The sequence below is a fragment of the Azospirillum sp. FG154 genome, from assembly GCF_057809575.1.
In genome coordinates this window covers 114,398-172,068 of sequence record NZ_JBMDKF010000010.1, presented here as the reverse complement: position 1 = coordinate 172,068, position 57,671 = coordinate 114,398, and the positions used below count along the sequence as shown (strand labels likewise).

Sequence of the window (57,671 nt, the reverse complement as noted above, 5' to 3'; positions counted from 1 at the left end):
GTCGTCGATCTGTGGAAACAGGGCGATTGGGCGACCTTCACCGCCATGCTGCCGATGTACGCCGAAAAATGTTGGGGCGAAGGCAACATGCACGACACCGCCATGCTGTTCGGCGCGCTGGGCTGGGACCAATATCAGGGAACGGTGGACATCGTGACGCCCTATTTCCCGTCGTCGGGCACCGGGCAGATCAACGCGGTGTTTTCGGTCTGAGGGCGTCGGGGGCGCACCCCCCTCCCTAACCCTCCCCCGCTTGTCAGCGGGAGAGGGAACTCCGCCGCTCGCAAACAAGCGTTCCGACTCCCTCTCCCGCAACGCGGGGGAGGGTTGGGGAGGGGGCAATCGCGCCCTGAACCCCGACTCTTCCCCAACGAAAAGGCGCGCCCCGCGATGCCCCATCTCATCGTCGAACACACCGACAATCTGGCCGAGGAGGCCGCCATCCCGGATCTGTTGCGCAAGGCCAACGCCGTGCTGATCGCGCAGAACGGGGTGTTTCCCATCGGCGGCATCCGGTCGCGCGCCATTCGTCTGACCGACTATTGCGTCGCCGACGGCGCGGCGGACGACGCCTTCGTCCATCTGACGCTGAAGATCGGGGCCGGGCGCACGGCGGAACAGAAACAGGCGGCGGGCGACGCCCTGTTCGCCATGGTGACGGAGCATTTCGCCGCGCTGTTCGCCCGTCGCTTCCTGGCCCTGTCGCTGGAAATCCAGGAGTTCAGCGAGGCTGGAACCTGGAAGCAGAACAACATCCATTCCCGCTACAAGAAGTAAGGACGCGCATCCGATGCTGAGCCAAGACGCCATCCAGGCCGCCGCCGCCCGTCTGCACCAAGCCGAACAGACCCGCGCGCCGACCCGCCAGATCTCGTTGGACCATCCCGAGATCACCATTGAGGACGCCTACGCCATCCAACGCTGTTGGGTCGCCGCCAAAATCGCCGAGGGGCGCAAACTGGTCGGGCACAAGATCGGCCTGACCTCGCGCGCCATGCAGCAATCCTCGCAAATCACGGAGCCGGATTACGGCGCGCTGCTCGACGACATGATCTTCGCCGACGGCGGCGACATCCCGCTCGACCGTTTCATCGCGCCGATGGTCGAGGTCGAGTTGGCCTTCATCCTGAAAAGCCGGTTGGAGGGGCCGAACGTCACCCTGTTTGACGTGCTGACGGCGACCGATTACGTGATTCCGGCGGTGGAGATCATCGACGCCCGTTGCCACCGCGTTGACCCGGAGTCCAAGCGCCCGCGCAAGGTCATGGACACGATTTCCGACAACGCGGCCAACGCCGGAATCATCATGGGCGGACGGCCCATGCGCCCGCTCGACAGCGATCTGCGTTGGGCCGCCGCGCTGCTCCACCGCAACGGCGTGATCGAGGAAACCGGCGTGGCGGCGGGGGTGCTGAACCACCCGGCCAACGGCGTTTCCTGGCTCGCCCGCAAATACGCCCCCCATGGCGTGGCGTTGGAGCCGGGGCAAATCGTGCTGGCCGGATCCTTCACCCGTCCCGTTCCGGCGCGGTCCGGCGACACCTTTCATTGCGATTATGGCCCCTTCGGGTCCATCGCCTTCCGCTTTGTCTGAGGGAGACGGCGCCGTCATGAAGACACCGGAAAACATGTTCAAACGGGCGATGGCGGCGGGCCAACCGCAATATGGCCTGTGGCTGGGGCTGGCCGACGCCTATTGCGCCGAAATCGCCGCCGGTTCCGGCTTCGACTGGTTGCTGATCGACGGGGAGCACGCGCCGAACGATCTGCGCGGCGTGCTCGCCCAATTGCAGGCCATCGCCGCCTACCCGACCAGCCACCCCATCGTCCGCCCGGTGATCGGCGACACGGCGCTCATCAAGCAGATGCTGGATCTGGGCGTGCAGACGCTGCTGATTCCGATGGTGGAGACGGCGGAACAGGCCGCCGCGCTGGTCGCCGCCACCCGCTACCCGCCCGACGGCCTGCGCGGCGTCGGCAGCGCGCTGGCCCGCGCCTCGCGCTGGAACCGCGTCCCCAACTATCTGGCGGAGGCCGACGCGGAGATTTGCCTGCTGGTCCAGGTGGAAAGCCTGCGCGGGCTGGAGAATCTCGACGCCATCGCCGCCGTCCCCGGCGTGGACGGCGTGTTTTTCGGCCCGGCGGATCTGTCGGCCTCAATGGGGTTGCGCGGCCAGCCGAACCACCCGACCGTGCGCGCCGCTATCGAACAGGGCATGGCCCGCGTCCGTCAGGCCGGAAAGGCCCCCGGCGTGCTGGCCACCGACGAGACTGTCGCGCGCGCCTATTTGGCGGCGGGCGCGCTGTTCGTCGGCGTCGGGGTGGACACGACGCTTTACGCCCGCGCCGCCTCGGCCTTGGCCGCCCGCTTCCGCGACCCGCAAACGGACGCCCCGCCCGCGTCGACGCCGCCCGGCGGCGGGTACTGACCGCTTCCTTATCCCAAGGATCTTGCCCAATGACCGTTCTGACCGACCGCGATCTTCTTCGCGAACGCTGCTTCTTGGCCGGAGCCTGGATCGAGGCCGACAGCGGCGAGCGGGTCGCCGTGACCAACCCGGCGACCGGGGCCGTCATCGCCCATGTCCCGCGCTGCGCCGAGGCTGAAACCGAACGCGCCATCGCCGCCGCGCAAGCCGCCTTTCCGGCGTGGCGCGCCCGCACCGCCGCCCAGCGCTCCGCCCTGCTGCGCCGCTGGTTCGAGCTGATCGTCGAGAACCGCGAGGATCTGGCGATTCTGATGACGCTGGAGCAGGGAAAGCCGCTGGCCGAGGCGCGCGGGGAAATCGACTACGCCGCCTCCTACGTCGAATGGTTCGCGGAGGAGGCCAAGCGGCTGTACGGCGACGTCATCCCGGCCCCGCAGGCCGACCGCCGCATCGTGGTGGTGAAGGAGCCGGTCGGCGTCTGCGCCGCCATCACGCCCTGGAATTTCCCGGCGGCGATGATAACCCGCAAGGTGGCCCCGGCGCTGGCGGCGGGCTGCGTGATGATCGTCAAGCCCGCCGAACAGACGCCGCTGTCGGCGCTGGCCCTGGCGGTGCTGGCCGAACGCGCCGGGATTCCGGCGGGCGTGCTGTCGGTCGTCACCGGGCGGGCGCGGGCCATCGGCGCGGTCCTGACGGCCAGCCCGGTGGTGCGCAAGCTGACCTTCACCGGATCGACCGAAATTGGCCGCCTGCTGATCGCCCAGAGCGCCGGGACGGTCAAGCGCCTGTCGATGGAGTTGGGCGGCAACGCCCCTTTCATCGTCTTTGACGACGCCGATCTGGACGCGGCGGTGGCGGGGGCGCTCGCCTCAAAATACCGCAATTCGGGCCAGACCTGCGTCTGCTCCAACCGCTTTCTGGTGCAGGACGGGGTGTATGACCGCTTCGCCGCCAAGCTGACGGAAGCGGTGGCGGCGCTGACCGTCGGCGATGGGTTGGATCCGGCGACCCAGCAAGGCCCGCTGATCGACGCCCCCGCCGTCGCCAAGGTGGAGGAACTGGTCGCCGACGCCGTGGCGGCGGGCGCGCGCGTCGCCATCGGCGGCCAACGCCACGCGCTGGGCGGAACCTTCTTCGCGCCGACGGTGCTGACCGACGTCGCCCCGTCGATGCGGGTGGCGGTGGAGGAAATCTTCGGCCCCGTCGCCCCGCTGGTCCGCTTCACCGACGAGGCCGAGGCGGTGCGGATGGCCAACGACAGCGATTACGGCCTTGCCGCCTATCTCTTCACCCACGACGCCGCCCGCGTCTGGCGGGTGGGCGAGGCGCTGGAATATGGCATGGTCGGCGTCAACACCGGCCTGATCTCCACCGCCGTCGCCCCCTTCGGCGGCGTCAAGCAATCCGGTTTCGGGCGCGAAGGCTCGAAATACGGGATCGAGGATTATGTGGAGATCAAATACCTGTGCATGGGTGGTTTGTAGGAGGGCCGCCCCTACTCCTCATCCTCCGGCGGCGCTTCGGCGCCGTCGTTCAGGCAGGCGGTCAGCTCGTCCAGCAGGCCGTACAGGGTCGCCAGACGGTCCTCGCCAAAGGCGGCGGTGATGTCGGCGTAACGGCGTTCGCTGTGCGGGGCGATCAGGGCGATCAGTTCGCGTCCGCTGGCGGTGATGGAGATTTGCGCGGCGCGCAGATCCTTGTCCTCCACCCCGCGCTGAATCAACGCGCGCTTTTCCAGCGCGCGCAGGATGCGCGACAGGCTGGGCATGCTGATGCTGCTGACCCGCGCCAACTCGCCCGCCCGGAACTCCTCCGCCGTGGTCAGGGCGCGCAGCACGCGCCATTGCTGTTCGGTCAGATCCTGAGCGTGAAGGATCGGACGGAAACGGCCCATCACCGCTTCGCGCGCCTTCAGCAACGCCATCGGCAAGGAACGCCGGAAGGCGCGGATCTCCCCGCGCGGCGCGTCGGCGGCGCCCCGTTCCGGCGCGGCGGTTCCAATGGAGGTTCCAGCGGCGGTCGATGCGGTTCGTTTGGATGGTGGTCTGCCCAAGGCCCTGGTCCATGTCTGTCGAGGATGACGCGCCGCAGGATAACGCGGTGAAGGCAAGATGCAAAACCGCTTGACACCCTGCGGCGCCGATTTATATAACATGTTAAATATTAACGCCGCAATCAAAAGCGCCAACCCCAGACCAACGGTCGGCGCGGGCTTTGCGCGGCCAACACCCCAAAAACACCGGCTCTAAGCCCCATGAGGAGTGAAACGCCATGACCAGCGCCTTTGACTCGAATCTCGCCGCCGCCGAAACCCTGCTCGCCCGCTTCCGCGCCAAGCCGCTTGGCCATTTCATCGACGGGCGGGAGGTTCCCGGTCGGTCGGGCAAGCTGTTCGACAATCTGTCGCCCATTGACGGCGGCGTCATCAACCAGGTCCATGCGGGCGACGCCGCCGACGTGGACGCGGCGGCCAGCGCCGCCGAACGCGCCTTCCCCGCCTGGGCCGCCCTGCCGGGAACGGAGCGCAAGCGCATCCTGCACAAGGTCGCCGACGGCATCCTGGCCCGCGCCAAGGACATCGCCCTGTTGGAGAGCCTGGACAGCGGCCAGCCGATCCGCTTCATGAGCAAGGCCGCCGAACGCGCGGCGGAGAATTTCCGCTTCTTCGCCGACCGCGCGCCCGACGCCGCCAACGGCCTGTCGCTGCCGACCGAGACGCATCTGAACCTCACCCTGCGCCAGGCGCTGGGGCCGGTGGCGGTCATCACGCCGTGGAACACGCCCTTCATGCTGTCCACCTGGAAGATCGCCCCGGCGCTGGCCGCCGGCTGCACGGTGGTTCACAAGCCCGCCGAATGGAGTCCGTTGACCGCCATGCTGCTGGCCGAAATCATGACCGAGGCGGGCGTCCCGGCGGGCGTGGTCAATCTGGTCAACGGCTTGGGCGAAGAGGCGGGCAAGACCCTGACCGAGCATCCGGCGATCAAGGCGGTGGCCTTCGTCGGCGAATCCTCCACCGGCAGCCACATCATGGCCCAGGGCGCGCCGACGCTGAAGCGCGTGCATTTTGAGCTGGGCGGCAAAAATCCGGTCATCGTGTTCGCCGACGCCGATCTGGACCGGGCGCTCGACGCCGTGGTCTTCATGATCTACAGCCTGAACGGCCAGCGTTGCACCTCGTCGTCGCGCCTGCTGGTCCAGCGCGGCGTCCATGATTCCTTCGTCGAGCGTCTGGCCGAGCGGGTCGCCCGCATCAAGGTCGGCCACCCGCTGGATCCGGCGACCGAGGTCGGCCCGCTGGTGCACGAGCGTCACCTGAACAAGGTGCTGGGCTATTGCGCCATCGCGCGGGAGGATGGGGCGACGGTGAAGGTCGGCGGCGTCCGCGCCGAAGAGCTGGGGACCGACGGCCATTACGTCCGCCCGACCCTGTTCACCAACGCCAACAACCGCATGCGCGTCGCGCAGGAGGAAATTTTCGGCCCGGTCCTGACCGCCATTCCCTTTGAGGACGAGGCCGACGCGGTCGCCATCGCCAACGACATTCCCTATGGCCTGACCGGCTATGTGTGGACGCGCGACGTCGGGCGGGCCAACCGCGTCGCCTTGAAGCTCGACGCCGGGATGGTGTGGATCAATTCGGAAAACAACCGCCACCTGCCCACCCCGTTCGGCGGCATGAAGGCCAGCGGCATCGGCCGCGACGGCGGCGATTACAGCTTTGATTTCTATATGGAAACCAAGAACATCTGCGTCGCGCTCGACACCCACGCGGTGCCCAAGCTCGGCGTCTGATCGGCTGGGCAATCGCTTGAACGGTTGCGCATCGAAGAAAGCCCTTCTCCCCTTGCGGGAGAGGGGCTTATTCTGTCTCGATGGTTCAAACAATTGCCCTGGATGGTCCGGCCTTCCCTGATCCTGCCCCACATCCTGTTTGATGGCGGTCGCCGATGACGCCATAATCTTGGCGACACGCCCGCCCGCCATGGTTCCGCCCTTTGCCGCCATCCCCGCCCTCCGACCGCGAGCCGAAAACCTGGGCCACGGTCATGCAGCCCCTGGTCGATTCCATCAAGCGCCGGGGGCAATCCCCCGACGCGCTGTTGGGGCGCTATGGCCTGTCGGAAGCGATGCTGGCCGATCCCTGCCGGGAAATTCCGCTGCGCCAGTATGTCGAGGCGTTCGAGGGGGCCGCCGCCCATTTCGGCGATCCCAATTTCGGCCTGTTCGCCGCGCGCGACATCACCCCCTTCACCCTTGGCCCCATCGGCCTGCTGTTCATCAGCTCCCCCACCATCGGGACGGCGCTGAAGGGCTTCATCGACTACATCGGCTTGGCGCAGCAGGCGACCACCAGCCGCATCGCGCAGGATGGCCCGACCTGCGTCTTCCATTACCGGATCGAGGACGCGCGCATCCGCCGCCGCCGCCAGGACGCCGACTATTCGTTGGCGATGGTGACGACGCTGATGCGCGCCATGGCGGGCAACAGTTGGCGCCCGCTGGAGGTCCATTTCGAGCACAGCGCCCCACTCAGCCGACAGGCGCATGACGGGTTTTTCGGCGCGCCGCTCTATTTCGACCAGGGCGTCAACAGCCTGATCTTTCCGGCCAGCGACCTCGCCATCGCCGGAAACCTGATGGACCGCCGGGTCAGCCCCATCGTCGAGCAGTATCTCCGCACCCTGCTGGAACGGGCGATGCCGGTGCGCTCGATGGAGGATGAGGTGCGCCGCATCCTGTCCGACCATCGGCCCGAAGGCGGCGCCGTCGGCGTCCACAAGGCGGCGCGCGCCGTCGGCGTGTCGGCCCGCACCCTGCAACGCGCCTTGCAGAAATCCGGCGAAAGCTTTGGCGCGATCAAGCAGGACAAGCGCCGGACGATGGCCGAAACCTATCTGGCCGACACCGACCTGTCGGTGACGGAAATCGCCCACATTCTGGGATACGCCGACGGCGCCTGCTTCACCCGCGCCTGCCGCCGCTGGTTCGGCCAGACGCCCTCCGCCTACCGGAAAGACGCGCGGGGGCGTGGGGCGACGCCCTGACGTCCGGCGTTTTTGACCCGCGCGCGCGGTGGCGCGGAAAGTCAAGGATATGGCGTCTTTGGTCGGGCGCTGACGGTCGCGATCCGCAAGAATAATCCGTCCTTACCGCTTTCCGCGACCGCAGCAATCGCCGCGCGCCGCCAACGCCCTTGGGAAACCGTGACCGCCATGGATCAGCATTCCGCGCCGCTGTCGCACGACAGCCGCCTGTCCCCCGCCGTCGTCGAATTTTTGGCCCGCCGCCACGCTTTGATCGTTGGGGCGGACCGCCCGATGGCGGTCTCGAACGCCGTCATGACCGTGCATGATCCGGCCACCGGCCAGCCCGTGGCCCAGGTTCCCGCCGCCGGCGCGGCGGACGTGGACGCCGCCGTCCGCGCCGCCCGCCGGGCGCTGGAGGGGGATTGGGCGCGAGCGCGTCCGGTGGACCGCGAACGGCTTCTGTTGCGGCTGGCCGATTTGATCGAGCGCCACGGCGAAGAGCTGGCGCAGTTGGAAACCGTCAACAACGGCAAATCCATCACTTTGTCCCGCGCCCTTGAGGTCGGGGCGTCGGTGGATTTCCTGCGCTACATGGCCGGTTGGGCGACGAAGATCGAAGGCAGCACGCTGGACGTCTCCATCGGCGTGCCGCCGGGAACCCGCTTTCACGCCTACACCCGGCGCGAGCCGGTCGGCGTCGTCGGGGCCATCGTGCCGTGGAACTTCCCGCTGCTGATGGCGGTTTGGAAGATCGGCCCGGCGCTGGCCACCGGCTGCACGGTGGTGTTGAAGCCCGCCGACGAAACGCCGCTGACCGCCCTGCGGTTGGGCGAATTGTGCCTGGAGGCGGGCTTGCCGCCGGGCGCCGTCAACGTCGTCACCGGCGTTGGGGCGGTCGCCGGGGCGGCGTTGACCGCGCATCCCGGCGTGGACAAGATCGCCTTCACCGGATCGACCGAGATCGGGCGGCAGGTCGGCGCGGCGGCGGTCGCCCGCATGGCCCGCTTCACGTTGGAGTTGGGCGGCAAATCGCCGATGATTATGTTCCCCGACATGGATCCGGCCCATCCCGGCTTGGCGGCCAATCTTGGCGTTTTCTTCAACCAGGGGCAGGTCTGCACCTGTGGGTCGCGGCTGTACATCCACGCCGACATTTTCGACCGCGTCGTCGCCGACATCGCGGGCGTGGCGTCGTCGCTGCGGCTGGGCGGCGGCCTGGACCCGGAAAGCCAGATCACCCCGGTCATCTCGGCCAAGCAGCAGGCCCGCGTCTTCGGCTTCGTCGAGCGGGCGCTGGCCGATGGGGCCGAGGCGTTGAGCGGCGGCGCGCCGGTCGCCGGGCCGGGCTTTTTCGTCAAGCCGACCTTGCTCGTCAACACGCGCGACGACATGGAGATCGTGCGGGACGAGGTGTTCGGCCCGGTCGCCGTCGCCCTGCCCTTCCGCGATCTGGACGAAGTCGTCGCGCGCGCCAACGACAGCCGTTACGGGCTGGCGGCGTCGGTGTGGACGCGCGACCTTGGCGTCGCCCACAGCGTGGCGGCGCGGCTGAAGGCGGGAACCGTCTGGGTCAACACCCACAATGTGCTGGACCCGGCCATGCCCTTTGGCGGCTTCAAGGAATCCGGCATCGGGCGCGAGCATGGCCGCGCCGTGCTGGAGCATTATTTGGAAACCAAATCGGTCTGCGTCGCCCTGCCGGGGTGAGCGCTGGGGCGAGCGGCGCCAAGGGCGACGCCGAAATTGCCTAAAAAATAGGCTTGAAATGTTGTCGCCTATAAAACTCGCACAGTGGCGCTGATTATCAAATTATTGGCGCATAGGATCAAGTCGGCGTCGGGCGACGGCGCCATCCTGTGGCCATGTTCAAAACCCGATCACCCACGGGAACACGCAGGCGGCGGAACGCGCGCGCTGCGGTTCGTCGGGGTTCGTCACGCGGAAAGACGGCCACCATGACACATCCGATGAACACGCTCGATTCCCGGAACTACTACACGGCGACGCGGAAATATGATCTGGCCTTTCCGCGCCTGACGCAGGATTTGGACGCCGACGTGGTGGTGATCGGCGGCGGCTTTTCCGGCATCAACACCGCCCTGGAGCTTGCCGAAAAGGGCGTCGCCAACATCGTCGTGCTGGAGGCCCGGCATCTGGGCTATGGCGGCACGGGCCGCAACGGCGGGCAGGTGATGGCGGGCATTGGCCATGATCTGGAAAAGGTGAAGAAACATGTCGGGCCGAAGGGGATGGAGACGCTGTTCGCCATCGCCAATCTGGGCGCCGGCATCATCCAGTCGCGCATCGCCCGGTACGGCATCGACGCCGATTTCCGCAACGGCTACGGCTATCTCGCCTTCAACGAGCGGCAGGAAAACACCCTGAAGGTCTGGCAGAAGGAATTCCAGCAGGTCGCGCCCGCCGAGGACATCGAACTGGTCAGCGGCGCGCGCGTGCAGGACGTCGTCGGCTCGACCGCCTACCGCGCCGCCTTGAAGCATATGGGCGGCGGCCACGTCCATTCGCTGAATCTGCTGCTGGGCGAGGCCAAGGCGCTGACCGGCCACGGCGCGCGCATCTTTGAAAACAGCCCGGTGATCGCGGTGGAGTACGGGTCGCGGATCACCGTGCGCACCAACGCGGGCAGCGTCCGCGCGTCGAAGCTGCTGTGGGCCTGCGATTCCTTCCTCAACAAGATGGAACCGTCCATCGCCCCGAAGACGATCAACACTTACGCCTTCCAGATGGCGACCGAACCGCTGTCCGACGAGCTGTGTCTGAAAATCAGCCCGATCCGGGGGGCCTACAGCGACATCCGCCCGGTGATCGATTACTACCGGATCACCAACGAAAACCGCCTGCTCTTCGGCGCCGCCACCGATTTCGTCGATTATGTGCCGGGCGATCTGGCGGCGTGGAACCGGGCGCGGATGCTGAAGATTTTCCCCTACCTCGCCGACGTGAAGATTGATCTGGCCTGGGGCGGGCCGATGGCCTGCTCGGCCAACCTGTTTCCACAGATCGGAACCTTGCCGGGACGTCCCAACGCCTTTTACGTCCAGGGCTATTCCGGCTTCGGCGTCACCCCCAGCCACATCGTGTGCAAGGTGCTGGCCGAGGGGATGAGCGAAGGGTCGGAGCGTTACGACCTGATGAGTTCCATCCCGCATGTCAGCATTTTCGGCAAGGACCATCTGCGCCCCGCCGTCATGTCGGCGGCCAAGACCTGGCACCAACTGTCGGGCTTCTTCAACGGTCGCCGCTGATCCCCGTTTCGACCCTACGGCGTTCACACATCTTTTTCTTGCCGCAACCAACTGAAATAAAAAGGCTTTCCCGTCATCCCCGCGAAGGCGGGGATCCAGAGTTTGCCAGACGAACTCTGTGGGTAAGTCTGGATTCCCGCCTTCGCGGGAATGACGGAGAAAAGTTCTTTTTCTTCCAATGAGTTGCCTAAACCGAAGATGGGTGAATGCCGTAGCCTTTCGACCATAACCCCAACCACCATCACGATAAAGGATGTCTCATGCTTCCGATCAAACCCGGCCAGCCGCCCGCCAATCTTGACGCCTGGGGCACGGTCGCCGATCTCGGCTCCACCATTCTTGAAGGCGAGGTCAAGGCCTTTGGCAAGATGGAGCATGGCGCGCCCGACGCGCCGGTGAGCTGCGGTTGGTTTTCCTGCACGCAGGGCGTCTTCCGCATGGTCTACCCCTTCACCGAACACGCCGTCGTCGTCGAGGGAACCGTCACCCTGACCGACGAGAGCACCGGCCAGAGCCAGACCTACCAGCCCGGCGACGCCTGGTTCATCCAAAAAGGCGCGCCGATCCTGTGGCGGGTCGAAACCCCCGTCTTCACCAAGAATTACTTCGCCGTCGTTTGACCATTCCCCCCGTTTGCGGGTGGGAGCGCGCCCCGCCCGCAAGCCGTGCGATCCAACCGGCGCCCCCGATCCGTCCATCCCGGATCGGGGGCGGCCTCAAAAAAAACGCGGCCAAGCCGCCAAACAATGAACGGCAGGACCGGCGAACATTGCTCCACAGCGATCCGCCGGAATCTCTGCGCCTCTCGCCTTCGTGCGCCATTTGCCGAGTCCGCCTCTGCGGTCCGGCTCGTTTGGAGAGGTTCCAATGACGACATCGGTCCAGGGAAGTGCTTCCAACAACGAATTGAGGAAAGGCGCCCTTGGCGTCGGCTTCATCGTTTTCTTCGTAATTTCCGCCGCCGGGCCGCTCGCCGCCATCGCGGGCGGGCTGCCCATCGGCATGATGCTGGGCAACGGGCCGGGAACCCCGTCGCTGCTGCTGGCCGTCATCGGTATTTTGCTGATGTTCTCGGCGGGTTACACCGCCATGGCCCGCCACGTCACCCACGCGGGCGGTTTTTACGCCTTTGTCGCGCGGGGGTGCGGCGGGCAAATGGGGGCCGCCGCCGCCGCGCTGGCCATTCTCGGTTACAACGCGATGCAGGTGGGGCTGTACGGTCTGCACGGCGTGGCCACCGCCGCCTTCATGAAGGACATGATCGGCGTTGATCTGCCCTGGTGGGTCTGGGCCTATTCCGCCATGGTCACGGTCGCCATCTTCGGCTATCGGCAAGTCGATTTGTCGGCCAAGATTCTGGCGCTGCTGGTGATCGGCGAGTATGTCGTCGTTTTCCTGCTCGACCTGTTCATCCTGAAAAGCCACGGGGCGGAGGGGTTGACGACCGTCTCCTTCACCCTGCCGGCGCTGTTCAGCGGCGCGCCCGCCATCGGCTTGCTGTTCTGCTTCGCCTCCTTCGTCGGTTTTGAAGCGACGACGATCTATGGAGAGGAGGCCAAGAATCCCGAACGCACCATCCCGTTGGCGACCTACATTTCGGTGCTGCTGATCGGCGGCTTCTACACCTTTTCGATCTGGTGCCTGATCGTCGGCGTCGGCGCCGACAAGGTGGTGGAGACGATTTCCGGCCTGCCCGACCCGACGACCTTCACCTTCACCCTGTCGGATCGTTACGCCGGTCCCTGGCTGACGGCGGCGATGAGCGCCCTGCTGGTCAGCAGCGTCTACGCCGCCCTGCTGGCCTTCCACAATTCGGCGGCCCGCTATTTCTACTCGATTGGCCGGGAAGGGCTGTTGCCGGAAATCCTTGGGCAAACCCACCCGGTGCATCAAAGCCCGCACGCCGGATCGGTGTTGCAAACCGCCATCGCCTTCGTCGTCATGACCGCCTTCGTTGTCAGCGGTTCCGATCCGGTGCTGACGCTGTTCTCCTGGTTGACCAATCTGGCGACGCTGTGCGTCATCGCGCTGATGACCATGACGTCGGTCGCGGTGATCCTGTTTTTCCGCAAGATGACCAACCGCAGCGAAGGCGCCCTGCGCGCCATCATCCTGCCCGCTGTGTCGGGGCTGCTGCTGGCCGCCGTGCTGATCCTCGCCATCGTGCATTTCAACGTGCTGACGGGGTCCGACGGGGCGTTGTCCTGGGCCATTCCGGCCTTGCTGCCGCTGGCCATGCTGCTGGGTCTGGTCCGCGCCGCCGCCCTGCGCCGCAGCCATCCCGGACGCCACGCCCAGCTTGGGCTGGGAAAGGCGTAAACGCCGGTCGGTCGCCTATCACCTTCGGTCCCAGTCGGTCGCCTATCACCTTCGGTTCAGGAGCGCTCTGATGCTTTGGCACATGTTGCGTTCAAGGGCTGGCGGTTGCTAGTGTACGCGCCAATCTGTTGGTTGGCGCAACCGACTGTCAGCGGGTGGCCCGGCGATGAACAGCGCGCGCACGGCGCACATTGACGAATTGGTCCGTGTTTCCGGCGGCGTCGCGTCCAACCGCGATCCCATCATCGAGGCGTCGTGGCGGCGCTGCGTCGTCGATCACCGGCTGGATCCGACCATCGGGCGCGAGGCCCGCATTCTGCCGCAGGAACGGCTGCGGGTTCACCGCGACGCGATGGACGAGTTTCTCCGCATGGCCCGTTTTGGGTTGGAGGCGCTGTACCGGCAGGTCGCGGGCATGGGCTATGTGCTGCTGTTGACCGACAGCAACGGCGTGACGGTGGATTTCATCGGCGACCCGACCTTTGACAATCATTTGCGCCGCGCCGGTCTGTATCTGGGGTCTGATTGGAACGAGGAGCATGCGGGCACCTGCGCCGTCGGCACCTGCATCGCGACGGGGGAGGCGTTGACCGTCCACCAGACCGACCATTTCGACACGACGCACATTCCGCTGACCTGCACCTCGGCCCCGGTGTTTGAAAGCGGCGGGGAGTTGGCCGCTGTGCTCGACATCTCCGCCCTGCATTCGCCGGAGCCGAAAATCAGCCAATATCTGGCGCTCCAGATGGTCAAGTCCTACGTCCACAAAATCGAGAACGCCAATCTTTACAACAATTTCCGCCGCGATTGGGTGGTGAAGCTGTCGGCCTCGCAGGAGTTTGCGGAGGTCGATCCCGACTGCGTCATCGCGCTGGACGGCGGCGGCAAGATCATCGGTTTCAACAACAAGGCCCGCTGTTTGCTGACGCCGGAGGCGGGCGAATCGCCGTTGGGCCGCTCCTTCGCCGAACTGTTCGATTGCGAGGTGGAGGATCTGACCCGCTTCGTCCGCGCCCTGCCGACCGACCAGCGCGCCTTGCGCCTGCGCCGCAGCGGCCTGCCGCTGTTCGCCCAGGCGATGCCGCCGCCCGCCGCCAGCCTGCCGCGCGCCCACAGCGGCGACGGCGGCCCGCTGCCGGAGCCGTTGCGGGCGATTTCCGGCGGCGACCCGGCGTTGAAAGCCGTGCTGACGCGCGCCGCCAAGCTGGTGAACACCCGGATGAGCCTGCTGATCCACGGCGAAACCGGCACCGGCAAGGAGCATTTCGCCAAGGCCCTGCACCGCGCCAGCGTCCGCGCCGCCAAGCCCTTCGTCGCCATCAATTGCGCGGCCCTGCCCGAGGCGCTGATCGAAAGCGAGCTGTTCGGCTATGAGCCGGGATCCTTCACCGGGGCGACGGCGCGCGGCAAGAAGGGGCTGATTTTGGAGGCCGACGGCGGCACCCTGTTCCTGGACGAAATCGGCGACATGCCGCTGTCGGCGCAAACCCGGCTGCTGCGCGTGCTGGCTGAACGGGAGGTGACGCCGATTGGCCGGACCAAGGCGGTGTCGGTCGACATTCGCGTCATCGGCGCGACCCACCGCGATTTGATCGAGCTGGTCAAGGCCGGACGCTTCCGCGACGACTTGTACTTTCGTCTCAACGGCGCGGTGTTCACCGTGCCGCCGCTGCGCCAACGCGGCGATCTCGATTGGTTGATCGACCGTTTGCTGACCGAACGGGTCAAGCGTGACGGCGTGGACTATTGCCTGACGGCGGAGGCGCGGGCGGCGCTGCGCGCCCATGGCTGGCCGGGCAATGTGCGCGAGTTGGTGAACGCGCTGGATTACGCCTGCGCCGTGTGCGCCGACGGGCTGATTGATCTGGCCGACATCCCCGACCCGGTGCAGCGCAGCGGGCTGGTCAAGGCGTGGCCCGGTCACGAGGCGCCGACCGCCTCCCCGCCGCCGCCTGCGTTTGCGCCTGCGCCGCTGGACGAGGAGGAACCCGCCGCCCGTCTGCGCGACGCCCTGCGCCGCCATCACTGGAACGTGTCGGCGGCGGCGCGGGCGCTGGGGGTGGATCGCTCGACCGTCCACCGGCAGATGCGCCGCTTCGGAATCGTCGCGCCGCATCGACAGGATTGAGGGCGCAACAGGTGACGCGACAGGGGTGAGGCGCGCCACACCTGTTGCAGCGGCGGCGCAACAGGTCGCGCCACAGGTGACGCGCCGCCGCGCCGCGCCGGGCGCGACGAAACCGTTGAAAGCAGCGATGATTTGATAAACGGACGGTCTGGCACGCCGCTTGCGATTGCTCCCTCGACATTCACGCATCGAGGGAACGCCATCGTGGCTCCGGTCGTCGGCATCGTCGCCAATCCAGTGTCCGCGCGGGACATCCGCCGGGTCGTCGCCAACGCGACCAGCCTTCAGGTCACGGATCGGGCGAACATCCTGCTGCGGGTGCTGGCGGCGCTGCGCGCCTGCGGCGTCGCCGACGTGCTGATGATGCCGGAACATGGCGGCATCCGCACCCACGTCGAACGCGGGTTGGCGCGGGCGCGCGCCCAGGGCGACGATCTCTATCCGGCCATCCACGCGGTCGCCATGCCGATCACCGGAACCGTCGCCGACACCCATCGGGCGACGCGCGAGATGCGTTTGGCCGGGGCGGCGGCCATCGTCGTGTTGGGCGGCGACGGCACCCACCGGGCGGTCGCCGCCGAATGCGGCGCGGTGCCCATCGCCGGGATTTCCACCGGCACCAACAACGCCTTTCCCGATCATCGCGAACCGACCATCACCGGCTTGGCGACCGGGTTGGCGGTGACGGGCCGCGTGCCGCCCCACATCGCCTTTCGCGGCAACAAGCGGATCGACGTGTCGATCAACGACGGCGCGACGACCGATCTGGCGCTGGTCGATGTGGCGTTGGTGACGGAGCGTTACATCGGCGCGCGCGCCCTGTGGCGCACCGAAAATTTCCGCGAACTCTACGTGACCTTCGCCGATCCCGAGGTGATCGGCATGTCGGCCATCGCCGGGCTGCTCGAACCCGTCGCCCGCGACGAGAGCGGCGGGCTGATGGTGCGGCTGTCGTCCGCCGGGCGGGCGCCGACCGACGGCGGAACCCTTTTGCGCGCGCCGATCGCGCCGGGGATGATGGCGTCCATCGGCGTCACCGATTGGCGGCGGATGCCCGCCGACGTCGCCTTTGTGCCGGAGGTCACGTCCGGCTCCATCGCGCTGGACGGCGAGCGCGAGATTTCCTTCACCACCCGCGACCGGCTGTCGCTGACGCTGCGCGACCACGCCTTTCGCACTGTGGATGTCAGCGGCTGCATGCGCTTCGCCGCCCAGAACCGCCTGTTCACCGACGCCCCGGCGCCGGTCTCGGCGGATTTTTAACCACCAACGCGCGCCCAAACCACCACACCGCAGGGAGAACCACCGTGTCCGAGAATCCCTTTCCGTTGAGCAAGGACGATCTTCTCAAAGCCTACCGCACCATGCGGACGATCCGTGATTTTGAAGAGCGCCTGCACATTGATTTCGCCAAGGGCGACATTCCCGGATTCGTCCATCTCTACGCCGGGGAGGAGGCCTGCGCCACCGGCATCATGATGCATCTGAACGACAACGACCGCATCGCCTCGACCCATCGCGGGCATGGCCACTGCATCGCCAAGGGCGTGGACGTTCACGCCATGATGGCGGAGATCTATGGCCGTTCGACCGGGGCCTGCCGGGGCAAGGGCGGCTCCATGCACATCGCCGATCTGTCCAAGGGCATGATGGGGGCCAACGGCATTTTGGGGGCTGGCGCCCCGCTGATCTGCGGCGCGGCGCTGGCGGCCAAGGTGCGCGGGGATCGCGGCGTCGGCATCACCTTCGTCGGCGACGGCGCGTCGAACCAGGGCACCTTTCTGGAAAGCCTGAATCTGGCCGCCGTGTGGAATTTGCCGGTGGTCTTCGTCGTCGAAAACAACGGCTACGCCGAATCCACGGCGATGGAATGGGCGGTGTCCTGCGACAGCTATGTGGACCGCGCCACCGGCTTTGGCATGCCGGGCGTCACGGTGGACGGAACCGACCTGTTCGCGGTGCATGAGGCGGCGGGCGAGATCATCCGTCGCGCCCGCGACGGCGGCGGCCCGGCGCTGTTGGAATGCAACATGATCCGCTTCTACGGCCATTTTGAAGGCGACGCCCAAACCTACCGCGCCAAGGGCGAGGTCGAGGCGCTGCGCGCGTCGCGCGACTGTCTGGTGATGCTGGGCGAACGGGTGGTCGAGGCCGGGGTCGTCGCCCGCGACGAGCTTCACCGCATCGACCGCGAGGTCGCCGACCTGATCGAGGACGCCGTCCGCGCCGCCAAGGCCGCCCCGCTGCCCGCGCCGTCGGAACTGCTGACCGACGTCTACGTCTCTTATTGAACCGACCCGCCAATGACTTGGCGTGTCGCATCGCGTTCAAACGCCACGCAGGCTTTTCCGCGCCCATGTGGGCGCGCCGCCGCAGTCGCGGCGGCCGACGACCGCTTGAAAGGCCCTTTCAAGCGCTCGCCGGTGTGACCCCATCCCCCACAAAAACGCATCGGCGGAGGAAACACATGTCCCGCAAAATCAGCATGAAGACGGCGATCAACGAGGCCCTGGATCTCGAAATGCGCCGTGACCCCACCGTCATCGTCATGGGCGAGGACATTGTCGGCGGCACCGGCGCCAACGGCGAGGATGACGCCTGGGGCGGCGTGCTGGGCGTCACCAAGGGTCTCTACGCCAAGCATGGCGACCGGCTGATGGACACGCCGCTGTCGGAATCGGCCTACATCGGGGCCGCCGTCGGCGCCGCCGCCTGCGGGTTGCGTCCGGTCGCGGAATTGATGTTCATGGATTTCATGGGCGTCTGCTTCGACCAGATTTTCAACCAGGCGGCCAAATTCCGCTACATGTTCGGCGGCAAGGCGCAAACGCCGGTCGTGATCCGGGGCATGGTCGGCGCCGGGTTCCGCGCGGCGGCCCAGCATTCGCAAATGCTGACCCCGCTGTTCACCCACATTCCCGGCCTGAAGGTGGTGTGCCCCAGCAACGCCTATGACGCCAAGGGCCTGTTGATCCAGTCGATCCGCGACAATGATCCGGTGATCTTCTGCGAGCACAAGAACCTGTACGGCCTGGAATGCGACGTCCCGGCGGAATCCTACGCCATCCCCTTTGGCGAGGCGAACATCCTGCGCGACGGCGACGACGTCACCATCGTCAGCTACGGCCTGACCGTTCACCGCGCGCTGGAGGCGGCGACCGCGCTGGCCAAGGACCGGATCGAGGCCGAGGTCATCGACCTGCGCACCCTGTCGCCCATCGACTGGGACACCATCGTCGAAAGCGTCGAGCGCACCGGCCGTCTGGTGGTGGTGGACGAGGCGCACCCGCGTTGCAACCTCGCCACCGACATCGCCGCCTTCGTCGGGCAGAACGCCTTCGGCGCGTTGAAGGCCGGGGCGCAGATGGTGACGGGGCCGCACACGCCGGTGCCCTTCTCCCCCTCGTTGGAGGATCTCTACGTCCCCAGCGCCGAGGCCATCGCCGCCGCCGTCCGCCGCACCCTGTCGCCCACCGGCAGCCGTTCGCACGGCATCGCCGCCTAACGGGACCGCCTGATTTTTACCGGAGCCTGATTGTCATGTCGAACGAGCGCATCAAACCCATCGTCATGCCCAAATGGGGCCTGTCCATGTCGGAAGGCAAGGTCACGGGCTGGTTGAAACGGCCCGGCGACCATGTCGCCCTTGGCGATGACTTGCTGGAGGTCGAAACCGACAAGATCACCAACGTGGTCGAAGCGGGGGAGAGCGGCGTCCTGCGCCGGGTGTTGGGCGAAAACGACACAATTTACCCGGTCAAGGCGTTGATCGCCGTGCTGGCCGACCCCGACGTGTCGGACGAGGAGATCGACGCCTTCATCGCCGGTTTCGCCGTTCCGGCGGCGGACGGCGACGACGACGCGGCGGACTCCGCCCCGCGCTACCTGTTCGCCGAGACCGCCGCCGGAACCATCCGCTACGCCACGCGCGGCGAGGGCGGCCCGGCGGTGCTGCTGGTCCATGGCTTTGGCGGCGATCTCGACAATTGGCTGTTCAGCATCGACGCGTTGGCCGAGAGCGCCACCGTCTACGCGCTGGATTTGCCGGGCCACGGGCAATCGACCAAGAGCGTGACCGACCCCAGCCTGTCGGGCCTGTCGGCGGCGGTGCTGGCCTTCATGGACCATGTCGGTTTGGCCAAGGCCCATTTCATCGGCCATTCGATGGGCGGGGCGGTGTCGATGCGCACGGCGTTGGACGCGCCGGAGCGGGTGGCGTCGCTGTCGTTGATCGCGTCCGCCGGTTTGGGGCGCGAGATCGACCATGGTTACATCCAGGGCTTCGTCGGCGCGACATCACGCCGCGACCTGAAACCCGTTTTGGAGACGCTGTTCGCCGACCGTGGTCTTGTCAGCCGGTCCCTGATTGACGACCTTTTGAAGTACAAGCGGTTGGACGGCGTCGAGGACGCCCTGAAGGCGATTTCGTCGGCGATGTTCGCCGACGGCGCGCAATCCAGCGTCCTGACGGATCTCATCGCCGCCGCCAAGACGCCGATTCTGGTGGTGTGGGGGGAGGAGGACCGCGTCATCCCCGCCGCGCACGCCAACGCGCTGGGCGACGCCGCACGGGTCGCGGTCATCCCCAACGCCGGTCACATGGTGCAGATGGAGGCGTCGGGCAAGGTCAACGCCTTGCTGAAGGACCACATCGGCAAAGCCGCCTGAACCCTTTCCTTTGACCGGAATCGGCGCGCTTGGGCGCGCCTATTCCTGGACATTGACGATCCTGGAGATTGACCATGCCAAATCTGAAGGACAAGAGCGTCATCGTCACCGGGGCCGGGCGCGGCATCGGCGCGACCATCGCCCGCGCGCTGGCCGCCGACGGCGCCCGGCTGACCATCGCCGACCGCAACGCCGACGACGCGGCGTCCGTCGCCGAGGCCATCCGCGCCGAGGGCGGGACGGCCATCGCCGTCACCGTCGATGTCCGCGACCGCGCCGCCGTGCGCCGGATGATCGACGACGCGGTCGCCGCCCATGGTCGCCTCGACGTGATCTTCAACAACGCGGGCGTCGCCCAGACCAAGCCCTTCCTCGACATCACCGAGGAGGATTGGCGCATGGTCAACGACGTCAACGCGCTGGGCGTTCTGATCGGCATGCAGGAGGCGATCAAGACCTTCAAGGCGCAAGGCGGCGGCGGCAAGATCATCAACACCGCGTCCATCGCGGGCAAACAGGGGTACGAGCCGCTGGCCCATTATTCGGCCAGCAAATTCGCCGTGGTGGCGCTGACCCAGGCGGCGGCGCGCGGCTTCGGCAAGGACAAGATCACCGCGAACGCCATCTGCCCCGGCGTCGTCGCCACCGAGATGTGGAAGATCATCGACCAGGGGTTCCGCGACACCGGCATCACCAAGACCGAGAACGAGGCCTTCGACATGTTCGCGGCGGGCGCGGTGCTGGGCCGCCCCTCGACGCCCGAGGATCTGGTCGGGGTGGCGCGCTTCCTCGCCTCGTCGGATTCCGACTTCATGACCGGCCAGTCGTTGCTGGTCGATGGCGGCATGGTCTTCGCCTGATTTTAAACCAAACAAACAAAACAAACGGAGGAACACGCCATGGGCATGACGCCAACGATGAAGGCCGCCGTCTGGCATGGCCGCAAGGACATTCGGGTCGAAGACGTGCCGCTGCCCGCCGCGCCGCCCGCCGGGTGGGCGCAGATCAAGGTTCATTGGTGCGGCATCTGCGGGTCGGATCTGCATGAGTATGTCGCCGGGCCGGTCTTCATCCCGGTGAACGAGCCGCACCCGCTGACCGGCCTGAAGGGGCAGTGCATTTTGGGCCACGAGTTCAGCGGCGAAATCGCCGCGCTGGGCGCGGGCGTCACCGGCTTCAAGATCGGCGACGCGGTGGCGGCGGACGCCTGCCAGCATTGCGGCGACTGCTATTATTGCAAACATGGCCTGTACAACATTTGCGAAAAGCTGGCCTTCACCGGGCTGATGAACAACGGGGCCTTCGCCAGCCTCGTCAACGTCCCGGCGGAACTGCTCTACGCCCTGCCGCCGGGCTTCCCGACCGAGGCCGGGGCCTTGATCGAACCGTTGGCGGTGGGGATGCACGCGGTCAAGAAGGCGGGCAGTCTGGTCGGGGAGACCGTCGTCGTGGTCGGGGCCGGAACGATTGGCCTCTGCACCATCATGTGCGCGCGCGCGGCGGGGGCCGGGCGGATCATCGTTCTGGAGATGTCCGCCGCCCGCAAGGCCAAGGCGCTGGAGGTCGGCGCCACGGTGGTGTTGGATCCCAAAGAGTGCGACGCGGTGGCGGAGGTCAAGGCGCTGACCGGCGGCTATGGCGCCGACGTGTCGTTCGAGTGCATCGGCCACCGCGACACCGCCAAGCTGGCCATCGACGTCATCCGCAAGGCGGGGAAAACGGTGCTGGTCGGCATTTTCGAGGAACCCAGCGCCTTCAACTTCTTTGAGATCGTCGCGACGGAGAAGCAGATCATCGGCTCGCTGGCCTACAACGGCGAGTTCGCCGACGTCATCCGCTTCATCGCCGATGGCCGGATCGACGTGCAGCCGCTCATCACCGGGCGCATCACGCTCGACCGCATCGTCTCCGGCGGCTTTGAGGAGTTGGTCAACAACAAGGACCACAACGTGAAGATCATCGTGCAGCCGCTCCCGACCGAGGCGGCGGCAACCATCACCGGGTGATCCGCCACGTCCCGCCCGACGAGTTCGCCCACTATGAAAGCGTCGCGCGGGGCAAGGGGTTTCTGATGGCGTCGGCCAGCCCGCTCACCCGCTCCTCCCACCAGCCGGGCGGGATTTCGCCGAATTGAAGCGGCGGCGGGCGTCCGTCTCAATTGTTGCAAAATTGAATTGTAAGGGAAATGGCCAATCTGTGACTGTCATCACTGCGCGGGAGGCGAAATTCGGAAAAGATCGCATTCGAGATAAATTACGAATGCGCATTGGAGCCAGCCATGTCCAAAGCCCGCTCTGCCCCCCGCCCCCAAGCGGTCGCCGCTGTGGTCGGCGCCGTCCTCTTGACCCCGACCTTGGCCGTCGCCCAAACGGCCACCGGCGTTCCATCGTTGCTTGAGGCGTTGACGGCGGCGGCGGATCCGACCGGGACGGCCAACAGTTTTCAGGTGGGCGGGGCGACGGTGACGGCCAACAACGCCTTTTTCCAATCTCTGGGAACCAACGGGCGGAGCTGCGTCACCTGCCATGATCCGCAAGCGGGCTGGAGCGTCACGCCGCGCGGCGTCAACGCGCGGTTCCAGGCGACTCAAGGGGCCGATCCGCTGTTCCGCCTGATCGACGGCGCCACCTGTTCGACCGCGTCGACCGCGACGGCGGCGACCCAGCTTCGCGCCTATTCGCTGCTGTTGGGCAAGGGGCTGTTCCGCATCGCTCTGCCGGTTCCCGCCAACGCGCAATTCACCATTTCGGTGACGAGCGACCCCTATGATTGCAACACCAACGCCAGCACGGGTTTGACCAGCCCGACCAGCGGCACGCTGTCGGTCTACCGCCGCCCCTTGCCGTCCACCAACCAGCGCTTTCAAACCAGCGTCATGTGGGATGGCCGCGAAGCGTCGCTGACGACCCAGGCGATCAACGCGACGCTGGGCCACGCGCAGGCGACCGGCGCGCCGACGCTGACGCAGCAGGCGCAGATGGTCGCCTTTGAAAGCGGCCTTTACACCGCGCAGGCGACGGACGCCACGGCGGGGGCGTTGGACGCCTTGGGCGCGACGGGCGGGGTGGCGACGCTGACGCAGCAGCCTTTCACAGTTGGCGTCAATGATTCGGCCAATCCAAATGGTTTCGACCGGGTGGTGTTCAAACTTTACACGGCTTGGCAGAGCCTGACCGGGACCGACGCCGCGACGCAGGCGCGGCGATCCATTGCGCGTGGCGAGCAGATTTTCAACACGCGCGCCTTCACCATCAACAATGTCCCAGGGTTGACCACCGCCGCCAACACCAGCGTTTCGGGCAGTTGCAGCACCTGCCACGACACGCCGAACGTCGGCAATCATTCGGTCAACAGCCTGATGAACATCGGCGTGTCGAACGCCGCCGCTCCGGCGGCGCTCGACGTGGCCGCCCTGCCCGTCTTCACCCTGACCTGCACGGCGGGGCCATTGTCGGGTCGGACCTTCACCGTCACCGATCCCGGACAGGCGATGGTCACGGGCCGGTGCAGCGACATCGGGCGGATGAAGGCGCCGGCCCTGCGCGGACTGGCGGCGCGCGCCCCCTATTTCCACAACGGAAGCGCGGCCACGCTGGGCGCCGTCGTCGGTTTCTACAATGGCCGCTTCAATTTGGGCCTGTCGGCGCAGGAGCGGGCCGATCTGGTGAATTTCCTTCAGGCGCTGTAACGCCCGATGGGATCGGCGGCGAGCGGTCAACGGGAAATCCACACTCCGCGCAAGGGTAAGGGTTGCTTGAAATCCCTTTTTCAGGGAATAGTCTCTGGAAAATGCGATTTTGTGGAGAAGGTGGATGTATCACCCGGAAGCGCTGGATCCCATCGTCACCTTCCTGCGTGGCTTGGGCGTCGGCGTCGAGTATGGCGAGGGGGCGCGCAATGGCTTTCTGCCGGGCATGAACATCCATGGCGGCGTGATCCATGTCGATCCTGACGCCCTGATCGGATCGGGCGACCTTCTGCATGAGGCCGGGCACATCGTCGGCGTGCCACGGCGTTACTGGACGCGGTTGGGGACGGATCTCCAAGCCAGCATCGAGACGTTGGTCGCCGAAGAAACGGAACCGGACGGCTCCGCCAACCCTGTGCTCACCGTGGCGGCCCAGCGGGGCGAACTCATGGCTCAGGCCTGGTCCTATGCGGTCGCCCTGCATCTTGGCCTGCCGCCCTCCTGCATCTTCTTCCCCGGCACGCACAAATTGCACGAGTATGAAGGGCCACACCCGATGGCGGAGTGGCTGGCGCGGGGAACGCATTACGGCCCGCTGTTTCTGGCACAGGCCGATTTTACGGGGTATTCCGGCGTCTTCGCCTTTATGGGCGACAATGGCCTGCCGCCCTACCCCCACATGACCCGCTGGTCGGTGGACTGAGCCGATCATCGGCGGCGGCGCAAAAGAACGGGGCCGCTGACGTCGTCAACGGCCCCGCTTTTCATTTCCCGTTCATTACTTCATGGACGGAAACGCGAACTGCGCCCCTTCGCGCACGCCGCCGGTCGGCCAGCGCTGGCTGATCGTCTTGCGCCGGGTGTAGAAGCGCACCCCGTCGGGACCGTAGGCCGACAGATCGCCGAACAGCGAGCGTTTCCAGCCGCCGAAGCTGTGATAGGCGACCGGCACCGGCAGCGGCACGTTGATGCCGACCATGCCGACTTTAATCATGTCGCTGAAGTAACGGGCGGCCTCGCCATCGCGGGTGAACAGGCAGGTGCCGTTGCCGTATTCGTGCGAGTCGATCAGGTCCATCCCCTCCTGCATCGTCTTGACGCGGACGACGCAGAGGACCGGGCCGAAGATCTCTTCCTTATAAATCGCCATGTCCGACGTCACGCGGTCGAACAGGCAGCCGCCCAGGAAATTGCCGTTCTCGTGGCCGGGCACCACCAGCCCCCGGCCATCGACGACCAGTTCGGCCCCTTCGCGCACGCCTTGATCGACGTAGCCCTTCACCTTGTCGAAATGGGCGCGGGTGACGAGCGGCCCCATCTCGCAGCCCGCCGAGGTTCCGGCCCCGACCTTCAGACCGCGCAGCTCGATCGCCAGCTTTTCGACCAGACGGTCGGCCACCGCGTCGCCGACGGCGACCACCACCGAAATCGCCATGCAACGTTCGCCGCAGGAGCCGTAGGCCGCCCCCATCAGCGCGCTGACCGCATTGTCCAGATCAGCGTCGGGCATGACGATGGCGTGGTTCTTCGCCCCGCCCAGCGCCTGCACCCGTTTGCCGTTGGCCGTGCCGGTGGCGTAGACATATTCGGCGACCGGGGTCGATCCGACGAAGCTGACCGCCTGCACGCGCGGGTCGGTCAGCAGCGTGTCCACCGCCTCCTTGTCGCCGTTCACCACGTTCAGCACGCCCGGCGGCAACCCGGCTTCCAACGCCAGTTGCGCGACCAGCAGGGCGGAGCTGGGGTCACGCTCCGACGGTTTCAGGATGAAGGTGTTCCCGCTGGCGATGGCGATGGGGTACATCCAAAGCGGAACCATCGCCGGGAAATTGAAGGGCGTGATGCCCGCGACGACGCCCAGGGGCTGGAATTCCGACCAGGAATCCACCCCCGGCCCGACATTCTTGGAATGCTCGCCCTTCAGCAATTCCGGGACGCCGCAGGCGTATTCGACATTCTCGATCCCGCGCGTCAGCTCGCCGCGCGCGTCGTCCAGCACCTTGCCGTGTTCTTGCGTGATGAGCGCGCAGATGCGGTCGGCGTTGTCTTCCAACAACTGCTTGAAGCGGAACATCACGCGCGCCCGTTTGGCGGGCGGGGTGGCCCGCCACGCCGGGAAGGTGGCCTCGGCGGCGGCGATCGCCTCCTCCACCGTGGCGCGGGAGGCGAGGGCGACCCGGCCCGTCACCTCCCCCGTCGCCGGGTTGACGATGTCGGCGGTGCGGCTGTCGGCGGGGGCGTCGGTCTTGGCGCCGATCAGGTGCGGAAGAATGGTCATGGTCGGTTGGTCCGTCATCACGTCAGGCGGTGGCTTGGATGGCGTCGGCGACGACGTTCATCAGGCCGTCGAGGTCTTCCGGCGTCGTCAGGAAATGCGGGCCGAATTGCAGGGTGTCGCCGCCATAACGGACGTAATAGCCCGCGTCCCAGCATTTCATCGCGATCTCATAGGGGCGGCGGGCCGGTTCGCCCGGCAGGGCGGCGATGGTGACGGCGCCCGCCAAGCCATAGTTGCGGATGTCGGCGACGTGCTTCAGCCCCTTCAACCCATGCAGGACCGTTTCAAAATGCGGGGCCAGCGCGGCGGCCTTCTCCGCCAGCTTGTCCTTTTCAAACAGGTCGAGCGCGGCGACGCCAGCGGCGCAGGCCACCGGATGGGCGGAATAGGTGTAGCCGTGCGGGAATTCCACCATGTAGTTCGGCCCGCCATTGTCCATGAAGGTCTGATAGATCTCATGGCTGGCGACCACCGCGCCCATCGGAATCGCGCCGTTGGTCAGGCCCTTGGCGACGTTCATGATGTCGGGGACCACGCCGAAGGCGTCGGCGCCAAAGGCCGCGCCCATGCGGCCAAAGCCGGTGATGACCTCGTCGAAAATCAACAGGATGCTGTGCTTGTCGCAGATGGCGCGCAGCCGTTCCAGATAGCCCTTGGGCGGCGGCAGCACGCCAGCCGATCCCGCCAACGGCTCGACGATCACGGCGGCGATGTTCGACGCGTCGTGCAGGGCGACCAGTTCCTCCAGCGCGTCGGCCAGTTCGGCCCCCTCGTCGGGCATGCCCTTGGTGAAGAGATTCTGCGGCAACAGGGTGTGCGGCAGATGGTCGGCGTCCACGCCCTGCCCGAACAGCTTGCGGTTGCCGCCGATGCCGCCCAGGCTGATGCCGCCGAAATTGACGCCGTGATAGCCCTTGGACCGCCCGATCAGCTTGGTTTTCGCCGGTTGCCCCTTCAGCCGCCAATAGGCCCGCGCCATTTTCAGCGAGGTGTCGGCGGCTTCCGACCCGGAATTGACGAAGAAGACGTGATCCAACCCCGCCGGGGTCATCGAGGCCAGCTTGTGCGCCAGCTTGAAGGAGGCCGGATGGCCGTATTGGAAACCGGGGCTGTAATCAAGCTGGGCCATCTGTTCGGCCACCGCCTGGGTGATTTCCCGGCGGTTGTGACCGGCGCCGCAGCACCACAGGCCGGACAGGCTGTCGTAAATCTTGCGGCCCTGCGCGTCCCAATACCACGCCCCTTCGGCCTTCACGATGACGCGCGGATTCTCTTTGAACTCGCGGTTGGCGGTGAAGGGCATCCAATGGGCGTCCAACTCCGCGCGGGTCAGGCCCGCCGCCTTGTCCAGTCCAGCGCCATGGTCATTGTCCAAGGGGGCCATCGGTCCGTCTCCTGCGTGTCGTGATGATTGAGGGCCAAGGCGGACAGTGTGCCGGGCGCATGGATGTGGTTAAATCCAAACTGTTCAAACTTCAGTCTAGCGTTTCCTTACCTATCGAGCCGCCATCATGAGCAAACCGCCCCGCCCCCTGTCCCCCGTAACCGACGCCGACATCCGCCTGCTGCGCGTCTTCAAAACGGTGGTGGAGTGCGGCGGTTTTTCAGCGGCGGAGGTGGAGCTGAACATCAGCCGCGCCGCCATCAGCCTGCACATGGCCGATCTGGAACGCCGCCTGGGCCTGCGCCTGTGCCGCCGGGGCCGCGCCGGGTTCCTGCTGACCGACGAGGGGCGCATGGCCTATGAGGCGGCCTTGCGCCTGCTGGCGGGGTTGGAGAGTTTTCGCAGCGAGATCAACACCGCCCATGGCCGCCTGCGCGGCGAATTGAACATCGGCATCACCGACAACCTCGTCACCCTGCCGCAAATGCGCGTGACCGACGCGCTGCGCGGGCTGAAGACCCAGGCCCCCGACGTGCGGGTGAACATCCGCATGATTCCACCCAACGAGATCGAACGCGGCGTGCTGGACGGCCGCCTGCACATCGGCGTCGTCCCCGCCCGCCGCGCCCTGCCCGGCCTCGCCCGCTTCGCCCTGTATGAGGAGGAATCGCAACTCTATTGCGGCAAGGGCCACCCGCTGTTCGACACGGCGCCGGACGCCGTCACCCGCGCCGCCGTGGAATCCGCCGACGCCGTCGCCCCAACCCAAGCCCAACAACCCCACGCGCTGAACGCCACGGCGACGGCGACCGACCGCGAGGGCGTGGCCTTTCTGGTGCTGACCGGCTGCTACGTCGGCTTCCTGCCCACCCACTACGCCCGCCAATGGGTGGAACGCGGCGCCATGCGCGCCCTGCTGCCCGACAGCCACCGCCACAGCGTGACCTTCCACGCCGTCACGCAAAAAGGCGCGCAAGCCAATCTGGTGCTGGAACGGTTCCTGGATTTGCTGTCGCGCCCGGCGGCCAAGGCGGTGAAGCCTGGAGCAAAGGCGGCGACCGATCACGCCCCCGCCGTCACCCGCAACGCCATCCGGTGCTCATAACGCCGCCCCGGATCCAACCGGGCGGACGGAAAGTCCCCGATGTTCGGGCTGTTGGGAAAGCGCTGGGTTTCCAGGGCGATTCCGGCGAAGGGGCGGTAGGGTTGGCCGTCTTTGCCGATGATCGCCGCGTTCAGATAGCCGCCGGTGTAGACCTGCAAGCCCGGCTGGTCGGTCAGCAGCTCCAGGCGGCGGCCTGTGGGCGGGTGATCCAGGCGGGCCGCCAGACGCAAGTCTCCTGCACCGCCGTCCAGACACCAATTGTGGTCGAAGCCGGTCGTTCCGCCCCCAACCGTTCCGCCCCCTGCCGCTCCACTCAGGGCGTCGAGCGCGTTGGCCAACAGCGGCCCGTCGCGCAGGTCGAACGGCGTGCCGTCCACCGGCAGACGGGCGCCGGTGGGGATCAGGCCGTCGTCCACCGGGGTGATCGCGTCGCCCAGCACGGTCAGGCGATGGTCGCGCACGTCGCCCGCCGCGTGTCCGGCGAGGTTCCAATAGCTGTGATGGACCAGATTGACCATGGTCGGCGCGTCGGTCGTCGCCGTCATCTGGATGTCCAGCGTCCCGTCCGCCGTCAGGCGATAGCGGGTTTGGGCGAGAAGCTCCCCCGGATAGCCCTGGTCGCCGTCGGGCGAGCGCAGGGTGAAGGTGACGGCGTTCTCCGCCTCCTCCACCGCCATCGCCCACAGCCGCCGGTCGAAGCCGTCGGCCCCGCCATGCAGATGGTTTGGCGGCTCGTTGACGCTCAGAGCGTGGCGGACGCCGTCCAGCGTGAACGCCGCGCCGCCGATGCGGTTGCCGTAACGCCCGCAGGTCGCGCCGAAATAGGCGCTGCTCTCCAGGTATTCGGACAGCCGGTCGAAGCCCAACACCACATCGGCCAGCGTTCCGGCGCGGTCGGGGGCGAGCAGGCGGACCAGACGCGCGCCGTGCGCGATCAGGGTGGCCGACACCCCCGACGGGCTGGTCAGGGTCACGCCCTCCACCGGGGTTCCGTCGGCGGCGTGGTCGAAGATGAAACGGGTGACGCTCACGGGCTTCAAGCCTCCGCCGGGTCGCCGTCACGGTCGGACCAGACCGCCAGCAAGCCCTTTTGCAACAGAATGAAGACGAACAGCAACACGCCGATGGCGATCTTGGTCCACCAACTGCTCATCGTGCCGTCGAAGGTGATGTAGGTTTGGATCAAGCCCTGGATCAGCACCCCGCCGAAGGTGCCCAGCACCAGACCATAGCCGCCGGTCAATTGCGTGCCGCCGATCACCACGGCGGTGATGGTGTCCAACTCCACCCCGGTCGCCGCCAGCGAATAGCCCGCCCCGGTGTAAAGCGAAAAGACGATCCCCGCCAACCCGGCCAGCAGCCCCGACAGGGCGTAAACGCCGACCGTGGTGCGCGCCACCGGCACGCCCATCAGCTCCGCCGAATGGCGGTTGCCGCCCAGCGCGTAGATGTTGGCGCCAAAGCGCGTCCAATGGGCCAGCAGGATCGACAGCGCGAAGACGCCCAGCATCAGCATGGCGGGCAGGCTCAACCGCCCGCCGCCGGAAAAGCGCCACGCCACCTCGTTCAAATCGCTGTAGAGCGGGTGGTTGATCGGCAGGGAATCGGTGGTCAGGACGAAGCTGACGCCGCGCGCGATGAACATCCCGGCCAGCGTGACGATGAAGGGCGGCATCTGGAACCAATGGATCACCGCCCCCATCGCCGCCCCGAACCCGGCCCCGACGGCCAAGGCCACGACGAAGGCGACCATCGGGTGGAGTCCCGCCTGTTCGATCAACACCGCCAGCAGCACGGTGGTGAAGCCGATCACCGCCCCCACCGACAAATCGATGCCGCCCGACAAGATGACGAAGGTCATGCCCGCCGCCGCGATGCCGACAAAGGCGTTGTCGGTCAACAGATTGCCGACCACCCGGAGGGAGGCGAAGTTGGGAAACTGCGCGGCGCACAGCAGAAAGCCGATGACCAGCACCGCCATGGTGACGATCAGCGGCAGGAAACGCTGGATCATGGCGTGGTCCTTTTCGGCGCGACGGGGTGGGGTTTGATCGGTTGGACGCCGCGCGGGCGCGGCAGCAGGGTGGTCAAGGCGGGCGATTGGGCCAACAGCACCACCAGCAGCACCGCCGCCTTGACGATCAGGTTGAATTCCGGCTTGAAGCCGCTCAACAGAATGCCGGTGTTCATCGCCTGAAGGATCGCCGCCCCCACCACCGACATCAGCAGCCCGAAGCGTCCGCCCAACAGGGAGGTTCCGCCGACCACCACGGCCAGGATGGCGTCCAACTCCAGCCACAGACCGGCGTTGTTCGCGTCGGCCCCCCGGATGTCGGCGGTCACGATCAACCCGGCGACGGCGGCGCACAGCCCGCACCAGACATAGACGGCGATCAGGATCACCGGCGTGTTGACCCCGGCGTAGGCGCTGGACAGCCGGTTGACGCCGACCGATTCGATCATCAGCCCCAGGGCCGTCATCCGCACCAGCAGCGCGGTCAACCCCAGAACGGCGGCGGTCAAGGCCACCGGCGTCGGCACGGTCAGAAAGGATCCGCTGCCGATGGCGGCCAGATCGGGGCTGACGAAGGTGACGATCTGGCCCTCGGTGACAAGCTGGGCGATTCCGCGCCCGGCGACCATCAGGATCAGGGTGGCGATGATCGGCTGGATGCGCAGCACGGCGACCAACACGCCGTTCCACAGCCCGCACAACAGGCCGGACGCCAGCGACGCGGCCAGCACCGCCGACAGCCCCCAACCGGCTTGCGTCATGGTGGCGGCGATGGCCCCGGAAATCGCCATGATCGCGCCGACCGACAGATCGACGCCGCGCGTGGCGATGACCATGGTCATGCCGATGGCCAGCAGCGCCACCGGCGCGCCCCGGTTCATCACATCGACCAGACTGCCGAACAGGCGGCCATCCTGCAAACGGATGGAAAAGAAATCGGGAAACAGCAACCAATTGGCCAGCAGCACGGCGACCAGCGCGCCATATTGCGGCAGATTGCGGGTGGAGCCGGACAGCGACAGGCTCATGGCCGGACCTCCGCAACGGGTGATGGGGGCACGGGTGATGGGGGCGATTCCGAGGCGATGGAGGCGACGATGCGTTCGACGCTCACATCCTCCCCGCGCAGGACGTCCACATGGTGGCGGTCGCGCAGCACGATGACGCGGCGGCTGTAGGCGACGATCTCCTCAAGCTCCGACGACACCACCAGCAGCGCCATGCCGTCGGCGCACAGACGTTCGATCAACCGGATGATTTCGGCGTGCGCGCCGACGTCGATGCCGCGCGTCGGTTCGTCCAAAATCAGGAAACGCGGGTCGGTCGCCAGCCAGCGCGCCAGCAGCGCCTTTTGCTGGTTGCCGCCGGACAAAAGCTGAATCGGGCGTTCGGCGTCCGGCGTGCGGATGTCGAGCAGGCGGATGAAGCGGTCGGCGATCTCCTGCTGGCGGCGGCGGGGGATCGGCTTCAGCCAGCCTTGCCGGGCCTGAAGCGCCAGAATGATGTTCTCCCGCACCGACAGGGCGCCGACGATGCCCTCTTTCTTGCGGTCTTCCGGGCAATAGCCGAAGCCCAGCCGCACCGCCTCGCGCGGGCCGCGCAGTTGGGTGGTTTGACCATCGACCGTCACGCTTCCGCTGTCGGCCCGATCCACGCCGAAGGCCAGCCGCGCCGTCTCCGTCCGCCCGGATCCCAGCAGACCGGCCAGCCCGACCACCTCGCCGGGCCGGATGTCGAGATCGAAGGGGGCGACGCTGCGCGTCTTGCCGAAACCCTGGAAGCGCACCAGCGGCGGGCGGCCGTCGTCGATCTCCTCCGGTTGGGCCAGCCGATGGGACGCCGCCTCCAGCTCCCGCCCCAGCATCATGGCGACCAGATCGAGCCGGGGCAGATCGGCGGCGCGGCGTTCGCCGACCAGACGACCGTTGCGCAGCACGGTGATGCGGTCGCACACCGCGTACACTTGGTCGAGGAAATGGGTGACGAAGACGATGCCGATGCCGCGCGCCTTCAACCCGCGCATGACGTCGAACAGCACCGCCACCTCCTGCGCGTCCAGGCTGGCGGTCGGCTCGTCGAGGATCAGCACCTTGGCCGACATGTCCACGGCGCGGGCGATGGCGACGATTTGCTGGGTCGCCACCGAAAAGCGTTGAAGGGGGGCCGCCACGTCGATGGACAGGCCGTAGCCGTCCAGAATCGCCCGCGCCCGCCGCCGCATCGCCGCCCGGTCCACCAGCCCGAACCGCATCGGCTGCCGCCCGAGGAACAGATTTTCCGCCACCGACAGGTTCGGCAGCAGATTGACCTCTTGATAGACCGTGCCGATGTTCAGGCGCTGGGCGTCTTCGACGCTGCGCGGGGCGATCTCCTCGCCGCACAGGGCGATCGTGCCGCCGTCGCGCTGGTAAACGCCGGTCAGCGTCTTGATGAGGGTGGATTTGCCCGCGCCATTTTCCCCCAGCAGCGCGTGAACCTCGCCATGCCGCAGGGTGAAATCAACGCCGTCGAGCGCCTGGACGCCAAGAAACGCCTTGGACAGCCCCCGGATCGCCAGCAGCGGCGGGGCGTGGGGATGCGTCATGAAAAAATCCTCACCTGACTGGCTGGCAACCGGGGTCATAACCCTGATGGGAGGGACGGAATGGGGCTGCGGCCCCGCATCACCGGCGCCGCAGCCCCCACCCTCGACGGGCATGCCCCTCTATGCCCTGGAGAAACGCCGATCAGTAAGCGTCCTTGCGGCGCTCATACTCGGCTTTGGCGGTTTCCGGGGTGAACAGCGCGGATTCCGTCTGGATCCATTTGGCGGGCAGCGTCCCGGTCTTCTTGTAGGCGATCAGCGCGTCATAGGCCGGCCCGGCCATGTTGGGGGTCAACTCCACCGTCGCGTTGGCCGTGCCCTCCGCCATCGCCTTGAAGATGTCGGGAACGCCGTCGATGGACACGACGAGGATGTCGGAGCCGGGCTTCAAACCGGCTTCCTTGATCGCCTGGATGGCGCCGACCGCCATGTCGTCGTTGTGGGCGTAGACGGCGCAGATGCCCTTGCCGCCATTCTCGGCCTTGATGAAGCTTTCCATCACCTCTTTGCCCTTGGCGCGGGTGAAGTCGCCGGACTGGGTGCGGGTGATCTTCATGCCAGGATTCTTGGCGACGACCTCGTCAAAGCCCTTCTTCCGGTTGATGGCGGGGGAGGAGCCGACGGTGCCCTGCAACTCGACCACGGCGCATTTGCCGCCGGTCTTCTTGGCCAGCCATTCGCCAGCCACGCGGCCTTCATGCACCGTGTCGGAGGTGACGGCGGTCATGTAGAGGCTGTTGTCCTTGGTGTCGATCTGACGGTCGAGCAGGACGACCGGGATCTTGGCCTCCTTGGCTTCCTTCAGCACCGAATCCCAGCCGGTGGCGACCACCGGGGCGATGAAGATGGCGTCCACCCCCTGGGCCACAAACGAACGCACGGCCTTGATCTGGTTTTCCTGCTTCTGCTGAGCGTCGGAGATTTTCAAATCAATGCCGCGCTTGTCGGCTTCGGCCTTGGCCGTCTTGGTTTCGGCGGCGCGCCAACCGGATTCCGATCCGATTTGCGAGAAGCCGACCACCAGCTTGCCGTCGGCGGCCTGGGCCGGGGCGACGCCGGCGAACAGGGCGACAACCGCCGTGGCGGCGACGGCGGACTTCAGCCAAGTCATGGACATCGTTCCTCACTCCCTAAAATTTTATGGGTCGTTTTTGCAGGCGAATGCGTTGCCGGACCGCGCGACGCGCCCCGGTTGGATCGGCTGTGCTGTCGAAAACATCGGATCAAACGCGCCGAGCCGGGTTGTTTTCAGTCGGCGCGTCGGATCATTGATTGTTTGATGAACGTACTTTATGCGCCGATATCATAACTGTCCAATGCGATTTCGAGCGGTTTTGATATGGAAAGCGATATGATTGTTGCCGATTGGCGGGATCATCACGGCTTCCAGGCCCCCAGCAGCGTGTCGAGGAAGCGCGCCGCCATCGGCGACAGCACCGCGCCGTGGCGGCGGACCACGCCGATGGTGCGGGAGATTTTTGGGTGGACGAGCGGGACGGTGCGGATGATCGGGTGGCCCTGCGCCGGGGTGGCCAGCTTGGGCAGCAGCGCCACGCCCAACCCGGCCTCCACCAGCCCCAGCGACCCTGACAGATGCGTGACCTCGTAGGACCAGGTCAGCTTCAGGCCATGTTCGGCCAGCGTGTTGTCGATCAGGGCGCGGTTGCCGCTGGTCCGCCCCACCGTGATGATGCGGTGCGCCGCCAGCTCGCTCCACGTCACCGTCTCGCGCGCGGCCAGCGGGTGATCGTGGCGGCAGGCCAGGACGAAGGGATCCTCGGCCAACGGTTGGAAATCAATGTCGGGGTGCGAGGCGCCGATGAAGTTGATGCCGAAATCGGCCTCGCCGCGCGCCACCGCCTCCAACCCCTCGTTGGCGCCCAAATCAAGGATGCGGAAGCGGATGCGGGGAAAGGCGGCGCTGAAGCCGCTGATGGCGCGGGGCAGGAAATAGAACACCGTGGTCGGCACCGCCGCGATGGAGATCTGCCCGCCGCTGCGGGTTCCCAGATCATGGATTCCCATCAGCGACGTCTCAAAATCATCCAACAGCCGCTGCACCTTCGGGATGAAGTCGCGCCCGACCATGGTCAGCGCCACATGCCGGGTGGAGCGTTCGAGCAGGGCGACGCCCAACGTCTCCTCCAGCTTTTGGATGCGGCGGCTCAGCGCCGGTTGCGACAGGTTCAACAGCTTGGCCGCCCGGTGAAAGCTGCCCAACTCCGCCACCGCGACGAAGGCCTTCAGGTCGATCAGTTCAAAATTCATCCGCCTCGCCGCCTTTGACGCGCCGGATCATTGATCCGTTTTTCGCAATAATTCCTCCGATCTTTGCATTTCACAGAAATGCGGGCAAGGCCGATAGTCGGCTCCATCGACCGTGGCCACGGCGCCTTGTCATCGGACTAAATTCAGGCATTCCCATGAACGATCAGATCCGAATCCCCTGCGTGATGATGCGCGGCGGCACGTCCCGTGGCCCGTTCTTTCTCGCTTCCGACCTTCCCGCCGATCCGGCGGCGCGCGACGCGCTGCTGCTGTCGGTGATGGGGGCGGGGCATGATCTGGAAATCGACGGCATCGGCGGCGGCAACCCGCTGACCAGCAAGGTGGCGATCATCGGCCCGCCCAGCATCGCCGGGGCCGACGTCGATTATCTGTTCGCCCAGGTCAAGGTGCGCGAACGGGTGGTGGACACCTCGCCCAATTGCGGAAACATGCTGGCGGCGGTCGGCCCCTTCGCCATCGAAGCCGGTCTGGTCGCCGCGTCGGACGGCGTGACCGTGCTGCGCATCCACAACGTCAACACCCGCAAATTGATCGAGGCGCGGGTCCAGACCCCCGGCGGCCACGTCACCTATGAGGGCGACGCCACCATCGACGGCGTGCCGGGAACGGCGGCCCCCATCCACCTGTCCTTTCTCGACGCGGCGGGGGCCAACACCGGGCGGCTGCTGCCGACCGGATCGGCGGTGGAGGAGATTGACGGAATCGCCGTGTCCTGCCTGGACGCCGCCATTCCGGTGATGATGGTCCGCGCCGCCGATCTCGGCAAAACGGGGGCTGAATCGCCCGACAGCTACCGCCTCGACCGCGTGTTCATGAACCGGCTGGAGGCGTTGCGGCTGGAGGCCGGGCGGCGGATGGGCTTCGCCAACGCCGCCGATCTGGTCATTCCCAAACCCGTCCTGCTGGCCCCGGCCACGCGCGGCGGCACGCTGGCGGTGCGCTATTTCATGCCGCACGACTGCCACAAGGCGTTGGCGATCACCGGCGCGGTCGCCGTCGCCACCGCCTGCGCCACCCCCGGCACGCTGGCGGCGGCGATGGTCGGGGCGCAGGCCCTGCCCGCCGACGTGGCGTTGGAACACCCGTCCGGGCGCCTCACCGTCCGTCTGGAGCCGTCGGCGCACCGGCAGGCCCCCTTGGCGGCGGTTCAACGCACCGCCCGGCGTCTGTTTGAAGGATCGGTTTTCGCCCGTCCCGAGGCGGCCCCCCACCCCTTCGCCCTGGCCAGTTGACCGCGCCGCGACGGCGCGAACGCTCCCCCAAAATCCCCAAAAATCCCAGAAAATTCAGCCGGAACCGCCATACAATCGCGCGGCGCCGGCCTGTCGGAGGAAACCACCATGAATCGCCCCCTCGCCGCCCTGCTGCTGGCGTCCAGCGCCCTGCTCGCCACCGTCTCCATCGCCGGGCCAGCCTTGGCCGACAAACCCATCATCATCAAATTCAGCCATGTCGTCGCCCCCGACACTCCCAAGGGAATCGCGGCGGCCCAGTTCAAGAAATTCGCCGAGGAGCGCACCGGCGGCAAGGTGGTGGTCGAACTGTACCCCAACAGCCAGCTTTACAAGGACAAGGAGGAGCTGGAGGCCCTGCAATTGGGCGCCGTGCAGATGCTGGCCCCGACCGCCAGCAAATTCGGCCCCATCGGGCTGAAGGATTATCAGGCTTTCGACCTGCCCTATCTGTTCCCCGACCGCGCCACCGTCCACAAGGTGACGAACGGGCCGATCGGCGCCGCCCTGCTGCGCAAGCTGGAGAGCAAGGGCATGGTCGGGATGGCCTTTTGGGACAACGGGTTCCGCGCCATGAGCGCCAACACCCCGCTGCGCCTGCCGACCGACGCGCGCGGCCTGAAGATCCGAATCAACTCGTCCAAAGTGAACGCCGAAACCATCAAAGCTCTGGGCGGACTGCCGCAAACGCTGGCGCTGTCGGAGGTGTATCAGGCGCTCGACACCGGCGTCGTCGATGGCACGGACGGGCCGCTGTCCAACCTCTACACCCAAAAACAGCATGAGGTGCAAAAGCACGTCACCCTGACCGACCACAGCTTCAGCGCCTACGTCGTCGTGGTGAACAAACCCTTCTGGGACGGCTTGCCCGCCGACATCCGCACCAAGTTGGATGGCGCGCTGAAGGACGCCACGCGGATCAACGACCAGTTGGCCGAAGAGGATGAACAGAAGACCATCGACGCCATCCGCAATTCCGGCAAAACCGCCGTCCACACCCCGACGGCGGATGAAAAACAGGCCTGGATCAAGGCGTTGACGCCGGTTCAAACCAAGATGGCCCAACAGCTTGGCCTGACCGAACTGGTCGCGGCGGTGAACCGCGACCTGACCGCCGAACGCAGCCAGTAACCCGCCGCGCGGCGATGGGGCGGGGGTGGCGAGGCGGCGAGCCTCCCCGCTCCCCCCCCCGGCATATAAGGACACAAGGCGCCATGACTTTTCTCGATGCGCTGGAGGAGTGGATCATCTCCACCCTCATGGCGGCGGCGACGCTCGTCATTTTTGTGGCGGTGGTTCACCGCTATCTCGTCGGCGTGCCCGTTCTGCAAGACGCGCTGCTGCGCTTTGATTTCACCTGGGCGCAAGAACTCTGCATCTACATGTTCGTCTGGATGGCGAAATTCGGCGCCGCGTATGGCGTGCGCACCGGCATCCATGTCGGCGTCGATGTTCTCATCAACCGGCTGAGCGGGCCGTGGCGCGCCCGCTTCATCGTGTTGGGGCTGCTGGCGGGCGCGCTGTTCACCGGGATCGTCGGCACGCTGGGGGCCAGCTTCGTCTGGCACATGGCGCACACCGATCAGGTGTCCGCCGATCTGGAAATGCCGATGTGGCTGGTCTATCTGGCGATTCCCTGCGGATCCTATTTGATGGGCTTCCGCTTCCTTCAGGTCTGCGTCGCCTTCCTGCGGACGGGAAGCCTGCCCCACCACGACCACGGCCATGTCGATGGACTGGAGGAAGAGGCCGCCGCGTCCGCCGACGTCAACTGGTACGCGCTGGACGACAATCTGCACCCGCATGACCTGACCCGCGCCGACGCGCGGCGATCCAAGGAGACGGCCCGATGAGCGCCGCCATTATTTTTGGCCTGCTGCTGGTTTTGATGCTGACCGGCATGCCGGTTTCCATCTCGCTCGGCCTGACCGTTCTGACCTTTCTCTTCACCATGACCGACGTGCCGATCAGCGCGGTGGCGTTGAAGCTGTTCACCGGGATCGAGAAGTTCGAGATCATGGCGATCCCCTTCTTCATTCTGGCGGGGAATTTCCTGACCCATGGCGGCGTCGCCCGCCGCATGATTAATTTCGCCAGCGCCATGGTCGGCCATTGGCACGGCGGGTTGGGGTTGGCGGGCGTCATGGGCTGCGCGCTGTTCGCGGCGGTGTCGGGGTCCAGCCCGGCGACGGTGGTCGCCATCGGCTCGGTCATTTTGCCTGCGATGGTGCGGCAGGGCTTTCCCCGCCAGTTCGGGGCGGGCGTCATCACCACGGCGGGGGCGCTGGGCATCCTGATTCCGCCGTCGATCTGCATGGTGATGTACGCGGTGGCGACCGCCGGAAATCCCAAGGCGGCCTCCATCGGCCAACTCTTCATGGCGGGGGTGGTTCCCGGCCTGATTTTGGCCTTTCTGTTGGGGCTGACCACCTGGAATCGCGCCCGCAAGAACAATTACCCCCGCCTGCCGAAAGCCAGCCTGGGCCAACGCCTGAGCACCTTCCGCGAAGCGGTGTGGGGCTTGCTGTTGATCGTCGTCGTCATCGGCGGCATCTACAGCGGCGCCTTCACCCCGACCGAAGCGGCGGCGATGAGCGCCGTCTACGCCTTCGTCATCGCCGTGTTCGTCTACAAGGACATGCCGCTGGCGGGCGTGCCGAAGGTGCTGTTGTCGTCGGCCAGCATGTCGGCGATGCTGCTCTACATCATCACCAACGCCGTGCTGTTCTCCTTCGTGCTGACCTCGGAAAACATCCCGCAGGCGATCGCCGATTGGATCACCGGCCAGGGCCTGGGCGTCGTCGCCTTCCTGCTGGTGACGAACATCCTGCTGCTGATGGCGGGCAATTTCATGGAGCCGTCCTCCATCGTCCTCATCATGGCGCCGATCCTGGTTCCGGTCGCCCTGCGCCTGGGCATCGACCCGGTGCATTTCGGCATCATCATGGTGGTCAACATGGAGGTCGGCATGTGCCACCCGCCGGTCGGCCTGAACCTCTATGTCGCCAGCGGCATCACCAAAATGGGCATCACCGAACTGACGGTGGCGGTGTGGCCGTGGCTGTTGACCATGCTGGCCTTTCTGGTCGCCGTCACCTACCTGCCGATCCTGTCCTTGTGGCTGCCGCGCGCTCTGGGCATGATGTAGCGTCCGGTTTCACGATGGTTCGGCTGGTTGCCGCCGTCGTTGCGTCGTCCTGTGGCGAACCTGATCCGTTCCGGGTCGGGTTCCCGCCATCTCGTCACGCTGTGACGACGTGGCGTTTGAACCGGCGGGCGGCGGGGAAATCAAGGTCGGCGGCGCTCATGATTTCTCGCACAAGCCAGCGCAATTTTGCCGATTCCGCAACAGAGCCGCGACCGCGTCGGCGGTCATCGGGCGGGCGTAGAGATAGCCCTGCCCTTCTTCGCAGCCGCGCGCTTGCAAGAAGGCTTTCTGATCTTCGGTTTCGATGCCTTCGGCGATGACGATCAGGTTCAACCGATGGGCCATGGCGATGATCGCCTCGGTGATCGCCTCGTCGTTGCGGTCATGGGGAATGTCCCGAACGAAGCTGCGGTCAATCTTGATGCGGTCGATGGGCAGGGATTTCAGGGATCCCATGCAGGAATAGCCGGTGCCGAAATCATCAATGGCCAGCGACACCCCGATTTCTTTCAACGCGTGCAGCGTGGCGATGCATTCTTCGTCATTTTGCAGGGTGCTTTCGGTGATTTCGATTTCCAGCCAATCGGGCGCAAGGTCGGTGTCCTCCAGGATCCGGCGAACGACGCGCGGCAAACGGTCAAGATTCATCTGCCTGGCCGACACGTTGACCGCCACCCGCACCGGCGGCAGACCGGCGTCCCGCCACGCCTTCGCCTGCCAGCAGGCCTCGCGCAACACCCAATCGCCGATGCCGACGATCAGGCGGCTTTTCTCAGCGATTGGAATCACGTCGTCGGGGCCACGCAGCCCGTGGATGGGGTGCTGCCAACGGATCAGCGCCTCCACCCCGACGATGGCGCCGGTCGCCAGATCGACTTGCGGCTGGTAGTGGAGCCGAAATTCATCCTTCTCAAAGCCGCGCCGCAGGTCGCGATCATGGTCCATGTACAGGGCCGCCCGCTCCGTCATCTCTTTGCGGTAGAAGGCGAAGCTGTTCCGACCGGCGTCCTTGGCCGCGTACATGGCGGTGTCGGCGGCGCGGATCAAATCCTCTTGCGCGACGCCGTCGTCGGGAAACAGGCTGATGCCGACGCTGGCGGAAATGGCGAACTCCATGCCCGACAGCATGACCGGATGGGACAGCGCGGCGATGATGCGATCCGCCAATTCCCCCATCGCTTCGGGCTGGTCAACCCGATCCACGATCACCATGAACTCGTCGCCGCCCAACCGGGCCACGGTGTCTTCGGCGCGGACGGCGAGGCGCAACGCCTTGGCCACCGCGCGCAACAGGTCGTCGCCGACGCTGTGACCCAACGTGTCGTTGATCCGCTTGAAATGATCCAAATCGACGAACAACAGCCCAACCTTGTTCTGGTTGCGCGCCGCCGTCTGCATCGCGTGTTCCAGCCGGTCCATCGCCAACAAGCGGTTGGGCAGGTCCGTCAGCGGATCGAAATGCGCCAGATGTTGAAATTTGTCCTGCGCATGACGAATCGCCGTCAGGTCGGAAAACAGGGCGACATAATGCGACACCTGCCCATAACGGTCAGTGACCGCCGCGACGTTCGCCAACACGGGCAGCGCCTCGCCATTGCTCTGGCGGCCCCGGATCTCGCTGTGCCATTGCCGGGTTGTCGCCAACGCCTTCTGCGCGGCTTCCCAGTCGGCGGCGGAGAGGGTCGGCGGCGACAGCAGATGGGACGGGCGCCCAATCACGTCGTCCCGCTCATAGCCGGTGATCGCGCAATAGCCACGGTTGGAATCGAGCGTGACGAACCGCCGGTCGAGAATCAGAATGCCTTCCTGCGTCGCCTCAAACACGGTGGCCGCTTGCCGCAACTGCGCCTCGGTGTTTCTGCGCGCGGTGATGTCCTGGATCACCCCGATCAGCCGCTTTTTTTGGTTGACGTCCGTTTCAAAGACCCGGCCCTGCACCTTCAGCCAATGAACGCTGCCGTCGGGGTGGACGCTGCGGAATTCGATGCCCCCCAGCCCTTGACCATCCACCGTTCGCTCAAACGCTTGATTGACCAACTCCCGATCATCTTCGTGGACCTGCTCCAGAAAGCGGTCCCACGACCCGGAAAACACCTCCTGCGCATGGCCGAACAAATGCTGGGCTTTGCCGACGTGCAACACGGTGCGGGTGGAGACGTCCAACTCCCACGACGCCATGTCCGCCGCTTCCAGCGCCAGAAGCAACCGTTCCTCGCTTTCGCGGATCGCCGTGTCGGCGGCGCTGCGTTCCAGCGCCATTTGAATGGTCGCGTGCAATTCCCGTTCGCTGAAGGGTTTGATGAGATAGCCGTAGGGCTTGGTGCCGCGCGCGCGCTCCAGCGTCGCCGCTTCGGAATAGGCGGTCAGATAGATGACCGGCGTGTGGGCTTCCTTGTGGATCTCCAAGGCGGTTTCAATCCCATCCATCGCGCCTTCGATGTGGATGTCCATCAGGATGACGTCCGGCTGCGCGCTGCGGGCGCGCTCCAGCGCCTGCTCCCCCGAAGCGGCCATGGCGGCGATCTCATAGCCAAGGGTTTTCAAGCGCTGCTGAAGGTGCAAAGCGACGATCCGCTCATCCTCGACCACCAACACCCGAGCCTGCGACATGGTGAGCCCCCGCCTATTTGGTGGATGGGAAACGCAATGAAAAACAGGTTGGGCTGGCGTTTTGAATCGACAGCGTGCCGCCAAGCTGTTCGGTCAACAGAACAACCAACTGCAACCCCAGCGTTTCTGTTGAGTTGACGTCAAGACCGGCGGGCAGGCCTATTCCGTCGTCGCTGACCGACAACGACACCTCGGTTGGCGACTCGTTGACAAGCTTGATGTGGATTTCTCCGGTCCGGCCACTGGGAAACCCATGCTTGATCGCGTTGGAAATCAGTTCATTGACAATCAAACCGCAGGGGATCGCAGCGCTGATCGGCAGATGGACGTCGAAGGTGTGGATCGACAAGGCGATGCGGGATGGATCAACGCCATAAGAACTAATCAACGTTGGCGCCAGAGAATCCAAAAAATTTGCAAAATCGACTTGAGCAAAATTTTTGGATTGATAAAGGGTTTGGTGAATGAGCGCCATGGATCGAATGCGCGTTTGGCTGTCGCGCAGCATGCTGAGAACCTGGGCGTCATAAATTCGTGACGATTGCAAATCCAGCAAACTGTCGATGATCTGCAAGTTGTTCTTAACGCGATGATGAATTTCAGCCAGAAGGATGTCTTTTTCTTTCAGCGCCTGTTGGATCTTTTCCTCTTTTTGCTTGCGGTCGGAAATGTCCACAATCGCCGACAGCACCATTGTGCCTTCCTCGGTTTCGATCGGGTTCAGGCCAATTTCAACGGGAAACTCACTGCCATCCTTGCGCAAGCCATACAGATCCCGCCCGGCCCCCATGGGGCGTGATTGCGGTTGGGAAAAAAAAGATGCGCGAAGAGTCGGATGGTGGCCGCTGAATCGGGTTGGAACCAGGATTTCGACCGGACGCCCCAACAACTCATCGCGTGAGTAGCCGAAAACACGCTCGGTTTGGGTGTTTATCATTTCGATCAACCCGCGATCATTGACCATGACCATGGCGTTTGGCGCTGATTCGACGACTTGCCGAAACCGCTCTTCGCTTTTGCGCAGGGCATGTTCGATCCATTGCCGTTGAGCGTCGTTCGAGAAGCCAGCCTCATCCTCCATTCCGCTCTCCGCCAGTTTGCTTCGGGTCAGATTCGTTTCATTCCAAACGGAATGTTGCCGTCAAAAACTCTCCGTCAAGCCTTGCCTCTTGGTAGTGGAGCCTCTGTTTTCACCAACAAAAGCCGTATTACAAACGGACAGGTTGAACTAGCGGTGCCCAAAAAAACATACTTGAGTATGCAGAACGATGGATATTTGGCTAAGCCTCTAATTTCAAAATTGCGACAATTGTTTCCGAATATTTATTTTCTTTGCTGAGTCAAAAGGTAGGACAATCATAGAATGCTGTCCATACGGGTTTTCATCCCATGGATCAGATCGTCTCGGGCAACGCGCGAAAATACGCCCAGCTTCTGCACGGCCTCACGGTTTGGACGCGTCTTGAGAGCCGGGAGCGCGGTCTGCCGGGCAGCAAAAATCCCCCTGCGACGCCGCGCCTCTGTTGGTGAGTCGCGTGTCGCAGGGGGAGCAATCACCCTTTTCAGCCCGTGAAATTTACAGCGGTCACTCCGCCGCGACGCTGGCGAGTTGCCGATTGGCCTCCTCCGCCGGGATGGTGCGGATGAGGAAATCGAAGGCTGACAGCGCCGCTTTCGCGCCCTCGCCCATGGCGATGATGATCTGCTTGAACGGCGTCGTCGTCGCGTCGCCAGCGGCGAACACGCCGGGGACGGAGGTCTGGCCACGGGCGTCCACCTCAATCTCGCCGCGCGGCGACAGGGCGACCGCGCCCTTCAGCCATTCGGTGTTCGGCACCAGACCGATCTGCACGAAGATCCCCTCCAGATCGACCCGGCGCAGATCGCCGCTGTTGCGGTCCTTGTAGGACAGGCCCGTCACCTTGGCCCCGTCGCCATGCACCTCGGTGGTTTGGCCGGAGGTGACGATGGTGACGTTGGGCAGGCTGTTCAGCTTGCGCTGAAGCACCGCGTCGGCGCGCAACTGGCTGTCGAACTCGATCAAGGTGACGTGCGCCACCAGACCGGCGAGGTCGATGGCCGCCTCGACGCCGGAATTGCCGCCGCCGATCACCGCCACCCGCTTGCCCTTGAACAGCGGGCCGTCGCAGTGCGGGCAGTAGGCCACCCCCTTGTTGCGGTACTCCGCCTCGCCCGGCACGTTCATCGAGCGCCAGCGGGCGCCGGTGGACAGGATCACCGTGCGGGATTTCAGCGCGGCGCCGCTGGCCAGCCGGATTTCGATCAAGCCGCCGGGGACCGCCGCCGGGATCAGCGCTTCGGCGGTTTGCAGGTTCATGATGTCCACGTCATACTCTTTGACGTGCTGCTCCAGGGCGGCGGCCAGCTTCGGCCCTTCGGTGTGCGAGACCGAGATGAAGTTTTCAATCGCCATGGTGTCGAGCACCTGACCGCCGAAGCGTTCCGCCGCGACGCCGGTGCGGATGCCCTTGCGGGCGGCGTAAACCGCCGACGCCGCGCCCGCCGGGCCGCCGCCGATCACCAGAACGTCAAAGGCGTCCTTGGCCTTGATCGTTTCGGCGGCGCGGGCCGCCGCGCCGGTGTCGAGCTTGGCGACGATCTGCTCCAGCCCCATGCGGCCCTGGCCGAACGGCTCGCCGTTCAGATAGATCGCCGGAACGGCCATGATCTGGCGGCTCTCAACCTCCGCCTGGAACAGCGCGCCGTCGATGGCGACATGCTTGATCCGGGGGTTGAGCACGCTCATCAGATTGAGCGCCTGCACGACGTCGGGGCAGTTCTGGCAGGACAGCGAGAAATAGGTCTCGAACTGGTAATCGCCGTCCAGATCCTTGACCCGCTCGATCAATTCGGCGGATTCCTTGGACGGGTGGCCGCCGACCTGCAACAGGGCGAGCACCAGCGAGTTGAATTCATGGCCCATCGGCAGACCGGCGAACCGCACGGCGACGTCGGTTCCAACACGGGCGATGGCGAAGGAGGGCGTGCGCGCGTCGTCGCGGCGCACCAGCGTGATCTTGTCCGACAGGGACGCGATGTCCTCCAGCAGACCCAGCATTTCCTGGGATTTCGGCGAGCCGTCGAGCGACGCGACCAGTTCGACGGGCTGCGTGATCCGCTCAAGATAGCCCTTCAGTTGGCCTTTGAGAGTGGCGTCCAGCATGGCGATTGTTCCCGAATGTGAAGGCGTCGGAACGAACCGAGTGCGCGTCGGTGGTGGTCCGGCAGGGGAGGATTTTAAAAGTTTTAAAAGCGCGCGGGGCGCAAGGCCCGGCATTTTTTAAGAGGGGAGCGTCGCCGGTTCCGGTGTTGCTCGGAACCGGCGACGCCCGCCCTTTAGGCGAACTTAGATCTTGCCGACCAGGTCGAGCGACGGGGCGAGAGTCTTCTCGCCTTCCTGCCACTTGGCCGGGCAGACTTCGCCGGGGTGCGAGGCGACATACTGGGCGGCCTTGACCTTGCGCAGCAGTTCCAGCGCGTCGCGACCGATGCCGCCGGCGGTGACTTCAACGATCTGGATGACGCCCTGGGGATCGACGACGAAGGTGCCGCGATCGGCCAGACCGGCTTCTTCGATCATGACCTCGAAGTTGCGGGTGATCGTGCCGGTCGGGTCGCCGACCATGGTGTATTCGATCTTGCCGATGGCGGGCGAGGTGTCGTGCCACGCCTTGTGCGAGAAATGCGTGTCGGTCGACACGGCGTAGATCTCGACGCCCAGCTTCTGGAAGGCGGCGTAGTTGTTCGCCAGATCTTCAAGCTCGGTCGGGCAAACAAAGGTGAAATCGGCGGGGTAGAAGAACACGACCGACCATTTGCCCTTCAGGTCGGCGTCGCTGACGTCGATGAACTTGCCGTTCTTGAAGGCGGTCGCCTTGAAGGGCTTAATCGCGGTGTTAATCAAAGACATAGAACTCTCCGAAGGATGACTGTGGATGGGGAAGCGGCGCAGTCCCGGCCCCGGTTGGCGCCCGCGTGGCGATCCGCGCTGTTTCAACGGATGTGGCGGCGGGCGGTCTTGGCGGCTCGTCTGGATCGGTGCGGCGTCTCCCCCAGGGTTGCTTGACCAGGAGAGGAATAGGGGAAATCGCTGACCAAGAGAAACACAAAATACCGATTGCATTGATCGGAAAAAACGATCAATCATTCCCCCATGAAACCCCTGCCGACGCTGCGCCAGCTCCGCTATCTCGTTGCCGTGGTTGACCGATGCCATTTCGGGCAGGCGGCGGACGCCTGTCTGGTCAGCCAATCCACCTTGAGCGCCGGAATTCAGGAGCTTGAGGATCTGCTCGGCACGCCGCTGCTGGAACGCACGCGGCGGACGGTGATGCCGACGCCCCTTGGCCGCGAAATCGCCGAGCGGGCGCGCAGCCTGCTGAAAGACGCGGAGGATCTGGTGGACATCACCCGCGCCGCCGCCGATCCGATGGCCGGGCCGCTGCATCTGGGGGTGATTCCCACCATCGGCCCCTTTCTGATTCCCCGCGTCATGCCCGATCTGCGGACGAGCTTCCCCAATCTGAAACTCTATCTGCGCGAGGATCAGACCGCCCGCCTGCTCGACCGGCTGAACAGCGGGGAGTTGGACGCCGCCCTGCTCGCCCTGCCCTACCCGATGGGCGACATTGAGACGCTGGACATCGCCGAGGATCATTTCTCCTTCGTCTGCCTGCCCGAACATCGTCTGTGCGCCTCGGCCACCGCGCATCCGATCGACGTGGCGATGGAGGATCTGTTGCTGCTGGAAGACGGGCATTGCCTGCGCGATCACGCGCTGGCCGCCTGCGCGCTGGACAGCGCCCCGCGCAACACGGTGTTCCAGGGCACCAGCCTGCACACGCTGGTGCAGATGGTCGCCAACGGGCTGGGGGTGACTCTGTTGCCGCAAATGGCGGTCGAGTCGGGCATCCTGCGCGGCCTCAATCTGGTGGTGCGCCCGCTGGACGGCGAACGGCCTTTCCGCCGGATCGCCCTGGTTTGGCGGCGGACCTCCGGGCGAAAGGAAACCTTCCGGCGGCTGGGCGCCACGCTGAAGGCGTCGCTGACGCCGCCCGCCGTGCAGGCCAGCCTGTAAAAATGCTGGCTTAGGCGGCGGCGCCCACCTGGATGAGGGCCAGCGCCTTGCGCCGGATGACCTCCACCGCCGGTTCCATCAGCGGAAGGGAACGGGCCATACTCTGCGCCGCCTGAGCGAGCGGTTCGCTGACCGCCGCCGCCGTCATCGCCTGGGCGAGCGCCGCCGGATCCTCCCACGCCCAAGGCACGGCCCCCACGCCGCAGCGCCGCAGACGGTCCGCCGTCAAGGCCTGCTCCAGATGATTGGGCAGCAACAGTTGCGGGCGGCCAAGGGCGAGGACCGTTTCCGTCGTCCCATTGCCGCCATGATGGACGATGAGGGAGGCTGCGGCCATTTCAGCCCGCAAGTCGCCCGGCTCGGTCAGCACAGTCAGATGATCCGCGCCGGACGGCGCCGCCCACGCCGCATCCCGCACATAGACGCGGGTCGGCAGGTCAAGCCGGGCAAGCGCGGCAAAGGCCGCCTCCCCCTTGGGCGTAGGCGCGAGATACGCGAACAGCGCCGGATGGCTGGCGGGCGGCAAGGGCGGCGGCGGCGGCGTCAGCGGGCCTGAAGCCGCCGCCTGCCGGTGCGCCTGGTAGGGATCCAACATCGGATAGGTGCAGACCACGTCACGGGTTCCGCACCACAAAGCGGTGAGATTCGGCGGCGCCCGATGGCCGCGCCGCGCCTGAACATCGGCATAGCGGGCGAGAACCGCCGCGTCATCCTCCAACGGCGCGCTTCCCGCGCGGCGCGGCAACGGCAGATGGGCGGGAGGAAGCACATAGCCGTCGCCGATCGCCACAAAAGGAACGCGGCCAAGACTGGCGAGGCGCGCGGAGGGCGCGCTGTCGCCAATGAACAGAGCCGGGCGCCAGCGCTCCATCCGCTCGTCCCAACCAGCCAACAGCGCCTCGATGGCCGCTGGCTCGGTGTAGCCGACCAGCGTCAGCACATCGGCCAATCCAAACAGGGCGGGCGGCGGACGACGGGCGGGTTGCGGGGGAATCGTCAGGCAGGGAAAGGGGCAGCCCGCCAGCGGCGGCGCCCCTGGATTCGGCACGAACAGGATCGGGCGGGTTTCAGCGGCCAGCCGTTCGGCGACCGTCAGCAGGCGGCGAATATGGCCGAAACCGCTGCCAAGCTCATTGACCAAAAACACAACGGGCCGTTTGTCCAACGGCGAGGACGCCCCGCCGTGGCGGCGTGGATCCGGCAAAGAAGCTCCGTGAAGGTCGGTCATGCGCCCCTGAATCCTACTGTCTGCCATGCCCGCGATGCCAACTTGCGGATGATCGCGGCATAGCAGCCGGATCGCCCCAAGCCAACCGCTTCTTTTGTCCAGATCGCCCCTATCCTATCCCTCGCACGCCCGGTTTCCCCGCAACAATCATGCTTTTTTACACCCCACTGCCGCCAAATCAGGCAGGAGCGGCGACGGCCAATCCCTTGATATGGCTGGATTTGACGCGGCGCACAGCGAGCATTTCGCCGTGTTTGGACGGCGACGCCCACCAAACAGGCGCAGAAAGTCCGTATTGCGTGCAATTTGAAGCGCTGCCATGATTGTCCAAGGCGTCAGTTCTTGACCGTACAGTCAGCTTTTCCGCCACCCTCCAGCCCTTGCGTTCGCTTGGCACGGCGGTTGCTGATGAACGGGAAGCCACGCCGCTTAGCGACCAAAGGGAAGCCATCCGCCATGACCCTGAACGCTGACATTCCGGCTTCGCCCTACGCCGATCTCACGCCGCCCCTCACGGCGGTGCAGGCGCTTGCCGAATCCAACCGCTGCCTGTTCTGTTACGACGCCGCCTGTGTGCGGGCCTGCCCGACCGGGATCGACATCCCGTCCTTCATCCGCTCCATCGCCACCGGCAATCTGAAGGGCGCGGCGACCACGATTCTGTCGGACAACATCATGGGCGGGACCTGCGCCCGCGTCTGCCCGACGGAAACCCTGTGCGAACAGGCCTGCGTCCGCAACACCGCCGAGGAACGCCCGGTCGCCATCGGTCGGTTGCAGCGCCACGCCACCGATGCTTTGTTCGCCCGCAAAGGCCCCCACCCCTTCGTCCGCGCCGCCAGCACCGGCAAGCGCGTCGCTGTGGTCGGGGCCGGTCCCGCCGGTCTGTCCTGCGCCCACCGGCTCGCCACGCTGGGCCATGAGGTGACGGTGTATGAGGCCAAACCGAAATCCGGCGGCCTGAACGAATACGGACTCGCCCCCTACAAGATGGCCGATGATTTCGCCCAGCGCGAGGTCGCCTTCATCCTGGAGGTCGGCGGAATCACGGTGGAGCATGGCCGCCGTCTGGGCGCCGACCTGTCGCTCGACACGCTGCGGGCCGAGTTTGACGCGGTGTTCCTCGGCGTCGGCTTGGGCGGCAACAACCGCCTGAACATCCCCGGCGAGGACCGCGCGGGCGTGGAGAACGCCACCGCCTTCATCGAACGGGTGCGGCAGGCGACCCCGGACGCCCCGGTGGCCGTGGGCCGCAGCGTCGTGGTCATCGGCGGCGGCAACACCGCCGTGGACGCCGCCATCCAGGCCAAGCGCCTGGGGGCGGAGGATGTGACCTTGGTCTACCGGCGCGGGCGTGGCCAGATGGGGGCCACGGCGTGGGAGCAGGAGTTGGCGCAGACCAACGGCGTGGTGCTGAAGACCTTCGCCGCCCCGGTCGCCATCGACGAGCAGGGAATCACCCTGGAGCGCACCCGGCTGGAGGACGGCAAACTCGTTCCCACCGGCGAGCGCTACAGCCTGCCCGCCGACATGGTTCTGAAGGCGGTGGGCCAGACCCTGGCGCGCGAGGCGCTGGACGGGTTGACCATCGCGGGCGGCAAGATCGTCATCGACGACGACCACCGCGCCAGCCTGGATAAGGTCTATGCCGGGGGCGATTGCGTCGCCAGCGGCGAGGATCTGACCGTTCAGTCCGTGCAGGACGGCAAGCGCGCCGCCCTGGCCATCCACCGCCACCTGACCGCCTGAGACGGGAGCCGAACCATGGCCGATCTGCGCAGCACCATCGCCGGCATCCGCTCGCCGAATCCCTTCTGGCTGGCGTCCGCCCCGCCCACCGACAAGCTGACCAACGTCGTCCGCGCCTTTCAGGCCGGATGGGGCGGCGTGGTCTGGAAGACGCTGGGCGAGGATCCGCCCGTCGTCAACGTGTCCAGCCGCTACGGCGCGCATCTCGACAACGAGCGCAAGCTGATCGGGCTGAACAACATCGAACTGATTTCCGACCGCCCGCTGGAGGTCAATCTCCAGGAAATCATCCAGGTCAAGCGCGACTGGCCCGACCGCGCCATGGTCGTGTCGCTGATGGCCCGGATCGAGGAGGAGGCGTGGGCCGGGCTGGCCCGCCGCATCGCCGCCACGGGCGCGGTGGACGGGCTGGAACTGAATCTCGGCTGCCCGCACGGCATGTGCGAGCGCGGCATGGGGTCGGCCATCGGCCAGGTGCCGGACATGGTCGAACAGGTCACGCGCTGGGTCAAGAACGCCACCAACCTGCCGGTGATCGTCAAGCTGACGCCCAACATCACCAACATCCTGTGGTCGGCGGAAGCGGCCAAGCGCGGCGGGGCCGATGCGGTCTCGCTCATCAACACCGTCAACTCCATCGTCGCCGTCGATCTCGACGCCATGGCCCCGACGCCGGTGGTCGATGGCAAGGGCAGCCATGGCGGCTATTGCGGCCCGGCGGTGAAGCCGATCGCGCTCAACATGGTGGCGGAGATCGCCCGCAACCCGGACACGGCGGGGCTGCCGGTGTCGGGCATCGGCGGCGTCACCAATTGGCGCGACGCGGCGGAGTTCCTGGCGCTGGGGGCGACCAACGTGCAGGTCTGCACCGCCGCCATGACCTTCGGCTTCAAGATCGTGGAGGACATGATCGACGGCCTGTCCAACTGGATGGACGACAAGGGTTACGCCAATTTGGACCAACTGTCGGGCCGGGCCGTTCGCAACGTGGTGAACTGGAACGACCTGAACATGAACTTCTCGACCAAGGCGGTGATCGACCCGGCCTTGTGCATCGATTGCGGACGCTGTCACATCGTGTGCGAGGACACCTCGCATCAGGCGATCCGCATCGACCAAGGGGAGGGCCGCCGGATCTTCACCGTCGTGAACGAGGAGTGCGTCGGCTGCAACCTGTGCTCCCACGTCTGCCCGGTGCCCGATTGCATCACCATGCAGCCGGAGGAGAACGGCTTGCCCTACATGACCTGGCCCGAAGACCCCCGCAACCCGATGCGCGCCGCCGCCGAATAAGCCCGGTCGATGATCCAAGCTGGAAGGTTCCTTTGTGTTCCGTCATCCCCGCGCAGGCGGGGATCCAGGCTTGGCCTTAAGATTCGTATGGGAAACTCTGGATCCCCGCCTGCGCGGGGATGACGATGATCCAGCACCGGCCACGGTCGGCCTTTCGTATCTGGGAGAGAGCAACGATGTCTTACCCGCAGAATGTCGCCGTGAACGGCTCGCGCCTGTGGCAAAGCCTGATGGACATGGCGCAGATCGGCGCGACGCCCAAGGGCGGCGTCTGCCGACTGGCCCTGACCGACCTGGACAAGCAGAGCCGCGACCTGTTCGCGCGCTGGTGCGAAGAGGCGGGCTGCACCATCAGCGTGGACAAGATGGGCAACATCTTCGCCCGCCGGGCCGGTCGCGACGACAGCCTGCCCCCCATCATCATGGGCAGCCATCTGGACAGCCAACCGACCGGCGGCAAATATGACGGCGTCTATGGCGTGCTGGCCGGGCTGGAGGTGGTGCGCAGCCTGAACGACATGGGCTACGTCACCGAGGCCCCGGTCGAGGTGGCGGTGTGGACGAACGAGGAAGGCTCGCGCTTCGCCCCGGCCATGGTGGCGTCCGGCGTCTTCGCCGGGGTGTTCGATCTGGATTATGGCCTGTCGCGCGCCGATCTGGACGGCAAGACGATGGGCGAGGAACTGGCCCGCATCGGTTACGCCGGGGACCAGGAGGTCGGCGGGCGCAAGGTCGGCGCCTATTTCGAGGCCCACATCGAACAAGGCCCGATCCTGGAGGCCGAGGGCAAGACCATCGGCGTCGTCACCGATTGCCAGGGCCAACGCTGGTACGAAATCACCTTCACCGGGCAGGAGGCCCACGCCGGACCGACGCCGATGACCCGGCGCAAGGACGCGCTGCTGGGCGCGGCGCGGGTGGTGGACGCGGTGAACCGCATCGGCCTGAAATACGGCCCGGCGGCCTGCGCCACCGTCGGGCTGATGCAGATTCACCCGAACTCGCGCAACGTCATTCCGGGCCGGGTCTTCTTCACCGTCGATTTCCGCCACCCGAAGGATGAGATCCTCGCCGCGATGGACGCCGAACTGCGCACCGCCGTGGCGGAGATCGCCAGCGGCATCGGGCTGGACAGCGACTTCAAGCAAATCTGGTACTACGCCCCCATCCAGTTCGACGCCGATTGCGTGACGGCGGTGCGCAACGGGGTGGAACGCACCGGCTATTCCTTCCGCGACATCATTTCCGGCGCCGGTCACGACGCCTGTTATCTGTCGAAGGTCGCGCCGACCGGCATGGTCTTCATCCCCTGCATCGACGGCATCAGCCACAACGAGATCGAGGAGACCACCGTCGAATGGGCGACGGCGGGCTGCGAGGTTCTGCTGCACGCCGTGCTGGAACGGGCAAACGCCGAGCGATCCCCGGCGGCGGCGTGATACAGTCCCTCTCTCTGCGCCCCTTTCCCCCACGGGGGAGAGGGGCTTCAAGGATGATGGACGAAGGTTGGCGATGACGCTGAAGACAGACCCGGTTTCCCCCGACGCCGCCGCCCCGCAAGGGCGCATCCGCCGCGAGAATGTCGAACGCATTCTCAAGGCGGCGGAGGCCGTGTTCGCCGAAGCCGGGTGCGCCGGGGCGACCATGGCCGACATCGCCGACAAGGCCGGGCTGCCCAAGGCCAATCTGCATTACTACTTCGGCACCAAAGAGGATCTGTACCGCGCGGTGCTGGACAACATCCTGCGGCTTTGGCTCGCCCCCATCGACGCGCTGACGCCGGACGCCGATCCGGCTGCGGCGCTGACCGCCTACATCACCACCAAGATGGAGGCCTCGCGCACCCGCGCGCAGGCGTCCAAGGTGTTCGCCAACGAGATCCTGCATGGCGGGGCGCAGATCGAACGCTTCCTGTCCGACGATCTGCGCCGTCTGGTCGACGCCAAGGCCGCCGTCATCGACGGCTGGGTCGCCGAAGGCCGCATGGCCCCGGTGGACGCCCGCCAATTCCTGTTCATGATCTGGGCCGTCACCCAGCATTACGCCGATTTCGACGTTCAGGTCCGCAAGGTTCTGGGCCGCCGCACCCTGACCCGCCAGGATTTCGCCCAGATCACCGCCGAGGTGCTGCGGATGATCCTGCGCGCCGCCGGTCTGCCGGAACCGGCACCTTCCCCCACCCCTTCCCCCACCCCATCCCCGACCCCATTCCCCACCAACGCATAAGGGAGCGCCTTCCATGGGTATCGTCATTCGTGGTGGAACCGTCGTCACAGCCGAGCAGACGCAACGCGCCGATGTCTATTGCGAGGACGGCCTCATCAAGGCCGTCGGCGACGCCCTGGACGTTCCCGCCGGAACCGAAGTCGTGGAGGCGGGCGGCTGCTACGTCATGCCCGGCGGCATCGACCCGCACACCCACATGGAGCTGCCCTTCATGGGCACGGTGACGACGGAGGATTTCTTCAGCGGGACCGCCGCCGGTTTCGCGGGCGGTACGACGACGATCATCGATTTTGTCATTCCCAACCCGAAACAAAGCCTGATGGAGGCCTATCACACCTGGCGCGGCTGGGCGGAGAAGGCGGCGGGCGATTACAGCTTTCACGTCGCCGTCACCTGGTGGGACGAGACGGTGCGCGCCGACATGGGAACGCTGGTCGCCGACCATGGGGTGAACAGCTTCAAGCATTTCATGGCCTACAAGAACGCCATCATGGCCGACGACGAGGTTCTGGTGAACAGCTTCCAGCGCTGTCTGGAACTGGGGGCCATCCCGACCGTCCACGCCGAAAATGGCGAACTGGTGTTCCAGCTTCAGAAAAAGCTGCTGGCCCAGGGCCTGACCGGCCCGGAAGCCCACCCGCTGTCCCGCCCGCCGGAGGTGGAGGGCGAGGCCGCCAACCGCGCCATCCAGGTCGCCAAGGTGTTCGGCGTGCCGGTCTACATCGTCCATGTCTCGGCGAAAGAGGCGCTGGAGGCGATCACGCGCGGCCAGGACGGCGGCCAACGGGTGTTTGGCGAGGTTCTGGCCGGGCATCTGCTGATCGACGACAGCGTGTACCGCAACCCCGACTGGGATTTTGCCGCCGGTCACGTCATGAGTCCGCCCTTCCGTTCCAAGGAGCATCAGGACGCGCTGTGGCGCGGCTTGCAGGCGGGGCATCTCCACACCACCGCGACCGATCACTGCTGTTTCTGCGCCGAGCAAAAGGCGATGGGCCGCAACGACTTCACCAAGATCCCGAACGGCACGGCGGGGATTGAGGACCGCATGACCGCCCTGTGGACGCACGGCGTCAACACCGGTCGTCTGACGATGAACGAGTTCGTCGCCATCACCTCCGCCAACGCGGCGAAGATCTTCAACTTGTACCCGCGCAAGGGATCGGTCAGCGTCGGGGCCGACGCCGATCTGGTGGTGTGGGATCCGGCGGCGACCAAAACCATCTCGGCCAAGACCCAGATGCAAAAGGTCGGCTTGAACATCTTTGAAGGCATGACGGTGACGGGAACCCCGGCCTACACGCTGAGCCAGGGCAAGATCGTCCACGCGCTGGGCGAAAGCCGCGCGGTGCGCGGGGCGGGCCGCTACGTCAACCGCCCGGCCTTCCCGTCCGTCTACGAAGCGGTGAAGAAGCGCAACGCGCTGAACGCGCCGACGCCGGTCGCTCGCTGACGCGGCACGGGAATTCAACCGCAAGAGCCGGGATGTTCGATCCGGCGGGCGACGCCACAGTCACGGCGTGAAGGGGCGGCGGGCGCCGCCCCACCCGCTGGATGGATCGCCCGTCATGCCGCTCGCCGCTCTGGTCCCTGCCCCACCCCGTTGTGATGAACCCGAGTCCTGGACCGCGCGCGCCGACGCCCTGGATTGGGATCGGATCGAAGCCGATTTGAACGCGGCGGGCAACGCGCTGGTTGGGCCGCTGCTGACCGCCGACGACTGCGCCGCCCTGACGGCGCTGTACCCGCAAGACGCCCCCTTCCGCAGCCGGGTGGTGATGGCCCGCCATGGCTTCGGCAAGGGCGAATACAAATATTTCGCCTATCCCCTGCCCGCCCCCATCGCCGGGTTGCGCGGCGCGCTGTACGAACGGCTCGCCCCCATCGCCAACCGCTGGGCCGAACGGCTGGGCAGCGCCACCCGCTACCCCGCCGACCACGCCGCCTTTCTGGAGCGCTGCCGGGCCGCCGGGCAGACCCGCCCCACCCCGCTGCTGCTGCGCTACCGCCCCGGCGATTACAATTGCCTGCATCAGGATCTGTATGGCGAGACGGTGTTTCCGCTTCAGGCCGCCATCCTGCTGTCCGAACCGGGCCGGGACTTCCAGGGCGGCGATTTCGTGCTGACCGAACAGCGCCCGCGTCAGCAATCCCGCGCCGAGGTGGTTCCTCTGCGCCAAGGCTGGGCGGTGATTTTCGCCGTCAGCCACCGCCCCGCCCAGGGCGCGCGTGGAACCTTGCGCGTCACCCACCGCCACGGCGTCAGCCGCCTGCTGGCGGGGGAACGCTTCACCACTGGAATCATCTTTCACGACGCGCCGTAAACAGGGCGACCTGCGGGCAAGAAAAAGGGCGCTCACCCGATGTGGATGAGCGCCCTGTCGGCCTTACATCGTAAGCGGCGTCACACCATGCCGCCCCGGCTGAAGGGCAGGGTCTGCACCGGCTTGCCCGTCACCGCGAAGACGGCGTTGGCGACGGCGGGGGCCGACGTCGGGACGCCCGGTTCGCCCGCCCCGGTCGGGCGTTCGTGGGAGTCGACGATGTGCACCTCCACCTTCGGCATGTCGGACATCCGCAAGGGCAGGAAGCCGTCGAAGTTGCTTTGATCGACCAGACCGTCGGTCAGGGTGATTTCGCCGCGCAGCGCGTGGCCGACGCCCCAGCCGGTGGCCCCCTCCATCTGGGCGACGACGACGTCGGGGTTGACGACCTGCCCGCAATCGACGGCGACGACGACGCGGTCCACCGTAACGTGGCCCTTGTCGCTGACCGTCACCTCGGCGACATGGGCGACGAAGGTGTTGAAGCTTTCATGCACCGCGACGCCGCGCCCTTTGCCCTTGGGCAGCGGCTTGTCCCACCCGGCCTTCTCCGCCGCCAGTTTCAGGACGTTGGCCATGCGCGGATGGTCCTTCAGCATCGCCAACCGGAAGGCCAGCGGATCCTTGCCCGCCGCCTTGGCCAACTGGTCGATCATCACCTCCTTGGCGTAGGCCGTGTGGGTGTGGCCGACCGAGCGCCACCACAGGGTCGTCACCGGCGAGGCCGGGCTGTGCAGATCGACCGCTAGATTCGGCACGGCGTAGGCCATGTCCGACGCGCCTTCGACCGAGGTCGCGTCCACCCCGTTCTTGACCATCATTTTTTCAAACGGCGTCCCGGCCATGAAGCTCTGGCCGACGATCCGCTGCCGCCACGCGACCAGCGCGCCGGAGGAATCCACCGCCGCCTTGATCTGGTGCAGGAACAGCGGGCGGTAACGACCGCCCTTGATGTCGTCCTCGCGCGTCCACACCAGATGGACCGGGGCCTTGCCATAGGCCTTGGCGATGATCGCCGCCTCGGCGATGTAGTCGGCGTTGGTGGTGGCGCGGCGGCCAAAGCTGCCGCCCGCCCATTGGGTTTCGATCTTCACCTGTTCGGGTTTGCAGCCCAGCGCATGGGCGACGACCATCTGTTCGACGCCCTGGAACTGCGACCCGGCCCAGATGGTGCAACCGCCATCGGGATTCAGCGCGACGGTGGCGTTCAACGGCTCCATCGGCGCGTGGGCCAGATAGGGGAAGACGAACTCGCCCTCGACCACCGCCGCCGCTCCGGCGAAGGCCTTGGCGACGTCGCCCTTGTCGGCGGCGACCGCGCCCGGCGTCTGCGCCAGCTTGCGGTAATCGGCCAGCATCTGGTCGGTGCCGCGCGTTTCGGCCTTGCCGTCGTCCCAGACGATCTTCAACGCCTCGCGGCCCTTGATCGCGGTCCAGGTGTTTTTCGCGACGACGGCGACGCCGACCGGCAGTGTCAGCACGTCGATCACTCCCGGCACGGCGCGGGCCGCCGCGTCGTCCACGCTCTTGACCGTTCCGCCAAAGCGCGGCGAACGGGCGAGCACCGCCGTCACCTGCCCC

Annotated in this window: 48 protein-coding genes (2 of these 48 running past the window's edge); 33 read left to right on the top strand and 15 right to left on the bottom strand. The window is 66.1% G+C overall.

Features of this window, described 5'->3' with window-relative positions; translation table 11 throughout:
- From hpaD to ACODS4_RS14070, 5 genes are all read left to right on the top strand, one after another.
- Positions 1-213, top strand: partial view of a 3,4-dihydroxyphenylacetate 2,3-dioxygenase gene (hpaD, locus tag ACODS4_RS14090; protein WP_488864634.1) — the 3' end only. It extends 636 nt beyond the left edge of the window; the window shows 213 of its 849 coding nt (coding positions 637-849); the start codon falls outside the window, past its left edge; it ends in the stop codon at positions 211-213.
- Positions 214-390: 177 nt separating this feature from the next.
- Positions 391-777: a 5-carboxymethyl-2-hydroxymuconate Delta-isomerase gene (locus tag ACODS4_RS14085; protein ID WP_488864632.1), complete on the top strand. Its 387-nt coding sequence runs from the start codon at positions 391-393 to the stop codon at positions 775-777.
- A 13-nt stretch (positions 778-790) separates the two neighbouring features.
- A complete protein-coding gene (gene hpaH, locus ACODS4_RS14080; RefSeq protein ID WP_488864630.1) occupies positions 791-1,594 on the top strand; it encodes a 2-oxo-hept-4-ene-1,7-dioate hydratase in 804 nt (267 codons plus the stop codon).
- Between the two features lie 16 nt (positions 1,595-1,610).
- A complete protein-coding gene (gene hpaI, locus ACODS4_RS14075; protein ID WP_488864628.1) occupies positions 1,611-2,429 on the top strand; it encodes a 4-hydroxy-2-oxoheptanedioate aldolase in 819 nt (272 codons plus the stop codon).
- Between the two features lie 29 nt (positions 2,430-2,458).
- Positions 2,459-3,913 (top strand): NAD-dependent succinate-semialdehyde dehydrogenase, encoded by a 1,455-nt coding sequence (locus ACODS4_RS14070; protein ID WP_488864626.1) that lies wholly within the window; start codon positions 2,459-2,461, stop codon positions 3,911-3,913.
- A gap of 11 nt (positions 3,914-3,924) precedes the next feature.
- On the opposite strand, the gene hpaR is transcribed toward ACODS4_RS14070, so the two are convergent.
- Positions 3,925-4,482 carry a homoprotocatechuate degradation operon regulator HpaR gene (gene hpaR, locus ACODS4_RS14065; protein WP_488864624.1) on the bottom strand — a complete coding sequence of 186 codons (558 nt, stop codon included), beginning with the start codon at positions 4,480-4,482 and terminating at the stop codon, positions 3,925-3,927.
- A gap of 218 nt (positions 4,483-4,700) precedes the next feature.
- Here hpaR and hpaE point away from each other — a divergent pair, with 218 nt between their 5' ends.
- From hpaE to ACODS4_RS13985, 16 genes are all read left to right on the top strand, one after another.
- On the top strand, positions 4,701-6,224 hold the full coding sequence (gene hpaE / locus ACODS4_RS14060) for a 5-carboxymethyl-2-hydroxymuconate semialdehyde dehydrogenase (RefSeq protein WP_488864622.1): 1,524 nt from the start codon (positions 4,701-4,703) through the stop codon (positions 6,222-6,224).
- Positions 6,225-6,478: 254 nt separating this feature from the next.
- Positions 6,479-7,477, top strand: a complete 999-nt coding sequence (locus ACODS4_RS14055; protein WP_488864620.1) for an AraC family transcriptional regulator — start codon at positions 6,479-6,481, stop codon at positions 7,475-7,477.
- A 168-nt stretch (positions 7,478-7,645) separates the two neighbouring features.
- Positions 7,646-9,166: an aldehyde dehydrogenase family protein gene (locus tag ACODS4_RS14050; RefSeq protein WP_488864618.1), complete on the top strand. Its 1,521-nt coding sequence runs from the start codon at positions 7,646-7,648 to the stop codon at positions 9,164-9,166.
- A gap of 248 nt (positions 9,167-9,414) precedes the next feature.
- Positions 9,415-10,725, top strand: coding sequence for an NAD(P)/FAD-dependent oxidoreductase (locus tag ACODS4_RS14045; RefSeq protein ID WP_488864616.1), 1,311 nt, complete (start codon positions 9,415-9,417; stop codon positions 10,723-10,725).
- A 260-nt stretch (positions 10,726-10,985) separates the two neighbouring features.
- Entirely contained in the window at positions 10,986-11,345 is a 360-nt protein-coding gene (locus tag ACODS4_RS14040) for a cupin domain-containing protein (RefSeq protein WP_488864614.1), read from the top strand.
- A 247-nt stretch (positions 11,346-11,592) separates the two neighbouring features.
- Positions 11,593-13,044, top strand: coding sequence for an APC family permease (locus tag ACODS4_RS14035; RefSeq protein ID WP_488864612.1), 1,452 nt, complete (start codon positions 11,593-11,595; stop codon positions 13,042-13,044).
- Positions 13,045-13,210: 166 nt separating this feature from the next.
- Positions 13,211-15,172 carry a sigma-54-dependent Fis family transcriptional regulator gene (locus ACODS4_RS14030; protein ID WP_488864610.1) on the top strand — a complete coding sequence of 654 codons (1,962 nt, stop codon included), beginning with the start codon at positions 13,211-13,213 and terminating at the stop codon, positions 15,170-15,172.
- 204 nt (positions 15,173-15,376) lie between these two features.
- Entirely contained in the window at positions 15,377-16,435 is a 1,059-nt protein-coding gene (locus ACODS4_RS14025; protein ID WP_488864608.1) for an ATP-NAD kinase family protein, read from the top strand.
- 44 nt (positions 16,436-16,479) lie between these two features.
- A complete protein-coding gene (locus ACODS4_RS14020; RefSeq protein WP_488864606.1) occupies positions 16,480-17,463 on the top strand; it encodes a thiamine pyrophosphate-dependent dehydrogenase E1 component subunit alpha in 984 nt (327 codons plus the stop codon).
- 176 nt (positions 17,464-17,639) lie between these two features.
- Positions 17,640-18,677, top strand: coding sequence for an alpha-ketoacid dehydrogenase subunit beta (locus ACODS4_RS14015; protein WP_488864604.1), 1,038 nt, complete (start codon positions 17,640-17,642; stop codon positions 18,675-18,677).
- Positions 18,678-18,712: 35 nt separating this feature from the next.
- The gene (locus tag ACODS4_RS14010) at positions 18,713-19,840 is read left to right on the top strand and encodes an acetoin dehydrogenase dihydrolipoyllysine-residue acetyltransferase subunit (RefSeq protein WP_488864602.1); all 1,128 of its coding nucleotides are present in this window, start codon (positions 18,713-18,715) and stop codon (positions 19,838-19,840) included.
- A 74-nt stretch (positions 19,841-19,914) separates the two neighbouring features.
- Positions 19,915-20,700, top strand: coding sequence for an SDR family NAD(P)-dependent oxidoreductase (locus ACODS4_RS14005; protein ID WP_488864600.1), 786 nt, complete (start codon positions 19,915-19,917; stop codon positions 20,698-20,700).
- A gap of 39 nt (positions 20,701-20,739) precedes the next feature.
- Positions 20,740-21,846 carry a 2,3-butanediol dehydrogenase gene (locus ACODS4_RS14000; RefSeq protein WP_488864598.1) on the top strand — a complete coding sequence of 369 codons (1,107 nt, stop codon included), beginning with the start codon at positions 20,740-20,742 and terminating at the stop codon, positions 21,844-21,846.
- Complete coding sequence (locus tag ACODS4_RS13995; RefSeq protein WP_488864597.1) at positions 21,843-21,974, top strand: hypothetical protein; 132 nt, start codon at positions 21,843-21,845, stop codon at positions 21,972-21,974. The genes ACODS4_RS14000 and ACODS4_RS13995 overlap by 4 nt, the downstream gene beginning before the upstream one ends.
- Positions 21,975-22,118: 144 nt before the next feature.
- Complete coding sequence (locus ACODS4_RS13990) at positions 22,119-23,528, top strand: hypothetical protein (RefSeq protein WP_488864595.1); 1,410 nt, start codon at positions 22,119-22,121, stop codon at positions 23,526-23,528.
- 124 nt (positions 23,529-23,652) lie between these two features.
- Positions 23,653-24,231 (top strand): hypothetical protein, encoded by a 579-nt coding sequence (locus ACODS4_RS13985; RefSeq protein WP_488864593.1) that lies wholly within the window; start codon positions 23,653-23,655, stop codon positions 24,229-24,231.
- A 75-nt stretch (positions 24,232-24,306) separates the two neighbouring features.
- On the opposite strand, the gene ACODS4_RS13980 is transcribed toward ACODS4_RS13985, so the two are convergent.
- Both ACODS4_RS13980 and aptA read right to left on the bottom strand, forming a co-directional pair.
- Positions 24,307-25,806 (bottom strand): CoA-acylating methylmalonate-semialdehyde dehydrogenase, encoded by a 1,500-nt coding sequence (locus ACODS4_RS13980; protein WP_488864591.1) that lies wholly within the window; start codon positions 25,804-25,806, stop codon positions 24,307-24,309.
- Between the two features lie 22 nt (positions 25,807-25,828).
- On the bottom strand, positions 25,829-27,190 hold the full coding sequence (gene aptA, locus ACODS4_RS13975) for an omega-aminotransferase AptA (RefSeq protein ID WP_488864589.1): 1,362 nt from the start codon (positions 27,188-27,190) through the stop codon (positions 25,829-25,831).
- Between the two features lie 127 nt (positions 27,191-27,317).
- On the opposite strand from aptA, the gene ACODS4_RS13970 reads away from it, so the two are divergent.
- Complete coding sequence (locus ACODS4_RS13970; RefSeq protein WP_488864587.1) at positions 27,318-28,295, top strand: LysR family transcriptional regulator; 978 nt, start codon at positions 27,318-27,320, stop codon at positions 28,293-28,295.
- Here the strand turns inward: ACODS4_RS13970 and ACODS4_RS13965 are convergent.
- The 6 genes from ACODS4_RS13965 to ACODS4_RS13940 all read right to left on the bottom strand — a co-directional run bounded on the left by ACODS4_RS13965 (position 28,253) and on the right by ACODS4_RS13940 (position 35,161).
- The gene (locus ACODS4_RS13965; protein ID WP_488864585.1) at positions 28,253-29,326 is read right to left on the bottom strand and encodes an aldose epimerase family protein; all 1,074 of its coding nucleotides are present in this window, start codon (positions 29,324-29,326) and stop codon (positions 28,253-28,255) included. The two genes, ACODS4_RS13970 and ACODS4_RS13965, sit on opposite strands and share 43 nt — an antisense overlap.
- A 5-nt stretch (positions 29,327-29,331) precedes the next feature.
- Positions 29,332-30,309 carry a galactofuranose ABC transporter, permease protein YjfF gene (yjfF, locus tag ACODS4_RS13960; RefSeq protein WP_488864583.1) on the bottom strand — a complete coding sequence of 326 codons (978 nt, stop codon included), beginning with the start codon at positions 30,307-30,309 and terminating at the stop codon, positions 29,332-29,334.
- The gene (locus tag ACODS4_RS13955) at positions 30,306-31,337 is read right to left on the bottom strand and encodes an ABC transporter permease (protein ID WP_488864581.1); all 1,032 of its coding nucleotides are present in this window, start codon (positions 31,335-31,337) and stop codon (positions 30,306-30,308) included. The genes yjfF and ACODS4_RS13955 overlap by 4 nt, the downstream gene beginning before the upstream one ends.
- On the bottom strand, positions 31,334-32,893 hold the full coding sequence (ytfR, locus tag ACODS4_RS13950; protein WP_488864579.1) for a galactofuranose ABC transporter, ATP-binding protein YtfR: 1,560 nt from the start codon (positions 32,891-32,893) through the stop codon (positions 31,334-31,336). Before ytfR ends, ACODS4_RS13955 begins: the two co-directional genes overlap by 4 nt.
- Positions 32,894-33,035: 142 nt before the next feature.
- Positions 33,036-34,004 (bottom strand): galactofuranose ABC transporter, galactofuranose-binding protein YtfQ, encoded by a 969-nt coding sequence (gene ytfQ, locus ACODS4_RS13945; protein ID WP_488864577.1) that lies wholly within the window; start codon positions 34,002-34,004, stop codon positions 33,036-33,038.
- Between the two features lie 266 nt (positions 34,005-34,270).
- Entirely contained in the window at positions 34,271-35,161 is an 891-nt protein-coding gene (locus tag ACODS4_RS13940; RefSeq protein WP_488864575.1) for a LysR family transcriptional regulator, read from the bottom strand.
- Positions 35,162-35,316: 155 nt separating this feature from the next.
- Here ACODS4_RS13940 and ACODS4_RS13935 point away from each other — a divergent pair, with 155 nt between their 5' ends.
- The 4 genes from ACODS4_RS13935 to ACODS4_RS13920 all read left to right on the top strand — a co-directional run bounded on the left by ACODS4_RS13935 (position 35,317) and on the right by ACODS4_RS13920 (position 39,562).
- Positions 35,317-36,414 (top strand): 4-oxalomesaconate tautomerase, encoded by a 1,098-nt coding sequence (locus ACODS4_RS13935; protein ID WP_488864574.1) that lies wholly within the window; start codon positions 35,317-35,319, stop codon positions 36,412-36,414.
- Between the two features lie 108 nt (positions 36,415-36,522).
- Positions 36,523-37,545 carry a DctP family TRAP transporter solute-binding subunit gene (locus ACODS4_RS13930; protein ID WP_488864572.1) on the top strand — a complete coding sequence of 341 codons (1,023 nt, stop codon included), beginning with the start codon at positions 36,523-36,525 and terminating at the stop codon, positions 37,543-37,545.
- Positions 37,546-37,628: 83 nt separating this feature from the next.
- A complete protein-coding gene (locus tag ACODS4_RS13925) occupies positions 37,629-38,267 on the top strand; it encodes a TRAP transporter small permease (RefSeq protein WP_488864570.1) in 639 nt (212 codons plus the stop codon).
- Positions 38,264-39,562, top strand: a complete 1,299-nt coding sequence (locus ACODS4_RS13920; protein WP_488864568.1) for a TRAP transporter large permease — start codon at positions 38,264-38,266, stop codon at positions 39,560-39,562. The genes ACODS4_RS13925 and ACODS4_RS13920 overlap by 4 nt, the downstream gene beginning before the upstream one ends.
- A gap of 156 nt (positions 39,563-39,718) precedes the next feature.
- Here the strand turns inward: ACODS4_RS13920 and ACODS4_RS13915 are convergent, their stop codons facing one another.
- The 4 genes from ACODS4_RS13915 to ahpC all read right to left on the bottom strand — a co-directional run bounded on the left by ACODS4_RS13915 (position 39,719) and on the right by ahpC (position 46,103).
- On the bottom strand, positions 39,719-42,172 hold the full coding sequence (locus tag ACODS4_RS13915; protein ID WP_488864566.1) for a two-component system response regulator: 2,454 nt from the start codon (positions 42,170-42,172) through the stop codon (positions 39,719-39,721).
- 13 nt (positions 42,173-42,185) lie between these two features.
- A complete protein-coding gene (locus tag ACODS4_RS13910; protein WP_488864564.1) occupies positions 42,186-43,253 on the bottom strand; it encodes a sensor histidine kinase in 1,068 nt (355 codons plus the stop codon).
- A gap of 504 nt (positions 43,254-43,757) precedes the next feature.
- Positions 43,758-45,356, bottom strand: coding sequence for an alkyl hydroperoxide reductase subunit F (gene ahpF, locus ACODS4_RS13905; protein ID WP_488864563.1), 1,599 nt, complete (start codon positions 45,354-45,356; stop codon positions 43,758-43,760).
- A 183-nt stretch (positions 45,357-45,539) separates the two neighbouring features.
- Positions 45,540-46,103, bottom strand: a complete 564-nt coding sequence (gene ahpC, locus ACODS4_RS13900; protein WP_488864561.1) for an alkyl hydroperoxide reductase subunit C — start codon at positions 46,101-46,103, stop codon at positions 45,540-45,542.
- A gap of 243 nt (positions 46,104-46,346) precedes the next feature.
- Here ahpC and ACODS4_RS13895 point away from each other — a divergent pair, with 243 nt between their 5' ends.
- Positions 46,347-47,270 (top strand): hydrogen peroxide-inducible genes activator, encoded by a 924-nt coding sequence (locus tag ACODS4_RS13895; RefSeq protein ID WP_488864559.1) that lies wholly within the window; start codon positions 46,347-46,349, stop codon positions 47,268-47,270.
- A gap of 10 nt (positions 47,271-47,280) precedes the next feature.
- Here ACODS4_RS13895 and ACODS4_RS13890 read toward each other — a convergent pair whose 3' ends face one another.
- Positions 47,281-48,498 carry a nucleotide disphospho-sugar-binding domain-containing protein gene (locus tag ACODS4_RS13890; protein WP_488864558.1) on the bottom strand — a complete coding sequence of 406 codons (1,218 nt, stop codon included), beginning with the start codon at positions 48,496-48,498 and terminating at the stop codon, positions 47,281-47,283.
- Positions 48,499-48,954: 456 nt separating this feature from the next.
- On the opposite strand from ACODS4_RS13890, the gene ACODS4_RS13885 reads away from it, so the two are divergent.
- The 6 genes from ACODS4_RS13885 to ACODS4_RS13860 all read left to right on the top strand — a co-directional run bounded on the left by ACODS4_RS13885 (position 48,955) and on the right by ACODS4_RS13860 (position 56,090).
- Positions 48,955-50,247, top strand: a complete 1,293-nt coding sequence (locus ACODS4_RS13885) for an NAD(P)-dependent oxidoreductase (protein WP_488864556.1) — start codon at positions 48,955-48,957, stop codon at positions 50,245-50,247.
- A gap of 15 nt (positions 50,248-50,262) precedes the next feature.
- A complete protein-coding gene (gene preA / locus ACODS4_RS13880) occupies positions 50,263-51,540 on the top strand; it encodes an NAD-dependent dihydropyrimidine dehydrogenase subunit PreA (protein WP_488864554.1) in 1,278 nt (425 codons plus the stop codon).
- A gap of 176 nt (positions 51,541-51,716) precedes the next feature.
- Positions 51,717-52,979, top strand: coding sequence for a Zn-dependent hydrolase (locus tag ACODS4_RS13875; RefSeq protein WP_488864552.1), 1,263 nt, complete (start codon positions 51,717-51,719; stop codon positions 52,977-52,979).
- 73 nt (positions 52,980-53,052) lie between these two features.
- Positions 53,053-53,766 carry a TetR/AcrR family transcriptional regulator gene (locus ACODS4_RS13870; RefSeq protein WP_488864550.1) on the top strand — a complete coding sequence of 238 codons (714 nt, stop codon included), beginning with the start codon at positions 53,053-53,055 and terminating at the stop codon, positions 53,764-53,766.
- Positions 53,767-53,779: 13 nt separating this feature from the next.
- The gene (hydA, locus tag ACODS4_RS13865) at positions 53,780-55,219 is read left to right on the top strand and encodes a dihydropyrimidinase (protein ID WP_488864548.1); all 1,440 of its coding nucleotides are present in this window, start codon (positions 53,780-53,782) and stop codon (positions 55,217-55,219) included.
- Positions 55,220-55,334: 115 nt separating this feature from the next.
- Positions 55,335-56,090 carry a 2OG-Fe(II) oxygenase gene (locus ACODS4_RS13860; RefSeq protein WP_488864546.1) on the top strand — a complete coding sequence of 252 codons (756 nt, stop codon included), beginning with the start codon at positions 55,335-55,337 and terminating at the stop codon, positions 56,088-56,090.
- Positions 56,091-56,170: 80 nt separating this feature from the next.
- Here ACODS4_RS13860 and ACODS4_RS13855 read toward each other — a convergent pair whose 3' ends face one another.
- A protein-coding gene (locus ACODS4_RS13855; RefSeq protein WP_488864545.1) for a xanthine dehydrogenase family protein molybdopterin-binding subunit crosses the window boundary here: on the bottom strand, positions 56,171-57,671 show its 3' portion. Its footprint extends 743 nt past the window's final position; only the last 1,501 of its 2,244 coding nucleotides appear in the window; the start codon falls outside the window, past its right edge; it ends in the stop codon at positions 56,171-56,173.

What these genes read in the sequence shown, in the direction of transcription:
- ACODS4_RS13985 (WP_488864593.1), top strand. Translation starts at nt 23,653, where the DNA reads ATGTATCACCCGGAAGCGCTGGATCCCATCGTCACCTTCCTGCGTGGC.
- ACODS4_RS14040 (WP_488864614.1), top strand. Translation starts at nt 10,986, where the DNA reads ATGCTTCCGATCAAACCCGGCCAGCCGCCCGCCAATCTTGACGCCTGG.
- hpaH (WP_488864630.1), top strand. Translation starts at nt 791, where the DNA reads ATGCTGAGCCAAGACGCCATCCAGGCCGCCGCCGCCCGTCTGCACCAA.
- ACODS4_RS13925 (WP_488864570.1), top strand. Translation starts at nt 37,629, where the DNA reads ATGACTTTTCTCGATGCGCTGGAGGAGTGGATCATCTCCACCCTCATG.
- ACODS4_RS13915 (WP_488864566.1), bottom strand. Translation starts at nt 42,172, where the DNA reads ATGTCGCAGGCTCGGGTGTTGGTGGTCGAGGATGAGCGGATCGTCGCT.
- ACODS4_RS13860 (WP_488864546.1), top strand. Translation starts at nt 55,335, where the DNA reads ATGCCGCTCGCCGCTCTGGTCCCTGCCCCACCCCGTTGTGATGAACCC.
- ACODS4_RS14015 (WP_488864604.1), top strand. Translation starts at nt 17,640, where the DNA reads ATGTCCCGCAAAATCAGCATGAAGACGGCGATCAACGAGGCCCTGGAT.
- ACODS4_RS13970 (WP_488864587.1), top strand. Translation starts at nt 27,318, where the DNA reads ATGAGCAAACCGCCCCGCCCCCTGTCCCCCGTAACCGACGCCGACATC.
- ACODS4_RS13990 (WP_488864595.1), top strand. Translation starts at nt 22,119, where the DNA reads ATGTCCAAAGCCCGCTCTGCCCCCCGCCCCCAAGCGGTCGCCGCTGTG.
- hpaI (WP_488864628.1), top strand. Translation starts at nt 1,611, where the DNA reads ATGAAGACACCGGAAAACATGTTCAAACGGGCGATGGCGGCGGGCCAA.
- ACODS4_RS14030 (WP_488864610.1), top strand. Translation starts at nt 13,211, where the DNA reads ATGAACAGCGCGCGCACGGCGCACATTGACGAATTGGTCCGTGTTTCC.
- ACODS4_RS14070 (WP_488864626.1), top strand. Translation starts at nt 2,459, where the DNA reads ATGACCGTTCTGACCGACCGCGATCTTCTTCGCGAACGCTGCTTCTTG.
- ACODS4_RS13895 (WP_488864559.1), top strand. Translation starts at nt 46,347, where the DNA reads ATGAAACCCCTGCCGACGCTGCGCCAGCTCCGCTATCTCGTTGCCGTG.
- ACODS4_RS13930 (WP_488864572.1), top strand. Translation starts at nt 36,523, where the DNA reads ATGAATCGCCCCCTCGCCGCCCTGCTGCTGGCGTCCAGCGCCCTGCTC.
- ahpF (WP_488864563.1), bottom strand. Translation starts at nt 45,356, where the DNA reads ATGCTGGACGCCACTCTCAAAGGCCAACTGAAGGGCTATCTTGAGCGG.
- ACODS4_RS14055 (WP_488864620.1), top strand. Translation starts at nt 6,479, where the DNA reads ATGCAGCCCCTGGTCGATTCCATCAAGCGCCGGGGGCAATCCCCCGAC.
- yjfF (WP_488864583.1), bottom strand. Translation starts at nt 30,309, where the DNA reads ATGATCCAGCGTTTCCTGCCGCTGATCGTCACCATGGCGGTGCTGGTC.
- ACODS4_RS14050 (WP_488864618.1), top strand. Translation starts at nt 7,646, where the DNA reads ATGGATCAGCATTCCGCGCCGCTGTCGCACGACAGCCGCCTGTCCCCC.
- aptA (WP_488864589.1), bottom strand. Translation starts at nt 27,190, where the DNA reads ATGGCCCCCTTGGACAATGACCATGGCGCTGGACTGGACAAGGCGGCG.
- ACODS4_RS14005 (WP_488864600.1), top strand. Translation starts at nt 19,915, where the DNA reads ATGCCAAATCTGAAGGACAAGAGCGTCATCGTCACCGGGGCCGGGCGC.
- ACODS4_RS13890 (WP_488864558.1), bottom strand. Translation starts at nt 48,498, where the DNA reads ATGACCGACCTTCACGGAGCTTCTTTGCCGGATCCACGCCGCCACGGC.
- ACODS4_RS13875 (WP_488864552.1), top strand. Translation starts at nt 51,717, where the DNA reads ATGTCTTACCCGCAGAATGTCGCCGTGAACGGCTCGCGCCTGTGGCAA.
- ACODS4_RS14035 (WP_488864612.1), top strand. Translation starts at nt 11,593, where the DNA reads ATGACGACATCGGTCCAGGGAAGTGCTTCCAACAACGAATTGAGGAAA.
- hydA (WP_488864548.1), top strand. Translation starts at nt 53,780, where the DNA reads ATGGGTATCGTCATTCGTGGTGGAACCGTCGTCACAGCCGAGCAGACG.
- ACODS4_RS13955 (WP_488864581.1), bottom strand. Translation starts at nt 31,337, where the DNA reads ATGAGCCTGTCGCTGTCCGGCTCCACCCGCAATCTGCCGCAATATGGC.
- hpaE (WP_488864622.1), top strand. Translation starts at nt 4,701, where the DNA reads ATGACCAGCGCCTTTGACTCGAATCTCGCCGCCGCCGAAACCCTGCTC.
- ACODS4_RS13980 (WP_488864591.1), bottom strand. Translation starts at nt 25,806, where the DNA reads ATGACCATTCTTCCGCACCTGATCGGCGCCAAGACCGACGCCCCCGCC.
- ACODS4_RS13910 (WP_488864564.1), bottom strand. Translation starts at nt 43,253, where the DNA reads ATGGAGGATGAGGCTGGCTTCTCGAACGACGCTCAACGGCAATGGATC.
- ACODS4_RS13920 (WP_488864568.1), top strand. Translation starts at nt 38,264, where the DNA reads ATGAGCGCCGCCATTATTTTTGGCCTGCTGCTGGTTTTGATGCTGACC.
- ACODS4_RS14010 (WP_488864602.1), top strand. Translation starts at nt 18,713, where the DNA reads ATGTCGAACGAGCGCATCAAACCCATCGTCATGCCCAAATGGGGCCTG.
- ACODS4_RS13885 (WP_488864556.1), top strand. Translation starts at nt 48,955, where the DNA reads ATGACCCTGAACGCTGACATTCCGGCTTCGCCCTACGCCGATCTCACG.
- ytfR (WP_488864579.1), bottom strand. Translation starts at nt 32,893, where the DNA reads ATGACGCATCCCCACGCCCCGCCGCTGCTGGCGATCCGGGGGCTGTCC.
- ACODS4_RS13870 (WP_488864550.1), top strand. Translation starts at nt 53,053, where the DNA reads ATGACGCTGAAGACAGACCCGGTTTCCCCCGACGCCGCCGCCCCGCAA.
- ACODS4_RS14000 (WP_488864598.1), top strand. Translation starts at nt 20,740, where the DNA reads ATGGGCATGACGCCAACGATGAAGGCCGCCGTCTGGCATGGCCGCAAG.
- ACODS4_RS14085 (WP_488864632.1), top strand. Translation starts at nt 391, where the DNA reads ATGCCCCATCTCATCGTCGAACACACCGACAATCTGGCCGAGGAGGCC.
- ACODS4_RS14045 (WP_488864616.1), top strand. Translation starts at nt 9,415, where the DNA reads ATGACACATCCGATGAACACGCTCGATTCCCGGAACTACTACACGGCG.
- preA (WP_488864554.1), top strand. Translation starts at nt 50,263, where the DNA reads ATGGCCGATCTGCGCAGCACCATCGCCGGCATCCGCTCGCCGAATCCC.
- ytfQ (WP_488864577.1), bottom strand. Translation starts at nt 34,004, where the DNA reads ATGACTTGGCTGAAGTCCGCCGTCGCCGCCACGGCGGTTGTCGCCCTG.
- ACODS4_RS13940 (WP_488864575.1), bottom strand. Translation starts at nt 35,161, where the DNA reads ATGAATTTTGAACTGATCGACCTGAAGGCCTTCGTCGCGGTGGCGGAG.
- ACODS4_RS13935 (WP_488864574.1), top strand. Translation starts at nt 35,317, where the DNA reads ATGAACGATCAGATCCGAATCCCCTGCGTGATGATGCGCGGCGGCACG.
- ahpC (WP_488864561.1), bottom strand. Translation starts at nt 46,103, where the DNA reads ATGTCTTTGATTAACACCGCGATTAAGCCCTTCAAGGCGACCGCCTTC.